Raw genomic sequence first — 55,361 nt, forward strand, 5'->3', positions numbered from 1 at the left:
TGTGTTACCAAAACTGAAGCTGGCTGACCGAACCGCCGCTGTACCGGCCAGGATCCCCGGTTCGCGGTCGCTGCTGGGAGTTCGCGGTCACTGCTGGGAGTTCGCGGGGGTTGCTGGGGCTCAGTGCCCGCTGGAATTCGCGGGCCCTGCAGGGGCCGCGTACCGGATGTGGGCCCGCGCACCGCACGAGACCCGTGCCGACCCGGCTGCCCCGTCGCCGCCTGGAACTCCCGTCAGGTTGCACCTACGTCAATCCGATACTGCCGGGCCCGCTGTCCGGGGAGGCGCTGGCCGGGTACGCCGACCCATTGGCCGCCTCGACCAAGGACCTGGCCCCGGTCAGCGACGAACTCACCATGGACCGATCCCGCTTATGGTCGTCCTGCACATCACCAGTACTTGGACCGGGCCCACCTCCCTCTCCGCCGGTCCGGGCACCCCCGTCTGGACACACCGGTCCGGACACACCGGTCCGGACACACCGGTGGCCCGCACCTGGGTGCGGGCCACCGGGAGGGGCGTGCGGATCAGAGGTCCTAGTCGATGACCACCAGCAGGTCGCCACCCTCGACCTGCTGCTCGAGGCGCAGCGCCACCCGGGCGATCGTTCCGGCGACGGGCGCGGTGATCGAGGCCTCCATCTTCATCGCCTCGATCGTGGCGACGGTGTCCCCGGCCTCGACCCGGTCACCCTCGGCGACGGTGATGGTGACCGCGCCCGCGAACGGTGCTGCGACGTGACCCGGGTTGGTCTTGTCGGCCTTCTCGGCCGACGGCACCTCACTGGCGATGGACCGGTCGCGAACCGACACCGGACGCAGCTGTCCGTTGAGGATGCACATCACGGTGACATAGCCGCGCTCGTCGGGCTCGGAGATCGCCTCCAGGCCGATGAGCAGGTCCACGCCCTTGTCGATGCGGACCCGATGCTCCTCCCCGCGGCGCAGGCCGTAGAAGAACTGGTTGGTCGACAGCCGGGACAGGTCCCCGTACTGCTCCCGGCTCTCCAGGAACTCCTTGGTAGGACCGGGGAAGAGCAACCGGCTCAGGGTGATCCGGCGCTCGGCCGAGCCGCCGTCGAGCAGGGCCTCGTCCGCGGCGGACAGTTCGACCACGGGACTGCCGCTGCTTCGGCCGGCCAGCGCCTTGGTCCGGAAGGGTTCCGGCCAGCCGCCGGCGGGGTCGCCGAGGTCACCGCGGAGGAAGCCGATGACCGAGTCGGGGATGTCGAACCGGCCCGGGTCGGCGGCGAACTCGTCGACCGAGACGCCGGCCCCGACCAGGTGCAGGGCCAGGTCGCCGACGACCTTGGAGGACGGGGTGACCTTGATCAGTCGGCCGAGCAGCCGGTCGGCTCCGGCGTACGCGCTCTCGATGTCCTCGAAGCGATCGCCGAGGCCGAGCGCGATCGCCTGGGTGCGCAGATTCGACAGCTGGCCGCCGGGGATCTCGTGGGTGTAGACCCGGCCGGTCGGCCCGGGGATGCCGGACTCGAACGGCGCGTACACCTTGCGCAGGGCCTCCCAGTACGGCTCCAGGTCGCAGACCGCCTGCAGGTCGATGCCGGTGTCGACGTCGCTGTGCGCCGCGGCGGCCACGATCGCCGACAGGGAGGGCTGGCTGGTGGTGCCGGCCAGCGGCGCCGCCGCGCCGTCGACCGCGTCCGCCCCGGCCTGCCAGGCGGCGAGGTAGGTGGCCAATTGCCCACCCGGAGTGTCATGGGTGTGGACGTGGACCGGCAGGTCGAAGTTGGACCGCAGCGCGGTGACCAGCTTGGTCGCGGCCGGGACGCGGAGCAGGCCGGCCATGTCCTTGATGGCCAGGATGTGGGCGCCGGACTCGACGATCTGCTCGGCCAGCCGAAGGTAGTAGTCGAGGGTGTACAGCTTCTCGCCCGGGTCGGCCAGGTCACCGGTGTAGGACATGGCGACCTCGGCGATGGTGGTGCCGGTCTCCCGGACCGCCTCGATGGCCGGACGCATCTGGTCGACGTTGTTGAGCGCGTCGAAGATCCGGAAGATGTCGATGCCGGTGTCCGCGGCCTCCCGGACGAAGGAGCGGGCCACCTTCTCCGGGTACGGGGTGTAGCCGACGGTGTTGCGGCCCCGCAGCAACATCTGCAGGTTGATGTTGGGGACGGCCTCCCGCAGGGCGGCCAGCCGCTCCCAGGGGTCCTCCTTCAGGAACCGCAGCGCGACATCGTAGGTGGCGCCGCCCCAGGCCTCGATGGAGAACAGCTCCGGGGTCATCCGGGCGATGTACGGCGCGACCCCGACCAGGCCGGAGGTCCGCACGCGGGTGGCGAGCAGGGACTGGTGGGCGTCGCGGAAGGTGGTATCGGTGACCGCCAGGGCCTTCTGCGCGCGCAGGGCCTTCGCGAAGCCCTCGGGGCCGAGCTCCAGCAGCCGGTCCCGGGACCCCTTCGGCGGCGCCGCACTCAGGTCGAGCTGCGGCAGTTTGTCTGCTGGGTAGACCTCGGTGGGACGGGCGCCGTGCGGCTGGTTCACCGTGACATCGGCGAGGTATTCCAGGATCTTGGTGCCGCGATCGGCCGACCGACGCGCGGTCAGCAGGCCGGGCCGCTCCTCGATGAAGGAGGTGGTGACCCGGCCGGCGCGGAAGTCGGGATCATCCAGGACCGCCTGCAGGAAGGGGATGTTGGTGGCCACGCCGCGGATCCGGAACTCGGTCACCGCCCGGCGGGCCCGGGCGACGGCGGCTTCCAGGGTGCGACCGCGACAGGTCAGCTTCACCAGCATCGAGTCGAAGTGGGCCCCGACCTCGGCCCCGACCGTGGTGCCGCCGTCCAGCCGGATGCCGGCGCCACCGGGGGTACGGTACGCGGTGATCCGACCCGTGTCGGGCCGGAAACCGTTGGCCGGATCCTCCGTGGTGATCCGGCACTGCAGGGCGGCACCGCGGATGCTGATCGAATCCTGGGTGAGGCCGAGGTCGGCGAGGGTCTCCCCGGAGGCGATCCGCAGTTGGGCCTGCACCAGGTCGACGTCGGTGATCTCCTCGGTGACGGTGTGCTCCACCTGGATCCGCGGATTCATCTCGATGAAGACGTGGTTGCCGCGGGTGTCCAGGAGGAACTCGACCGTGCCGGCGCACTGGTAGCCGATCTGCTGGGCGAACTTCACCGCATCCGCGCAGATCCGGTCCCGCAACTCGGGATCCAGGTTCGGTGCGGGCGCGAGCTCGATCACCTTCTGATGCCGACGCTGCAGGGAGCAGTCGCGCTCGTAGAGGTGGACCACATTGCCCTGCCCGTCGGCCAGGATCTGGACCTCGATGTGCCGCGGGTCGACCACGGCCTGCTCAAGGAACACAGTGGCATCACCGAAGGCGGCCTCGGCCTCCCGGGAAGCCGCCTCGATCGCTTCGCGCAGTTGCGTACGCTCGGCGACCCGGCGCATCCCGCGGCCGCCCCCACCGGCGACGGCCTTGACGAAGAGGGGGAACTGCATGGTCTCGGCGGCAGCCAGCAGCGTGTCGACGTCGGCGGACGGTTCCGAGGATGCCAGCACCGGCAGCCCGGCCGCCCTGGCCGCGGCAATGGCCCGCGCCTTGTTTCCGGTGAGCTCCAGCACACTGGCCGGCGGCCCGACGAAGGTGATCCCGGCGGCGTCGCAGGCGGCGGCCAGATCGGGGTTCTCCGAAAGGAATCCGTAGCCCGGGTAGACCGCGTCCGCGCCCGCCTTCTGGGCCGCGGCCACGATCTCCTCGATGGACAGGTGCGCCCGGACCGGATGGCCGACCTCACCGATCTGGTATGCCTCGTCGGCCTTCGTCCGGTGCACCGAGTTGCGGTCCTCGTACGGGAACACCGCAACGGTCCGGGCCCCCAGTTCGACGGCGGCACGGAACCCGCGGATAGCGATTTCGCCACGGTTGGCGACAAGGACTTTCGAAAACATGACTGCGAACCTCACTGGTCGGGATCATTGCCGGCGCCGCCGGCGCGGGTTGGGTCTGCCGCAGCCCGCGGCCACACCGAACCCGCGCCGAGGCACAGGGCGACCCGGTGACTCCTGGCGGGCACCCGGGCGCGGACCATGGTGGTGACCACGGCCCGTTCCGGGGCGCTGTTGGTGGAGGTTAGCACCGCCAAATGTGACGTGGCTAACTCCTGTTCCATCATCGGTCACCGGCAGGTGGCCCGCGGTGGACCGCTCAACCGCTCAGTACGATTGCTGCGCCGTTTGCGGCGAAACCGCGACCGGCTGATCGATCGCGGGCGAAATTTGCGCCCGGGGAGCCAGGCCCGCTCCGACCGGCACCGCCTCCTGCGGGGGCACCGGCACCGCGAGCTCGGTCCGTTCGATGATCCACTTCATCAGGCTGGGGACCACCCAGAAGGAGTAGATCCCGAGCGTGACGAACATCAGCAGCCACCACTTGATCCACAGCCCGAACAGCCCCAGCCCGGTGCCGGTGAACCGGACCGGCTGACCGTTCACCGTGGTGTGCTGGACGGCCCAGCGGAAGTACATGCAGATCGCCCACGGCGTGGCGAGATTGAACGTGAAGATCGTCAGCAGCGCGCTGCCCAGGCCCACCAGGAAGTAGGAGCCCGCGCCCCCGTTGAAGCGGAACCGCAGGGGCAGCATCGGGGCAGGGACAGGGACGGGTTGATTGGTGCTCACGAGGTCGCCTTTCGGGGAAGGCAGCGGCTGATCCGCTGACGAGAAAGACTCTCCCGGACGGGTCTGACAAAATTTGCACGTTTCCCGTGGAGAGGCCGCCCGGGCACCGTCAGAGGGCAGCCGCGGCCGCCCGTCCCGCAACCCGGCCGGAGAACAGACAGCCGCCGAGGAAGGTCCCTTCGAGGGCGTTGTAGCCCATCATGCCGCCCCCGCCGAAGCCGGCGACCTCACCGGCGGCGTACAGGCCCGGGACCGGGTCCCCACTCACCCGCAGGCAGCGCCCGGACAGATCGGTCGCCAGGCCACCGAGGGTCTTGCGGGACAGGATGTGCAGTTTCACCGCGATCAGCGGACCGGCCGTGGGGTCGAGCAGCCGGTGCGGTTTGGCCACCCGGGACAGTCGGTCACCGCGGTAATGCCGGGCGCCATACAGCGCGGTCACCTGGGCATCCTTGCCGAACGGATTGGCGATCTGCCGATCGCGGGCCTCGATCAGCCGACGCAGCGCGTCGCCGTCGAGCCTGGGACCGACCGGGTCGATCCGGGCCAGGTCGTTCATCCCGGCGACCAACGCGTCGAGGTCGTCGGCGACGACGAAGTCCTCGCCGTGCTGCTTGAACGCCTCCACCGGTGCCGGGCCGTGGCGCGCCCGGTCGAGGACGCCGCGGACGTCCTTCCCGGTCAGGTCGGGATTCTGTTCCGAGCCGGAGAGTGCGAACTCCTTCTCGATGATCTTCTGGGTGAGCACGAACCAGGAGTAGTCGTAGCCGGTCGCGCGCAATTCCCGCAGGGTGCCGAGGGTGTCGAAGCCGGGCAGATAGGGCGCCGGCAGCCGGCGTCCGGTCGCGTCCAGCCACAGGCTGCTGGGCCCGGGCAGGATCCGGATTCCGTGGTTGCGCCAGATCGGATCCCAGTTGCGGATCCCCTCGACGTAGTGCCACATCCGGTCGCCATTGATGATCCGCGCGCCGGCGCGTTCGGTGATCGCCAGCATCCGTCCGTCCACATGCGCGGGTACGCCGCACACCATCGACGCCGGCGGGGTGCCGAGGCGAGCCGGCCAGGCCCGGCGGACCAGGTCCAGGTCGCCCCCGATCCCGCCGGAGGTGACGATCACCGCCTGCCCGCGGTACTCGAAGTCCCCGACCACCACCCGCGAGGATTCCTGCCCCCGTGCGATGTCGCTGGGTTCCAGCAGCGCCCCGCGTACGCCGACCGCCGTCCCCGCCTCGAGCAGCACCTCATCCACCCGGTGCCGGAACGCGAACCGCACCCGCCCGGTCTCGGCATGGGCCCGCACCCGCCGCTCGAACGGCGCGACCACCCCCGGACCGGTCCCCCAGGTCAGATGGAAGCGGGGCACGGAGTTGCCGTGGCCGTCGGCGCGCCCGTCGCCGCGCTCGGCCCACCCGACGACGGGGAAGATCCGATGCCCCTGGCGGTGCAGCCAACTGCGCTTCTCCCCCGCGGCGAACTCGACGTACGCCCGTGCCCACTGCCGGGGCCAATAGTCTTCGTCGCGGTCGAATTGGGCCGATCCGAGCCAGTCCTGCCACGCGAGTTCGACGGAGTCGTGGATGCCCAGCCGGCGCTGCTGCGGACTGTCGACCAGGAAGAGCCCACCCAGCGACCAGTACGCCTGCCCACCCAGGGACTGCTCGGGCTCCTGGTCCACCAGCAGGACGCTGCGGCCGGCATCGGCGACCTCGGCGGCAGCCACCAAACCGGCCAGCCCGGCGCCGACCACGATCACGTCCGCCTGATTGCTCGCCCCAGTGCTCGCCACGGATCCGATTCTGTCACCGGCGCCGCTCCGCGGCACCGGCGGCACCGATCACAGCGAGGTGACCCCGCGAATCCGGTGCCCGATCGCGATGGACTCCCCGGAAATGGTTCCGGCCAGCGGCGAGACCAGGAACGCGATCAGGTCGGCGATCGCCTCCGGGGTGGTCTCCCCCGGTGCGCCCGGTGCCACCTCGGTCGCGGCGTCGGCGGTCACGAAGCCGGGACTGACCGTGTTCACCGTGACCCCCGAGCCGGCCGCGGCGTCGGCGAGATTCTTCGCCGCGATGATCAGGGCCGCGTTACGGACCGAGCCGGTCAGGTTGCCGGTCAGGAACGCATTCTGGCCGGACACGCCGACGATCCTGCCGTATCCGGCCCGAGTCATCGGGAGCAGCGCGGCATTGGCCGCCCGCAGAAACCCCATCGCCTTGGCGTCGAACGCCTCGAGCACCTGGGTGGGGTCGGCCTGCCGGGCCGGGTCCAGGGTCTGCGCCGCAGGGGCCGCAGTGACCACCAGCGCGTCCAGTCGCCCCTGATCACTGAGGACGGTTTCGATGGCGTGCGTCACCGACGCGTCGTCGCGAACATCCAGCACCAGGCCATCACGCCCCGACCGCGAGGCCGACACCGGCACCGCGCCCTCCCGACGCAGCCGGTCGATGACAGCGGCACCGATCAGGCCGGTACCACCCACGACGAGCACGACACGATTGTTCAATCCCAGATCCATGGGCCCAGCCTAGGCCGGTGCGGGCGTGCCGCCGGGTCGCGGCCCGACCCACCGCGGGACCCGCGCGCGGTACTCGGCGTAGTCGGCACCGAACAACTCCGCCAGGGCCGCCTCCTCGGCCGCGATCTGGGTCCGATCCATCACCAGGACGAATCCGGCCACCGGCAGCAGGGCGCGCCAACTGCCGAGGAACAGGGCATGCGCAACCAGGGTCGCCGCCATGCCGACATAGATCGGGTTGCGCGACAGTGCGTTCAGCCCGTCGGTCACCAGCCGGGACGCCTCCTCCGGGCGACGTGGTTCGATCGTCGTCCCGTTGCGCCAGAAGGACAGGGCCACCGTCACGAACAGGCCGAGGGCGCCCGCAACGATCACCCCGGCCGCCGCCTTGCGCCGGATGCCCGCCTTCGGATGCCGCGCCAGCAGCCGCTGGATCGCCAGGCCGGCAAGCACATAGCCGGGAGGGGGCACTATCGGACGGGCCATACAGTGAGCGTCCCACTCAGCCCGCAGCCGCACAAGGGGTCAGCCCCGCGGCAGCAGCCGGAGCACCTCCGCGGCGATCAATTCGGGCTCGGTGAGCGGGATCAGATGCTGCGAGGCCCGCGCCGGCACGACGCGTCCCTGGGGGCTCCGGTCGGCGGTCTGCCGATGGGCCCGGATCAGGTCCGCGCGGCCCGGGGTGAATCGGGCGTACCGCACCCCGGACAGCACCGTCACCGGAACCTGCGGGAAGGTTGCCTCCCGGCGCAGGTACGCCAGCCCGGCCCGGAAGTGCGCGTCCTCGGCCATGGTCGTCCGGGCTGCCTGCACCGAGGACGAGGAGGCGACCATGGCTGCCCGGTCGGTAGCGGTCAGGTACCGTCGGGTCATCGCGGCGATGCTGAGCCGCAGCACCCCCGTCCGGGCGAGCACCGGCATCAGCAGCGCGGTCAGCCGTTCGGAGAGCACCCAGCCGTGGGAGTCGTACAGTCGCGCTCCTTCATCGGACGGGTCCACCAGAACCAGGCCGGCCAGCAGTTCCGGGTCCATCGACGACGCCGCGACGCGGATGATCGGGCCACCCCAACTGTGCCCGCACAGCACCACCCGGCCCCCCGCTCGGGCCTCGACCAGCTGCCGCAGGTCATCGCCGAGTCGCTGCAGCGTGCGCGGCTGTGGATCCGGCGTGCTGTCCCCGAAACCGGCTCGGTCGTACGCCACCACCCGCGCCCGCTCGGCGACCAACCGGGCGACCGGGCCCCAATACCGGCCACCGAACCCCAGGCCCGCCTCCAGCACCACCAGATCCGGACCGCTCCCCCATTCGTACGTCGTCAGGGTCCGACCGTCGCGCGTCCTGACTCGACCGAGTACCGGCTCCATGCGGCCCAGCCTAACCGGCACCGGAGGAGGGGGCGCCGGCCGAATCGCTCTCGGCTACTGACTCGATTAGCCTTGGCCCTGCCGGACCGGCGCCCTCCATCTACAGGGCGCCACGGTCGGGCATCCGCACGACGAGGGGGTCAGGAATGGATGTCGAGAATGAGGAACGGACGGCCGGCACGCCCGCGCCACCGACGCAGCCGCTGATCAGCGGCTCGCAGATCCACAAGGTCTACGAAGTCGGCCGCGACCGGGTGGAAATCCTGCACGACATCTCCTTGCGGGTCCACGGCCGGGAGATGGTCGCGGTGATGGGACCCTCGGGCTCGGGCAAGTCCACCCTGCTCTACTGCCTGGCCGGGCTGGAGGAAGTGACCGGAGGACAGGTGGTGATCAACGGGGTGAACCTGGCCGGCCGCTCGCGAACCGACCTGGCGAAGATGCGGCGCTCGGAGCTGGGTTTCATGTTCCAGAGCTACAACCTGGTCCCGACACTGACCGCTGCCGAGAACGTCGAACTCCCCTATCTCCTCGGCAGCCGGAAGCCGGCGGCCGGTCTGGTCGCCCAGGCACTGGCCCAGGTCGGCCTGAGCGAGCACGGCGATTCTCGGCCCTCCTCGATGTCCGGCGGCGAACAGCAACGGGTCGCGCTGGCACGGGTGTTGGCCCAGCGTCCCAAGGTGCTTTTCGCCGACGAACCCACCGGCGCCCTGGACACCCGGATGGGCCGTGTCGTGCTCGAAGCGATCGGCGAGATCGCCCACACCTCCGGCCAGTGCGCGCTGATCGTCACCCACGACCCCAATGTTGCCGCGCAGTGTGACCGGGTGCTCTTCCTGCGCGACGGCCGCCTGGTCGCAGAGATGGTGCAGCCCGATTCGGCGCAGGTCGCCGCCCAGTTGGCCGCCCTGACCAGCGAGGCGGAGTGATGCTGAAGATCCAGCGCGCCGAACTCCGGAACTCGTGGCCGGCCTGGTTGGGCGTCAGCATCGTCTTTCTGGTGCTCAGTCTGGTGTTCGTCTTCTCCGCGCTGACCGTGGTCAGCGGTTTCACCGCGGTGGCGAACGGAGAGATGGTCCTGGAGCAGTCCGGTGAGTTCACTCTCGTACCGCTCACCAACTTCGTGCTCGGCGGGATCGTCGGACTGGGAGTCGTCTCCTCCTCGGTCAGTCTGGTGATCGACTGCCGGCGCGGCGCCCTGGCCCGATTGGCGCTGGCCGGGGCGACCCCGGGCCAGGTGCTCGGGACCGTGCTGGGACAGCTGGCCGCGGTCACCCTCGCGTGCGCGCTGATCGCCGATGTGATCTGCCTGGCCACCCTGGGCCCCGGACTCAACCTGCTGGCCGCGGTCCGAACCGAGCCGGACATGCTCGTCGTCGCACCGACCCCGGTCCACGATCTCGGTGTGGTCCTGCTGACCAACCTGCTGACCGTCGGGTTCGCGCTGCTCGCGGGGCTGGGACAGGCGCGCCGGGCCAGCCGGATCCCACCGGTGGAGGCCCTGCGGCAGGCTGAGGCGGCGACGTCGCGACGCCGGGTCGTGTTGCCGGTGCTGGGTGCGGTGACCGCGCTGCTGGTCACCGGCATCGCGTTCGGGATGCTCCCGGTCCTGGCCCAGGCGCGGAACAAGGAGACCGCGAGCAACGTCATGCAGTTGGCCATCGCAGTGCTGCTCACCACCACGTTGGCATTCGCCAGCGTCGCCCACCTGTACGTCGGGCACCTGGCCCGGTTCTGGACCGGTCTCATCCCCGTGCGCAGCGCGTCGTGGCAGATCGCCCGACGCAATGTGTCGCGCCGGGGTGCCCGATTCGCCCGCTCGGTCACGCCGGTGATGTTCACCGTAGCGATTCTGCTCGGAATGACCGTGGTGATGCCGACCATCGCTGCGACGACCGCCGCTGCCGGCTACGAGATTCAACTCTCGGGCGCCGGAATCGGACCGGTCCTGACCATGGTCGGTCCGGCGCTGGCCATCGCCCTGGCCGGCGGGGTGGGGTCGCTGCTGATGATGAGCAAGCAACGCGACGCCGAACTCGCGTTGACCGGTGTGCTCGGCGCCACCCCGGGGCAACGGCGCACCCTGCCGGTGCTGGAGGCGGTGATCATCGCGGTGACGGCCCTGTTCCCGGCCCTGATCGCGGTGGGGGTGGAACTGGCGTACTTCCACTTCGGGCTGCCGGCGGCCGGGTACGCCGCCGTGCTCTCGGTGCCCTGGGGATCGTTCGTCGGTGCCTTCGTGGTGACCCTGCTGATCACCATCGCCGCGACGTTCCTGCCGACCCTGCCGGCGCTGCGCAAGCCGGAACGCCAAGTGCTGGCCCGGCTGGCCGCCGAGTAACGGGCGAGCCTCAGGCCAGGGTCGCCTGCAGACAGGTGGCGAGCCAGTCCTCGTAGCGCTCCGGGCTCCAGCCGCAGCGTCGCAGCAACCGGTCGGCATTCTCCGGTGAGGTGAGCGTCCAGATGGTGTCGATCACCTGCTCCGCGGTCAGGCCGTCGGGCAAGCCGTGCTTGGCCACCATGGCTGCCACCATGTGCCCGTTGCCGGTACGCCGCTCCCGCTCGATCGTGGCGACCAGCTCGGCGATGATCGGATCCGAGGCCGGGCCGGCGTAGATCAGTTGCGCCAGCAGGGGCGCCACGCTCGCCTGGATCCGGCGACTCAGGGCCGCGTACGCCGCCAGCATCTCCCCGCGCGTCCCGGCGTTCTGCATCGCGATGAACTCCGGGCGCAGGCTCATCGGTACCGGGGTGTCATCGCCGGCCAGCATCACGTCGTAGACGGCCTTGACCACAGCCGCCTTGTTGCCGACGGAGTTGTACACCGTCTGCGGACTGACCCCGGCCGCCTTCGCCAGGGACGCCACGGTCATGGTCCGGTACCCGCCCTGCAACAGCAGACCGCGCGCCTGCTCGACGATGCGTCGACGGGTATGCAGGGCTGCCTCCGCACGCGTCGAATTGTCGTAGTCGCGGGCCATTGACACACCTCCCCATTCGGATGGATTCTAATTCCAGTGGAACTTTGATCCACCCAACCTCTCCGAGGAGTCAATCATGAGCAACGCCGCCATGCCAGCAGCTCGCCAAGTATTCGATGCGATCAACTCCGGGGATCTGTCCTGCCTGGCACAGTGCGTCACCGACGATTTCGTCGATCACGGCTCACCCTTTCCGATCCCGCCGGGCCCGGCGGGGTACACCGAGATCCTGACCTTCGTGACCCAGGTGCTCAAGATCCGGTACAGCATCCAGGACACGATCGAAACCGCGGATCGGATCGTGTTGCGGGCCCGGGCAACCGGCGAGGGAGTCCCCGCGGTTTACGGCCCGGATGCCGCCGGAAAGCACTACGAAATGACCACCATCCACATCTATCGCACCGAGGGTGATCGCCTGGCCGAACACTGGGGCGTGCGTGACGAAGTCAGTGCCATGGTGCAGATGGGCGTACTTCCGGCGCTGCAGTTGCAGTGATTGCGGACCTGCCCGGCAATCAGTGCCGGGTCGGCCCGCCCGCCCGGCTCAGGCCCGGGCGGTCACCCGGGTGGCGAAGTCGGTGATCTCCTGCTCGGTGTCGGCGCGGGTTTCCGGCTCGTTGTGGATCTCGTGGCGGACGCCGGGGAAGACCCGAGCGCGGACGTCGGCGTGACCGGTGGTGTGCAGGCGGTTGGCGACGTGGAAGGCGCCCTCGCCGAAGTTGCCGACCGGGTCCTGTTCGCCGGCGATGATCAGCACCGGCAGGTCGGTGGGCAGGGTGGCGTAGAACTCATCGCCGTTGGCCCGGTCGTAGAGGTCGGCGAATCCCTGGACGAAGCGGGCACTCATCGGGGCGCCGAAGTTGTTGTACGGGTCCCGAGCATGATCGGCGACGACATCGGCATCGCGGGCGACCCAGGCGGTGGGACCGGCTCCGTCCCCGAAGCGCTCGAGGAAGCCGTCGAACAGTTGCGCCACGATGGTGTCCGGGACCGGGTCGACCCGGTGCTCACCGGAGGCCAGCCGGGCGAGCTCGGCCCGGTCCAGGGTCTGCTCCAGTCCGCGCATCTGGGCGGCGATGCCGCACAGGGCCAGCCCCGAGAGCGCGGCCGCGGGGTCCATGGCCATCCCGCGCGCGATGATCGAACCCCAGCTGTGTCCGAACACCACGTAGGGGAGGTCGGGCAGTTCCTCGCGGGCCCGGGCCTGCAGGGTCAGTTCGTCGGCGACGACCACTCGGGCCGCGTCGTCCCCGGCGTCGCCCCAGATCCCCGACAGCATGGCGGTACGCCCGTGCCCGGCATGATCATCGGCGACGACGGCGAACCCGGCGTCCAGCAGGGCGCTGATCAGATGGAGGTAGCGCCGCGAGTGCTCCCCCAGCCCGTGAATGAGTTGCACGATGCCCTTCGGGGCGGCGGCGGGCGTATAGAGCCAACCCTGAATGCTGTCGCGGCCGTTCGCCGAGGTGAACTCGATCTCGCGCAAGGACATGGGACCCCCTTCATGGCGACCACAGCGTCGCTCCTACTGGACAGTAGCAGGCGTGGTTGGTCTGCCGCTCAGGACTCCTGGAGGACGAGCCGCAACTGATCGATCGCCCAGTCCAGGTCGGCGGTCCGGATCGTCAGCGGAGGGGCGATCCGAATGGTCTGGCCATGCGTTTCCTTGACCAGGACGCCGCGGGTCAGCAGTCTCTCGGCAACTGCGCGGCCCGTGCCGCGGGAGGGTTCGATGTCGACGCCGGCCCACAGGCCGGCCACCCGTACTGCGGTCAGGCCGTGCCCCAACAGATCGTCGAGCAGGCCCCGCAGGTGGGGGCTCAGGTCGGTCGCACGCTGCTGGAATTCGCCGGTGCGCAGCAGTTCGACCACCCGGAGCCCGACCGCCGCCGCGACCGGATTGCCGCCGAAGGTCGACCCGTGCTCGCCGGGAGCGAACACCCCGAGGACGGCGCGGTCACCGACCACCGCCGACACCGGCACGATGCCGCCGCCCAGGGCCTTGCCCAGCAGGTAGAGGTCGGGGACGACGCCCTCACGGTCGCAGGCGAACGTCGTGCCGGCGCGACCGAGGCCGGACTGGATCTCATCGGCGATGAACAGCACGTTGTGCCGGGTGCACATGTCGCGTACGGCCCGCAGGTAACCCGGCGGCGGAATGATCACACCGGCCTCGCCCTGGATGGGTTCGATCAGCACGGCGGCGGTATCTGCGTCGATGGCCGCCTCGATCGCGGCCGGGTCGGCGTACGGCACGATGTCGAAACCGGGGGTGAACGGCCCGAACCCGTCGCGGGCCAGCGGATCGTCGCTGAACCCGACGATGGTCGTGGTCCGCCCGTGGAAGTTGCCGGCCGCGACGATGATCCGGGCGCTGTCGGCCGGCACCCCCTTGACCCGGTACGCCCAGGCCCGGGCCGCCTTGATGCCGGTCTCCACCGCCTCGGCGCCGGTGTTCATCGGCAGCACCAGGTCCTTGCCGCACAGCTCGGCCAGCGCGGCGCAGAAGGCTCCGAGGCGATCGTTGCGGAACGCCCGACTGGTCAGGGTGAGCCGCCCGATCTGGTCGACGGCCGCCTTGACCAACTCGGGATGGCGGTGCCCGAAGTTCAGCGCCGAATAGGCCGACAGCAGGTCGAGGTAGCGTCGGCCCTCGACGTCGGTGACCCAGACGTCCTCGGCGGTGGCCACGACCACCGGGAGCGGGTCGTAGTTGCGGGCGACGTGCGCCTGTTCCTGGGCGATGATGCGCCCGGTCGGGGTGTCGGGATGGGGGTTCATGATCGGGCTCCTCGCAATTCCAGGGTGCAACATTTGATCCCGCCACCGCCCAGGTGCAGCTCGGACATGTCGACCGGGACGGGGTGGTATCCGCGTTCGCGCAGTTGGGCGGCAAAGTTGTCGGCGTACGGCGCGATGAACACATTCCGACCGTCGCTGAGCGCGTTCAGGTCCAGGCTCTCGGGCTCGGTCGCGGGCAACCGGATCGCGTCGGGGAAGCGCTCGGCCAGGACGGCCCGGCTGGGCGCGTCGAAGGCCGCCGGACGGTACGCGATGTTCGCCCGGTCGACCCCGCCGGGGCCCTGCACCGGGTCCAGGACACACAGTGCGGTGTCCAGGTGGTAGTAGGCGGGGTTGATCAGGCACAGGGAGACGACCTCGAGCCCGAACACGCCGGCCACCTCGGAGTTGCTGGCGAGCTCGGATCGGAAGCCGTGGCCGGCGAGGATCGTGTCGCCGACGAGCATCAGGTCCCCCTCGCCCTCCTGAGTGGCGATCGGTGCGACGACGCGGAAGCCGTGGGTGGCGAACCACTCGCGGAAGGGGCCTTCCTCGCCGCGCCGCTGGCGGACGCGGAACCGGGCGCCGAGGGCGACCCCGTCGATGACAAGTCCGCCATTGGCGGTGTACACCATGTCGTTCAGGCCGGGGATGGGCTCGATGAGGTCAACCTGGTGGCCGAGGGCCCGGTAGGTGTCGTACAGGGTCTGCCACTGGCGGACCGCCCGGGCGGTGTCGGTCGGATGCGTCGGGTGCATCCACGGGTTGATCTGGTAGCTGACCGTGAAGTGGTCCGGTCGGCACATCAGGTACCGGCGATGCTGCTGGATCCGTTGTGGTGCCGACATTGCGCGCTCCCCCACGTCACTGTGGACGGCGGACGCTGTCCTGGGGCTCGACGGCAGTTCGACCCGCCGCTGGCGCGACGGGGAAGAGGCGATACGAGCACGCCTGGCTCCAGTATCTCACGCCGGCCGCGCCGGGGCGGGTAGCCGCCGCCACAGCCACACGGCGTAGCCCGCCAGCACCACCGTCATCACGGCCAGCCCGGCGAGCGCGGTGGGCGCGTACGTGTCGACGGCGCTCCACGCCACGAGGTCGTAGACCAGGTGCCACGCGATGCCGATCCAGAGGCTGCCGGTGATTGCCACGATCTCGGCGAGCACCAGGCCGACCAGGCAGGCGAAGGCGAACTGCAGGCCGAGGTGCAGCGGCGGGCTCCCGGCGAAGAAGTTGGTCAGGTGCATCGCACCGAACAGGGCGGAGCCGCCGATGATCGCGGGTCGCTCCCCCAGGCCTCGCAGGGCGGCCAGTTGCAGTCCGCGGAACCAGATTTCCTCGTTGGTGCCGACGGCGACGGCGAGCGCCAGGTACGCGAGGGCCTGCGCCGGAGTCACGCGCAGACCGGTGGTCGCGACCAGGATGACCGGAATCACCGCCAGCGGCAGCAGCCACAGCGTTCGGTCCAGCTCCCGGGGGCGGCGGAACCCGTACTGGGCCAGGGTCGGCCTGGTGCGCCACATGATGAGCAGGCCCACCAGCGCCGAGAGAGCCACGAACCCGGCCTGCGTGTAGGTCGCGGCCGGCTGGTCCAGTTGGCGGGTCTGGGTGAAGCCGACGCCGAAGGCCGTCAGGAGTGTTCCACCGAAGGCAAGGGCGATCGCCCACAGCCAGGGGTGTTTCGTGTCCCAGGTGGCGAGTCGATTTCGGGTGGCGGCACCTCCTGGCCGCTGGGGTGTCGTTTCGTCGGGAGTGCCAACAAGCCGTTGCGGGATCCGCATGTATTCAGGCTATGCCGCTGTGGCCCGGCGCACCGGGGTTTGCCGGTGTGACTCTGCGCACCAGAGCCCAGAGCCGGGTTGCCGCGTAGCTGCGGTAGGGACTCCAGGAGGCGATGCGGTCGGCGCCGGCGTGCTCGCCGGTGAGGGCGCGACGCAGGACGGCGTCAGTGCTGGGGAAGGCGTCGGTGTCCGTGCCGGCGCGGATGGCGAGGTGGTCCAGGGTCCAGGGTCCGATCCCTTGGACGGCGTGCAGTTCCGGCCGCGTCGGCAGGGATTCGCCGTCGCCCTTGGTGGCGAAGAGAACGGCAATCTCGTGCAGGGTGCGGGCTCGGGTCCGGGTAAGTCCGATCGCGGCACGGAGCCGATCCACTGGTACGGCGGCGAGGGTCTGCGGCGTCGGGAATCTGCGGAGCCCCTGCGCCGGGTGGCTCGGCCCCGGGTGGTTCGGCGCCGGATGGTGTTGCGCCGAGGGGTGCGGCGCCGGGAGGGTGTGAGCCGAGGGGTTCGGCGCCGGGAGGGTGTGCGCCGAGGGGTTCGGCGCCGGGATGGTGTGAGTCGAGGGGTTCGGTACCGGGTCCGAGCCGTACGCGGCAACGAGTCGGGCCGCGAACAGCCGGCCGGCGGCCAGGGTCACCTGCTGGCCGAGCACCGTGAGGATCACTGCTTCGAATGGTGCAGGGAAACGGGTGATCCGAATGCCCGGCCGCGACCGGATGTCCTCGGCGAACAACGGGTCCGCGGCCAAGTGGTCGTTGATCGGGCCGAGGTCGGTGTCGAGGTCGAACCAGTGGCGTACGCGTGCGACGATCTCGTGGCGCACACTCTCGTCGTCGCTCGCACTCCCGTCGTTGGTGGCCGGAGCCAGGGTCACGCCCCCTTCGTCGAGGCGGAGCGATACCAACTGCGCCTGGCCCCGGACCTCGATCCAGCGCGTCAGCTCCGCCTTCGCACGGTCGAGGCGGATCAGTCCGTCCACCGCATGCGCGGCGAGGGTATCGAGGACCGCCTCGTGGTCGAACGGGCCGTGCGCGTCGATACGGAACGGTGAGAGGGGCTTCACGCGAACCAACCACGCAGAAGCGGCGCAAGCCGAGCCGGTGCTGGTCGATGATCCCGGTCGCTTCGATCCGGGGGCATCACGTTGTGCGGCCCGACGGGCTGTTCCTTCGCTCGTTCTGCTCGGGTGGGATTGCTGGCCATGTGTCAGCCGTCCAGGCCGGTGACGCGCAGGGTGATGTTGATCCGGCCGCTCTCCAGCCCGCAGCCGGCCGGTGCGGTGCCCGGGTAGACCTTCGGGACGCCGTGGTACGCCAACCGGGCCGGCCCGCCGAAGACGAAGAGGTCGCCCGAAGCGAGGTCGAGGTCCTGGTAGGGCTGGCTCCGGGTCACGGGGTTGCCGAACCGGAAGCGGCAGGTGTCTCCGATCGACAGCGATACCACCGGCGCCGGTGACCGTTCGTCCTTGTCCTGATGCAGTCCCATCCGGGCCGTTGCGTCGTAGTGGTTGACCAGGGCCGTGTCGGGGGTGTAATCGTCTCCCGCGTGCGGGTCGCCGGTCGGCCGCGACGAGCGCCCGGCGGCCGAGGCGGACCATCCAGTCAGGAAAGGCAAGCACCCGGTTGCCGTTCACGTCGACGGCCTCGCGGGTGTATTCATAGGGGCGCCAGTGCCAGCCCAGGCAGACCGTGCGTACGCTCATCTCGTGCCCCCGGACCATGGCGGCCCTGATCGGGACGGGGCCATTCGCCCACTCGTGAAAGCGAGCGACGAGCCAGCGCTGCTGGTCGAGGGTGAGCCAGCCCGGCACGTAGTACGCCCCCGCGGGCAGTTCCGGCACGGGCCGCTCGATCATGTCGTCTCCGAACAGCGTGCTCACCGAGACTCCTCGCGCGGGTGTCGCCAGGCGGCGTACCGCTCGGGCAGGCACGTGCCACAGGGTCGGAACCCGGCAGCGATCGCCGTGGCCTCGTCGGCGAAGAACACCCGATTCGTCACGTATCCGCCGTTCGCGATCGCGCGCAGCGCCGCCGGGCAGTCCAAGCGGCCGTAGAGCCGCCCGCGGCGGTGCCCGCCCAGCGTGCCCGGGGTCGGGCTCTGGTAGGGCCGGCGATCGGCGCCGAGCGACGTGTACGTCCTGCCGGTCATCGCACCCTCACGCGGCATCGTGGAAGACCAGCGCCAGAGTGATCCGTTCCCCCGACCGAATCGGGGAGACCCCGTGCCGGACCGGGGCCGCTGACCAGCCGCGCTTGGAACGCACGGGCCGGTCCCGCGTGGCGAACACAAAGCCGTGTCCCTGCGGCAACAGGAACGCCGACCCCCGCGACTGCGCCCGGGGACGCTGTTCGACCAGCAGAAACTCCCCGCCGGTGTGATCCACGCCCGGCTGGTTGAGGTTGAGCACCACCTGCAGCGGGAACACCAGATCGCCGTAGAGGTCACGATGCAGCGCGTTCCAGTCCCCCGCGCCGTACTTGAGCAGGATCGCGGTGGACTTGTTCTGCCCCGCCCGGTGGCACAACTCCAACCATTCATCCAGGGTGTCGGGCCAGATCGCTTCACGGCCGAGCTTGCCCCACCAATCACGGGCGATCGGCAACAGACGCGGATACAGGGCCTGCTTGAGGCGCTCGATCGGCTCCGGGTACGGCGCGTGGAAATACTTGTACTGCCCCTCGCCGAACCGCAGTGGCCCCATGGTGACCGTCTGCCGAAACGCGGCGTCGACGTGGTCGAGGTCGCGGATCTCCGCGGCTTCCACTGCCGTGAGCAACTGCGGCAGCAGGGCCCCGCCGAACGCATTGACCTCGTCGGTGATGGACTCCCAGTCGCCGGAGTTCACGCGCTGGGCGTACCCATCCGGCTCGGTCTTCGCCGCGCTCATGCCGCCCCCTCCAGGTTCAGCAGGGTCGTCTTCGCGGCCAATCCGCCGATGTAGCCGCCCAGGCTCCCGTCGGTACGCAGCACCCGATGGCAGGGCACCACCACCGGCAGCGGGTTCGTCGCGCACGCCGTGCCGACCGCTCGCACCGCCTTCGGGTTTCCGACGGACTCGGCGACCTCCTTGTAGGACTGGGTGTGCCCATACTCGATATGCGGCAGGTAGCGTTGCACAAGCTGCCGAAACCCCGAGGACAGCGCATAGTCCAGGGGCACATCGAACGCCTGTCGCCGGCCGGCGAAGTAGGCGTCGAACTCGACGGCAACCGGGTCCAGGCGTCGGGGGGCCGCCAGGATGCGGGGGCTGATCTTCTGCGCCAGCGACTCCAGCACCGTGTCGAAGTCCTGGCGCTCGTAGGCCACCCGCACCAGGCCCGTCTCGGTCGCGGCCAGCAGCAACGGCCCGACCGGGGTATCGATCGTGCGGTACGCGATATCCAGCATGCCCCGGTCCGCGGCCAGGGCGGCCAGGCGGTCGTGCAGCGCCGCCATCGTGGGAGTATCGATCGGGAAAAGGGCGGCCTGCTCGGCTCCCGTGCCGTCATCGATCGCTTGGTCGATCCCGGACGGTGTGATGTCGGTCATCGGGGTGCTCCTTTCGTGTGCTCGCCCGCGTGGTAGGTCTTCCGCAAACTCTTGATGCCGTCGGCTGCGGCCCGGCGTACTGTGGCTGGGCTACCCCCGATGATCTCGGCGGTCTCGGCGTGCGGCAGTCCGCCCAGGTAGTGGTAGGCGATCGCGAGCCGCTGCCGCGGCGGCAATGCCGACACCGCCGCCCACACCCCGTACTCATCACCACCGGGGTTCCCCACGGTGGCCGGCCGTTCCGGAAGCTCTTCGGTGGGGATCGCCTGCCGAGCACGCACCCTGGTGATGTCGATCGCCTTGCGGCCGGCGACGCGTACCAGCCATGCCTCGACGTTGGTGTCCTCGGGTAGCTCCGGCCATGACTTCAGTGCGGCCAGGAAGGTCTCCGACCAGGCGTCGTCGGCGTCCGCGCCGGGCCCGAGCACGGCGCGGCACACCCGCAGCACGGTCTCTCCGTGCCGCCCGACGACCTGTTCGAACGGAAGCTTCATCCTCATCACACCGTAGACGCACCAGCCGAGCGAAACGTGAGATCCGATTTCTAGGACAATGCCGCCGGTGTTGCTGCAACGGGTTCCTCCAGGTCCAGCAGGAACTGCTTGCGCTCCAGACCGCCGGCGTACCCGGTCAGGGAACCGTCTGCCCCCAGCACCCGATGGCAGGGGATCAGGATGCTGACCGGGTTGCGCCCGACCGCCTGACCGACCCGCCGGGCCAGCCGTCGATCACCCAATCGCTCCGCCAGCGCGCCATAGCTGGTGGTCTCGCCGTAGGGGATGTCGCGCAGCAGCGCCCACACCCGCTCGCAGAACTCGTCGCCCCGGGTCCGGGTGGCCACGTCGAACTCCCGTCGCTCGCCGGCGAGGAAGGCATCCAGTTCGGCCTTCGCTCGCACGAACACCTCGTCGGCATCGGCGTCGACGGGTTCGCCGAACACCGCCGCGTCCGGCCGATGCCAATGCTCGGGGAAGTACAGGCCAGTCAGGTCTTCACCCTCGGCGACCAGGGTCAACTCGCCCAACGCGGTGGCGATCTGGGTATGACGTCGTGCAGTATTCATGTCCCTTACCTCTCTGCTCTCACCAGGAAGACGCTCGGGGGTCATGAAACGTGAGATGGATTCAGCGCTCGAATGCGCGCCTCGTCCGCGACCCGGTCACCGTAGTTCGAGCGTCTCCACCGGTTGCCCCGTGATCGCGGCGATCAGGTCGAAGTCCTTGTCCACGGCGAGCACCGTCAGTCCGGTCTTCTCCGCTGTCGCCGCGATCAGCAGATCCGGAATCGACGGCGCCCGGTGCTGACCACGATCGGCGAGGAGCATCTGCACCTCCCAGGCCCGGTCCTCCATCGCGGGCGTCAGATGCTCCAGCGGCATCAGCGCCAGCGGCGGCCGGCCGAACGCCTCGCGCCCGCCCTGCCCCGAGCGAGCCGAGAAGCCCAACTCGAGTCGGGTCACGGTCGACAGCCGAAGCAGACCGCGCTCGATCCGGGCGTTCCACTCGTCGAGTCGGGCCGCTTGGCCCGACTGCAGGCGTGCGTAGGCCGATTTGTCGACCAACCAACTCGTCAGTGCCACGCGGCATCCATCACCGCGGGGTCGGCCAGATCGCCGAACGTAGCCGCCGACCGCTGCCAGTCCGCCTCGGTCACGCTCACTTCCGGCGACGGGGACGTGGCAGCCTCCCCCTCGAGTTTGCGGCGCAGGTACTCGTTGCGGGACAGCCCCAGTGCGGCCGCCTCGGCGTCGATCCGCTGCACCGTGGCTTCACTGAGTCCGCGTACCAGAATGTTGGTCATGACTACCCCCTCGATATCATGATATCAACGGGTCCTTGGATCTCCATGGGCCCACGATCAGTGCCGGCTACCACCGTTGACCGCCCGGAATCGGGTGGGCGAGATCCCGTATCGGGCCGAGAACGCCTGGCGCAGCGATTCGCCGGAGGCGAACCCGCAGGTGCGCGCGATCCCGGCGGTCTGCTCACTGGTTTCGGTGAGCAACCGGGCCGCCGCATCCAAGCGTGCGTCCCGCACCAGGCGGGCCGGGGTCCGGCCGAGATGGCGGGTGCAGAGTCGGCTCAGGTGCCGCTCGCTGACGCCGACGGTACGCGCGAGACTCACCGTGGTCAGATCGTCGGCCAGGTGGGTGAGGATGTGGTCGACGACCCGGCGTACGATCACCTGCTCCGGTCGCGGCAGCCGGGTGTACATGCTCATCTGGCTCTGGTTGCCGGGCCGCTGCAGGTAGGTAACCATCCCCATCGCCACCCGACGAGCGGTCTCGGCGCCGTGGTCCTCCTCGATGAAGGCGAGGGTGAGGTCCAGCGCGGCGGTGACCCCACCTGAGGTGGCAATGGCGCCGTCGCGGATGTAGATCGGTGCGGGATCCACGCGTACGGCGGGAAAGCGGCGCGCGAGGTCCTCCGCATAGAACCAGTGCGTCGTGGCGCGCCGGCCGTCCAGCAGGCCCGCGGCAGCCAGCACCGTCGCCCCCGTGCACACCGAGGCGACCCGCCGGGCCAGCGCGGCGACGCGCCGCACCTGCCCCACGAGAAGCCGGTCCGCTGCCGCGGCCTGGTGCCCCAAGCCACCGGAGATCACCAGGGTGTCGATCGGGCTGGTGATCGTGTCCAGCCTTCGATGCACGCTGATGTCGATCCCGTTGTCGGTACGGCTCGTCCCGCCGGTCGTCGTGGCCAGGAGAACCTCGTAGGCCGGTGCGGCGCCCAGTCGATTCGCATGGACGAAGCCGCTGGTGACGCAGGCGACATCGACCAGCTCGATCCCGTCGTACCCCACCACGACCACCACTCGCGGACCCATACCTCCACCTTACGAGCGCGCGATCAGGTCGGTCAGCCAGGCTTCCCAGGATTCCGGACACATCGCCCCCGGCGGCCTTGCGCATGCCAGGTCCCGGCCGGACCGTGGGTACAGGACCTCCAGCGGTCCCACCGCAGGCAGGGAGGCACGGCATGACCGGCGTACTGGACGGACACACCGCACTGATCGTCGGCGCCAACGGTGGCATCGGGCAGGCGATCGCGTACGCCCTGGGCGCCGCCGGGGCCCGGCTCATCCTGGCGGCTCGGGATCGGGGCAAGCTCGATCAGCTCCGCACCGAGCTGGACGCCGCCGGCAGCACCGCCGACACGGTCCCCACCGACATCATCGACGACGACGCCGTCCGCCGCCTGGTCGAACGGGCGGCGGCCGAGGGCATGGACATCGCCGTCAACAACGCCGGCACCTCCCACCGGCCTGCACCCCTGGGTGACCTCGTGATCGAGGAGGCCGACCGCGTCCTCCGGGTCACCCTGCGCGGGACGCTGGTGGCGATGCACCACGAACTGGCGGTTCTTCCCGATGGCGGCAGCATCGTGAACGTCGCGTCCACCGCGGGAGTCGCCGGCGCTCCCGGGATGGCGGCCTATGTCGCCGCCAAGCACGCAGTCGTGGGCCTGACGCGTACGGCCGCTCTCGATTACGCCGCCCGCAGCATCCGGGTCAACGCCGTCGCGCCCGGCTCCATCGACTCCGGCGGCACCACCGCGCAGCCGGATCGGATCCGGCAACAGATCGGTTCCGCCGCGCCGCTCGCCCGCCTGGGAAGCCCCGCCGAGGTAGCCGCCGCCGTGCTCTGGCTCGCCTCCCCCGCCGCGGCGTACACCACCGGCGCCGTCCTCACCGTCGACGGCGGCAAGGGCGCCCGCGGCGCCTGACCTACCTGCACAACCCACCAGAAGGAGCACCCCCATGTCAGTGGTACGCGTTCACAATTTCAGCATCTCCCTCGACGGATTCGGCACCGGCGAGGGCCAGGACGCCCACGCCTACTTCGGCCATGCCGGGGAGCGGCTGCACGAATGGATGTTCGCCACGCAGGGGTGGCAGCCCGGCGGCAGCGCCGGCGTCGACAACGCCTTCATGCGGCAACACGATCCCGGAATCGGTGCCGAAATCATGGGTGCCGGCAAGTTCGGCTATCCCGGATGGCACGAGGATCCGGAGTGGAAGGGCGCCTGGGGACCCAATCCGCCGTTTCACACACCGGTCTTCGTCCTCACCCACCACACCCGCTCGCCGATCGAGATGGAGGGCGGCACCACCTTCCACTTCATCGACGCGTCCCCGGCCGAGGCAGTCGAGCAGGCCAAAGCGGCCGCTGACGGCCGCGACGTACGCCTGGGCGGCGGCCCCACCGTGATCCGCGATTTCCTCGCGGCCGGACTCGTCGACCACCTACATGTCGTGGTGGTGCCGATTCTGCTCGGGCGGGGCGTCCGGCTGTGGGACAGCAGGCTCGAGGGACTGGAGCAGGGCTACCACGTCGAGGCCACCTCCGCACCCAGCGGCGTCACCCACCTCACCTTCACCAGAGCGCACGAGTGACGACGGCCCACGATCCCTGCCGCTGAGTCGCCGCTCATGCTCGCGAGCGTCGGAGGGCGTCAGGTACACGAATCCAAGGCGCGCCCCCGTACGCGAGGCCGCCGTTCGCCAGGTCTGACGCGCCGCTTCACTGTCATTGACCGCATCGACGACGACATCGTGACCGAGCCGCAGATTCTGCTCCGCCATGGCACGCACGGCCTCGTACGCCGAGACACCGGCCAGACACCACCCCGATGGTCTCTTGTTACGACTGTTACACTTCCAGTGTGATGAACGTTTCTTCCCGGGACTCCTGGCTCGTGGTAAGTGTGTCCACCGCGCGCTCCGGCGGCTCCCTCCGCGTCCAGGTGTGGCGCCGACTCCGCTCGCTCGGCGCCCTCTACCTGCACCAGGGCACGTGCCTGCTCCCCGCGCGTCCGCCCGTCGCCCGCGAGGTGCGGCGCCTGGCGGACAAGGTGCGCCGGGAAGGCGGCACCGCACGGGTCCTGCAGATGGAGTTCGTCGACGCCGCGGAGGAGCAGTCCGTGATCGACGAGTTCAATGCCGCCCGGGACGCGGAGTATGCCGAGGTGCTCCAGCGAGTGCCGGAACTGCATGCGGAACTCGCCGCGGAGAGGTCCCGCGGAAACGTCACGTACGCCGAGGTCGAGGAGTCGGAGTCGGACGTGGAGCGCTTCCGCTCCTGGCTGGGCAAGATCGCCGCGCGCGACTACTTCGGCGCCCCGCTGAGCGGAGAAGCCCGCGCCGCCGTCGACCGGGCCGCCGCCGATCTCGCGGCCTTCGAGGAGATCGCCCTGAGCGCCGACACCACGACCGGACCAGATCCAGCGCCGGGGCTCCGCGCCGTACCGAACCAACGAGAGGGAGCGGGAGAATGAGCTCACTCGAGCACGCCACCGACTCCACAGAGCCCAGGAAGACCTTCGACCCACGCCGAGTCAAGCGCGCCGTGCTCACGGTCGCGCTGCTGAACTTCGGGTACTTCTTCATCGAGTTCTTCGTCGCACTCGGCTCCGGATCGGTGTCGCTGCTGGCCGACAGCGTCGACTTCCTCGAGGACACCGCGATCAACCTGCTGATCTTCGTCGCCCTGGGCTGGGCGCTGGCCAAACGTGCCCTCCTGGGCAAGCTCTTGGCGTTGGTGATCCTCACCCCCGCCGCATTCGCGGCGTGGGAAGCCGTGCAGCGATTCGCCGCACCGGAGGCCCCGGAAGTGCTCCCGGTCATTGTCGCTTCCCTCGGAGCGATCGTCATCAACGGCGCCAGCGCCCTGATCATTTCGCGGGTCCGCAAAAACGGCGGCTCACTGGGACGTGCGGCCTTCCTGTCCGCACGCAACGACGTGCTGGTGAACATCGCGATCATCGCGATGGCGCTGATCACGGCGTGGACCGGGTCGGGGTGGCCGGACCTGATCCTTGGCTGCTTGATCATTCTGCTCGCGCTCCATGCGGCCCACGAGGTGTGGGAAGTGAGCGAGGAGGAACGGCTCGCGGCCAAGGCACTCGCCGGCGAGGCGATCGACTGAGCAACAGTTGAGCGCCTGCCCTGGGGGCAGGCGCTCAACCACCGAGATCTCGCACACCGGCGACCGGTCAACCGACCTGTCAGTCCGGCACGCCAATGCTGGGTCGGTCAGCAGGATCGGACCCGGACGAACCCACCGCGTGACTCGTAGCGTATTCGTCGAACTCCCTGGCCTGTGCGGCGTCATCTGCTCCGATGAGCCTGGCCAGTTCTTCGCCACGACCGAGCGCGTCCTTCTTGGCGAGGACGTTGGCCGGGTAGCCGAGCGAGCGCTCGTCCGGGCCGAAGAAGTGCAGTTGATCGTTGTAGAACGACACGTGTACGCGGTCTCCCTGCTCGACCCGGCGGAAGCGCGAACTGGCCACCAGGTGTTGGTTCCCGACCCGAAGCACGATGCCGGTGGTGGCGCCCATGTTGTCGAGCCGCTCGACAAGGGCAGGCATCGAGTTCGGGTGCGGCTCGGTCTTGACGACCACGTGCTCGGGGCGGACGCCCAGGTGCAGCTCGCCCTGCAGCGCCGGGCCGAGCAGGTCGCGCCAGTTGCGGAACAAGTAGAAGCCGGCGCCGTCGCCGAGGTCGATCCGGTCATCCGCAAAGCGGATGCCGCTCAGGATGTTGGCCGGCGGGCTGCCGATGAACCTGGCAGTGAACACGTTGGCCGGTCGATGGTAGACGTTCTCGGGCGTGTCAGCCATTTGGATGTCGCCCTTGCGGAGCAGGACGATCCGGGTGCCGAATGTCATCGCCTCGACCTGGTCGTGGGTCACGTAGACCATGGTCTGCTTGAACCGGTTGTGCAGCTCCATTAGGGATTCGCGGGCGGCGACCCGCAGCTGCGCGTCAAGGTTCGACAGGGGCTCGTCCAACAGGAAGACACTGGTGGACTTGACGGTGGCACGCGCGAGAGCGACCCGCTGCTGCTGACCGCCGGACAACTCCGCCGGCTTCCGATCGAAGTACGGCGTGAGCTCAAGGAAGTCGGCGACCATCGCGAGACGTCGTTCGATCACGTCAGCGGGCACCTTGTGCACCTTGAGTGCATAGGTGATGTTCTGCTTGACCGTCATATGCGGGTACAAGGCGTAGTTCTGGAAAACCATCGACACCTGACGCTTCGCCGGCGCGAGTTCGTTGACCCGCGAGCCGTCGATGAGCAGGTCCCCGGACGTGATCGGGACGAATCCCGCGATCATGCGCAGGATTGTCGATTTTCCGCAGCCCGAAGGTCCCAGGAGAACCAGGCGCTCGCCGTCGCGAATATCGAGGTTGATATCGCGGATGACATTGGTGTCTCCATAGGACTTGGAGATGTGTTGCAGGTTGACGTCGACCACGGGTGCTCCTACTTGATACCGGCGCCGGTGAAGGTGCCGATGATGTACTTCTGGAAGGTCAGGTACAGGACGACGGGAATGAGCATCGTCACCACCGAGACGGCCATAGCGACAGCGAAATCGGTGCCGCCCTCCGCGCTCACGAACATCTGCAGGGCGAGCGGCAGCGTATAGGACTGCTCGCTGCGAAGGATCAGCGACGGCCACACGAACTCGTTCCACGAATTCACGAAGAACCAGATGCCGGTGGCAGTCAATTGAGGCCGGACGAGCGGCAGGACCATGTCGAGCATGATGCGCCGGTCCGAGACATCGTCGAGCTTTGCCGACTCGATCAGGGAGTACGGAATCTCGCGCATCGCGGCCACCATCAGCAGGATGCCGCTGGCGTCTGCCACCTGGGTCAGAATGACGCCCAGGATATTGTCACCCAGGCCGATGCGGGCGATCAGGAGGTAGTTCGGGATCATCGTGACCGTGAACGGCACGAAGATCGTTGCCAGGAACACGAAGTAGATCTTGTTGCGGCCCCGGAACTCGAAGTAGGTGAAGGCGTACGCCGCAAGAAACGCGGTCAGCAGCTTCAGCAGGGTCACCGTCGCAGCGATCGAGAACGTATTGGCGATAACCCGAGGGAGATCCAGGCGACCGGCGAGCTTGGCGTAGTTCTCGAGCGTCGGCGGTATCGGGATGAAGTTGACGACATTGGCGAATACGTCCTGCAGCGGCCGAAATGATGTGCCCAATGCGAACAGGATCGGAAACAACCAGATCACCGCAATGATCAGCGCGACGACAGTCCATGACCGAGACGCCTTTGCGGGATAAAGGTTCACGATCGTCCCCTTTCCGTCAGAGCCAGGGCGCGGAACGCCAGGGCGAGAAGACCGATGAACAAGATGAGTGTGAGGACGGAAAGGGACGCTGAGACACCCGTCCGATACACCACGAATGCCTCGTGGTACGCCTGATAGATCAGGTTACTGCTGCCGTAGTTCGGCCCACCCTGCGTCATTACCTTGATCGGCGTATAGACATACTGCAAGCCGGTCACAATGGTCATAACGAGTACGTACATTCCCGTACCGCGGGACATTGGCAGGACGATATCGCGAAACATTCGCCAGGTCGGGATGCCCTCGAGCCGGGCGTTCTCGATGACGTCCTTGCTCAGCCCGCTCATGCTGGCGAAAAGGGTGATGAAGTTGTATCCGAGAACTTTCCACGCCGTCACGTAGCAGATGACGAGGATGCACAGAACTTCGGTCTGACTCCAGTTCGGAATCTGGATCCCAACCACGGCCAGCACCTGAGCCACGGGGCCGGCTGTGGGGTTGAGCAACCAGTTGTAGATGATGGCGCCGACCACCATCGAGATGAAGGACGGCAAGAACATCGCTGACTTGAGGAAGCCCTGGAACCGGTCGATGAGGAAGGTCACGACGAACGCCAGGATGTAGGGCACCACTACGTTGAACGCCAACAACACAACGATGTAGATCGCGGTGTTGCCGAGAACCTTGTACGTGATCGGGTCACTGAGCACGGTGACGTAGTTGTCGAACCCTACGAAGGTCATTTTCGGCGAGACCATGTTCCAGTCGAAGAAGGACAGGAACAGCGTGTAAACAGCCGGCCAGAGCACGAAGAGGACAAGGAATACCCCTGCCGGCGCGAGGTAGAGCACCTTCCCACCGAAGGGGTTGTTCGCCCACCACCTCACCTTTGCGGGAGTAGGGCCGGCTGCCGCGGCGGCCGGTACGCGGGGGGCCGACGCGACGGCCCCCACCTCGACGTCACTTGATGACGGCATTGACCTTGTCCTGGAACGTCTTCATCGTGGAAGCTACGTCGGCCCCACCGAGCACTTGGTCGCGCATGTCGAGCACGATCTGCTCGGCCTGCAGGCCCGAGGTGCCGGGCCAGGGGGTCCACGGAACAAGCGACTTGATCGTGGAGTTGGCGGCCTTGAACATCGAGTCCTCGCTGAGGAGCTTGCCGAGTTCGGCATCGTTGGCAGCGTCCGTCGTCTCCGGAACGTAGCCGGTGCCGCGCGTCCAGGTGGCGACGTTGGCGGGCTCGTACAGGAACTTCATGAAGGTCCAGGCGGCCTTCTGCTGGTCAGCCTTGTCGGAGGTAATGCTGAGCATCGAGCCGCCCGCGGGAACGTTGAGCGTCTTGCCCTCGAATGCCGGTGCCGGAATGCCGACGGAGGTGAAGTTGCCGTTCTTGGTGACGTTGGCGCGCTGCGCGATCGTCATGTGCGCCAGCCCCACGGTGCCTGCCACGACGGCCTGCTGGCCCTGGTCCGACTTCGCATGCAGGGCGCTGCCGGACTTGATCAGATTCTGGTAGAAGGTCATCGTCGCGATTCCTTCGGGACTCGCGAAGGCCGCCTTCCCGTTCTCGAGCATGTGACCCCCGTTGCTCTCCAGCATCTGCTGGATGTTCCACGCATCGGCAGCCTCCGCGATATAGAGCCCCTTCTTGCCGTCCACCTTGGTGCGGATCGTATCCGCGGCGGCACCCACCTTCTCCCACGTCGTGAGCGACGCGGGATCCACGCCGGCGGCGTCCAGGATGTCCTTGTTGGCATAGATGATCGGGACGCTCAGCGAGTAGGGCGTACCGACCTGCTTACCGTCGTTGCCCTTGGCCAGGTCGAGCACATTCGGCAGGAATTTCTTGGACAGGAAGTCGGCGTCACCGGGAAAGTGGTCCTTGATGATTTTCGTCGGCTCCGCGAATTGATAGTTGTTCGCGAAATACTCACGGTAGGACCAACCGACCTGAACCAAAGCCGGCATAGCCCCGGCAGCGGCCTTCGACTGCAGATTCTGCATGAGACCCTGGTACATTCCCGAATTGAAGACCGGCTTGACTTCCACCTCGGTCTGGGAAGCATTGAACTTGTTGACCAATTCGGTGACTGCCGTACCACCCTGGGTCTCGGCATTCACGTGCCAGTACTCGATCGTGGTCTTGCCGCCTGATCCCCCTGCCGATGAGGTGGATGCACAGCCAGCCAGTCCGGCAACACCCGCCGCAGCAGCCAGACTGCCGAGCAGGAACGTACGACGCTTCATGATCTTCCCTTCTGTTGAGCCCACAACTGGGCCTGGTTTTCGTATTCCTCCCACATATCGTTGGGACCGATAATGTGGACGCGGGGATGGAGAATCTCTGGCTGAACCGAGACCCCGTCAGGAGTCACTTCGACCGACGAATAACCCAGTCGATCTGTATCCCAAAGCTGCTCGCCGTTGCGCAGAATCCCAAAGGAAAGAGGCGCGGCAGTGAACTGAGGAATGTCGAATGCCATGGAGGCAACCGGCATGTGCAGGTGGCCGTTGAAGATGGCGCGGACGTCGCTGGCGGCCAGCACTTCAGCCAGTCGCGGATGCGTCTCGGCCTTCTCGAGCTGGGGCTTCCAACTGATGCCGAACGGGTGGTGCCCGAACAGCAGAGTGCCGTTCTGGGCTCGGGTGGCAAGGACATCCGCCAGCCAATCCACGTGGTCGGCGTCCACAATTCCGCCGTGCTGGTAGCTCACGGAGGTATCGAGGGTGACCAGGCGGAGCCCGTCGATCTCACTGACCTCGCGGTACGGGGCGTCCGAGGCATCCTCGCCCAAATATCCCGCGCGAAAAGCGGCCTTGTCATCGTGGTTACCCAGGACCATCACGCGGGGCATGTCAGCGGGGAAAGTTTCGTCCAACGCCTCGCGCAGGGCGACATAGTCAGGGGTCGTCCCATTGTTCACCAGGTCCCCGGTCACGGCGACGAAGTCGAAGGCCTGAAGGTCAACGCTCGCAGCGAGGCCGGCCAACACGTCGCGGGAGGTCCAGGTCATGCCGCGGGCAACCAAGCCGGCATCTTGTTGATCAGTAAAGTGAAGATCGCTGATGTGCAGGAAACGGGCCACCGCTACCTCCCCGAGTGGCGAACAGAACGCCACGGACACTAGGAGCGATTGGTGACCCGAGTTTGGAAAGGGTTACCAACACTGCGTGAACGACTCCCGAACAGCTGCGGCGGTCTTCGAACAACCGCGCTCGATGTTCTCGAGACAGCCGGGCCCACGACGCCTACGTGACCACCGACAGGCCTCGACACCGCGACCGCTCAGGGATACCCCCGCTGGTGGCTCTGAACGCGCAGCGCGCTCATCAGGTCTCAGGAATGACGACGAGGTACACTACAGGTATGAATGATATGGCTACCATCAAGGTTCCTCGAGCGGTGCGCGACAAGGTCCGCGACGCCGCCCAAGCAGCCCATCTGACTCAGGGCCAGCTCATTGAGGAGCTCCTGCACGAACGCAGCAAGGCCGAGTTCTGGGCTGCCCTGGAATCGGAGACTCCCGACACGGACTACCTCGATGAACTCGACGAGGCTGATCAGGCGTTCGCCGCTGACACCGAGTCAGCTATCGCTGACTACGAGGCCGGCCGGTGATAGGCACCATCAGCCGCGGGGACGTCGTCTGGGCCAGCATGGATCCCACGATCGGACGAGAGCAGGCCAAGCACCGTCCGTGGCTGGTGCTTTCCGAGCCGCCGCTGCACCGGGCCCGACGCCTGTTGATCGCCATCCCACTCACCCACACCGACCGGGGCTGGACGACACACGTCAATCTCACGCCCGGCGAAGCCACCGCGACAGTTGCCATGTGCGAGCAGGTGAAATCGATGTCGATCACCCGCGTCACTCGGGTGGACCCAACCCCATATCCGACAACGCTGGTCGACCGAGCGCACGAGATCCTCTCGCTGCTGACCGGTGGGCGATGAGCCACTCGACCCCTCTGGCCGCCGCGCTGCCGGCGTACCGACCCACCGCCATCGCGCCGACCGTCTCGTAGGCGGCGACGCCCACCTGCCGGCCCTGCTGTCGTCAGACGGTCTCGGTGCTGGTTTCGGGGGTGCTCTCGTACGCCTCGGCAGCCCGTTCGGTCTCCGCTGCCGTGAGGACGGGTCGGATGCCGATGAGCAGGGCCAGGCCGGCGACAGTGACGATCGCGCCGACCAGCGGCGTCGCCGCCACCCCCGCATGGCTGAGCACGAGACCACCGAGCGCGGATCCGGCAGCCATTCCGGCCTGGCTGAGGACGACGCCGATACCCATGGACTGCTCCGGGGAGCGGAAACCGACCAGGAGCAAAGCCTGCTGCCAGACCATGACCAGGCCGGAGAATCCGACCCCCCAACCGAACAACAGGACGAGAACGACCGGGATGCTCCTGATCCCGAGCGACATCAGCAGCAGGCTCGCCGCCATCAGCAACGGCATGGCGATCAGCGCGGCCAGGCGTGAACGGGCGGCGATCTGACCACCGAGCCACACGCCGACGACCCCGCCGGTGCCGAAGACGAACAATGACAGGCTCGTCAGCAGCGGTGGCGCGCCGAGGTCGGCCAGGTAGGGGTCGAGGTAGGTGATGACGGCCATGTAGGCGAGCATCATCAGCATCCACCCGGCACCGATCCGTAACACCCCCGGCTGCCGGATCGTCCGGAGCAGCCCCATCTGCCGGGTCCGCTCGGCGCGCAGCGGGGGGATCTTCACCGCCAGCAGCAGCGCGCAGACCAGCGCCAGCACGGCGGCGGCGAAGAAGGTCACCCTCCACCCCAGTGCGGTGCCCACGACGGACGCCAACGGTGCACCGAGGGCGATGCCGACCGTATTGGCACCGATCACGATGCTCAGGGCCAGGCGCTCATGCTTCAGCCCGGCGACACCGATCGCCACTGCCGGTGCGAGCGACATGAGCAGTCCGTGCGCGCCGCCGGAGATGAACCTGCCGACCAGGGCGGGCACCAGGTCGGAGGCGAGGAACACCGCCGCGTTGCCGGCGACGAAGACGAGCAGCGTACCGGCGAGGGCGACCCGGCGCGAGAACCGCACCACCAGTGCCGTCAACGGCAGCGTCAGGACGGCGTTGCCAAGTGCGTACAGTGCGGTCAACGAGCCGGCCGTGGCCACGCTGACGTTCAGGTCCGGGGCCATCCGGGTCAACAGACCTGCGGGGCTCAGCTCGACCGCGAGGGCGAGGAACCCGGCTGAGGCGAGCACCAGGATCACCAACCAGGGGAAGCGCTCGGTCGAGGCACGATCGGCGGTGGAAGTCATGGCTACCTTTCGAAGATGTGGTGAGCAGTCGGTGTTCTGTCAGACGCTCGCGGAGGCAGGGGCCTCGTCGTCGGACACCGGACCCTGCACGTCGTAACGCAGCCACACGCTGCCGTCCTCCAGCGGTTCCACGGCCTTCAGCGAGAATGCGATCGGTACGGGTGCGGAGAACTTCTCATTGGCCTCGAACAGGGAGTTGGTGCCGTTCTCCCCGTCCGCGATCGGCATGAGAACCAGGCTGACCTCGTCACAGAGGCCGTCGCGGATCATCGACCAGTTCAAGGTGGCCCCGCCGCCGAGGATGATCTCGTCGGTGTCGAAGATGGCGCCGATCTTGCGTACGGCCTCGGCCATATCCAGCTGCTCGTCCCCCGCAATGAGATACGAGACGCCGACCGACCGCAGATGCGCCTTGAAGGCATCGCTGACCGAGGCCGGGATCAACTCGACAATGTGCGCGTCGACGTCGAAGTACGAGAACGTGCTCCGATCCCAGGCGAGCGTCCCGGAGCGGTCGACGGCGAAGTAGTGCATCTGCGCGTCAGGGTCGGCGATGAAGTCTCCGGCCGGTACGGGCTCGGTCGGTTCCGGAAGCTCGAGTTGCGGCGTACCGCCCAGGATCGCCCGGCTCGTCCCGCTCCCACTGATCCAGCCTCGGTGCTTGGTGAAGTAGCGATTCTCACCGAGGAACAGGTCGAAGTACAGCTTCTGCGAGCGCATGCCGACCGATGTGGGGTTGGCGATGCCGTCGATCTTCCCCGTTGAGCAGCGTGTGCATGTGGCAGATGATTCGTGGGCGTGACATAGCTGGTCCTTCTCTGCTCGTTGTCTGGTGCTTGCTGAGAGCAGGCGTAGCGGATATTTCATCCACGTGATTGAGGATAACATGCATCCGGATAGTTTTCATCCGGTTATGTCGGGATCGCCGACTGCACGCGGCACTCAACGCCGTCATTCACCTCCGGATCAGGCCACTTGCCAGCCCCGGGAGAGATCTGAACGGACCATCGTGCCGCAGATCTGGATACAAAAGTTCCGATTCAGGTAGCGTGGGCGGCATGACTTCCACCAGTGCGACCGGTCCGAAATTGCGCAGGGACGCTGCCGCCAACCGGGAGCGTCTGCTCATCGCCGGGCGGGAGCTGTTCGCCCGGCACGGGCTGGGCGTCACCCTCAACGACGTCGCCCACCACGCCGGCGTCGGCGTCGGCACCGCCTACCGGCGATTCGCGAACAAGGAGGAGCTGATCGACGCGATCCTGGAGCGGCAGAACGAGGAGATCGAGCAGATCCTCCATGCCGCACTGGCCGAGTCGGATCCCTGGACCGGACTCGTGCTGTACCTGGAACGCTCCCTGGCTCTCCAGGCGAAGGACCGGGGCATGGCCCAGATCTTCGCCGGCCGGCACGGCCGCCCGGTCAAGTACGACGAGGGCCGCGACCGGCTGGCACCGCTGGTGAATCGGGTTGCCGAGCGAGCGCGCGACGCCGGGGCGCTGCGCGCCGACGTGACGGGCACCGACCTGATCTTCCTCCAGATCGCGTTCAGCGCAGTGGCAGCCGTCGCCCAGGACGGCCCTTCGATCGAGGGCCGCGACGACACCGAACAGCTGTATCGCCGCTACCTGTGGATCGCCCTGGACGGGCTCCGCGCCGACCGCGACCCGTCCGAGCTGCCGATTGCGCCACTGACCACCGCCCAGACCCACACCCTGCTCCAGCCGACCAGACAGGATCAGGACATGACACACCCCGACGCAAAGAGTCGCACTCCCGGCGGCCGCGAGCAATGAACGGGGACCAGCTGCCCAGGGAGCACCCGCATCTTGTCGTCATGTTCCACGGCTACGGGCAGGATGAGACCTACTTCGACGACTTGCTCACCCACCTACCCCGGGGGACGTCGCCTATGTATCGTTGCCGGCGCCGCACTCCGGCACCGGCCGACGGAATCATCATGCTTTCCGGAATCGCCGTCGACATCCCGCACGCATACTTCAACGACAAGTCAGCGGCTGCCCGAGACTTCCCGATCTTCGTCGGGAAAGACCCCCAAGATGGCGTTCTGCCCAAGACTCTCGTCACCCCCACCGACCGATGGTTGACAGGCTTCACCAACGTGACGGTCAAACACTACGAGGGCATGGGACATCGCGTCTCAGCGGTAGAAGCCGACGATGTGGCGTCCTTTCTCGAGGAGACTCTGAGATTCGCTGCCGACTGATTTTTATCCATTGACCGCGCCCGCGCCCTCGACTTCCGACCCCTGGGTGCTGATCAATACTGGACCCCATGGGTTCCACGCATCGTCCGGCCGCTGAGCGCCACCGCGGCCCGCGACGTGATGCTCACGAGAACCGGCGTCTGCTGCTCGAGGCGTCCGCGGAGGTGCTGGCGGAGAATCCGTCGGCCAGTATGGATGAGATCGCTGCGCGAGCAGGCTTGGGGCGCGCCACGGTGTACCGGCACGTCGCAGGCCGCGCGGAGTTGGTGCACGAGGTGGTCGATGACGCTCTGCGAACCGCCGCTCACGCAGTGCAGTCGGCGACACCCAATGAGGGCACCGCGCCGGATGCGCTGCGTCGGATCCTGGCCGCGCTCGTCGATTCCGGCACGCAGCATCGCCCCCTCCTACTGCTTGGCATTACCCAGGATCCGGAGTTCCTCGCAGCACGCGCGCACGTGCTCGAGCCGATCACCGAGTTGGTGCGGCGGGGCGTGTCCACGGGCGATCTGCGGGCCGACCTGGATCCGGCATGGGCGCAGCAGGCACTCCTGGCACTGCTCCAGACGGCAGTTGCCCTGGGGAGGCCGGACCCTGTGGAAGACGTGTGGAGCACATTGATCGAAGGGTGGCGTCCCCGCTGACCGAGTAAAGTGAGACACATGAATCTCAGTTATGAGGATGCGGCTCCCTCGACCGAATCGGTCGACGTTCTTGTCGTGGGAGCCGGTCCCACCGGACTGACCGCCGCGCTCGAGGCGCGCCGGCTCGGGATGTCGGTGCGGATCATCGATCGGCAGTCTGCGCGGGTCCCCCGCTCGAAGGCGCTGGTCGTGCATGCGCGCACGATGGAGATGTTCGACAGTCTCGGGCTGGCGGCCCAGCTGCGGGAACGGGGCGCAGAGTTCCGCGCGATGAATCTGCACGGCCCCGCCGGCGCCACGGGGCGCATCGATCTGCGGACGCTGAACTGGGGCGACACGGACTTTCCGTTCTGGCTCACGGTTCCCCAGTACGACACCGAACAGGTGCTGGAACAGGCGCTGGGTGAGGCCGGCGCGGCGATCGAATGGGGAACGGAGTTCCGCAGCCTGGAGCAGACGCCGGATTCCGTCGTCGTGCGACTCCAGGTCGCTGAGGACTCTACCGAGGTGCACGCCCGGTGGGTCGTCGGCGCTGATGGAGGCCGCAGCGGCGTACGCGACGCGATCGGGGGTCACATGGCGCGCGAGGACGCTGATGCCACCTTCCTGCTCGCCGACGTGTTCAGCACCTCCGATCTGGCCGAAGACGAAGGGCACTTCTTCATCCACCCGGATGGGTTCCTCGTGATCGTCCCCATGCCCGAACCCCGCCTGTGGCGCGTCATCGCCCACCTGCCCCGCCACGATCCGGCGAGCCTCGTACCGATCGACGCCGGCTTCCTGGATGCGCTGATCGCCGATCGGGCATCCGTGCGCTTCGGTGCGCACGATGTGGGGTGGACGTCACGATTCGCGCTGACCCACGGGGTGTCGGACCTCACCCGGAATGGGCGGGTGTTCCTCGTCGGTGATGCCGCGCATGTGCACAGTCCCGTCGGCGGTCAGGGACTGAACACCGGAGTCCAGGACGCGCATGGCCTCATCTGGCGGCTCGCCGTCGCTGACCGGCTCGACCCGACCGCACGTGAGGCAGTCTTGGACAGCTTCGCGATCGAACGCCATCAGATCGCCGGGGCCATGGTCGGCAACGTACGCCGGGCGACGGCCTGGCTGACCGGGAGGTCTTCGCTGGCCCGACGGGTGTTCGGGTCGGTAGCCCCACGACTCCTGCCCCGCACGAGACTGCGGCAGTTGCTGGCGCGACCCCTCGCCGGCCTGCAGGTGCGGTATCGCGACAGCCCGCTCACCGTCACCGGCGGCGGGGAGCGGCCCGCGAACGGACCGGCCGTCGGCGGCGGAACCATTCTGAGCCGACTCCAGTTCGGCAGGTGGACGTGGATCGCGCACACGGATGTCGCCGACGGTCCGTGGCAGGGCCTCCCGGTCGTGCGCACCGCAACCGAAGACTGGCCGCGGGTCCGACTCATCCGACCGGACGGGTACGTTGCGGCCCGCGGTGACGACCCGATGTCACTGTGGTCCGACCTCACCACGCACCCGACCTTCGCCGCACTTCTGCACGCGACCGACCCCGAGGGAGAGAGTCGACCACGCTGGTCGACCGAGCGTACGAGATTCTCTCGCTCCTGATCTGTGGGCGGTGACCACTCACCATCTCAGGCCGCCGCTCGGGGGCATTCCGCTGCCGTCGCGCACCGGATAGGCTCGATGAGAGCCGACACTCCCCGTCGCCCGAATAATCCTCCCTACCCAGGAGCAGCCATGGTCAGCATCGACACCTTCAAGGATCGCGTGGCCGTCGTCACCGGCGGAGCGTCCGGTATCGGCCGCGGCATCGCGGAGGCTCTCATCGACGCCGGCGCGACGGTGGTCATCGCCGATGTCAACGAGGACGGCGCCCGCGCCACCGCCACCGAGATCGGCGCTCTCGCGCGCCGGGTGGACGTGTCGGACGCCGACAGCGTCGAGGCCCTCGCCGCTTCCGTGGTCGAGGAGTGCGGACGCGTCGACATCGTCGTCAACAACGCCGGCGTCGGCCCGCTCGTGACCTTCGACGAGGTGAGCCTCGCCGACTTCCACTGGGTCATCGACATCAACCTCTGGGGCGTCGTCCATGGGATGAAGGCCTTCCTGCCCCGCCTCAAGGCCAACGAGACCGGCGGGTTCATCGTCAACACCGCCTCGGTCGCGGCGATTCTGCCAAGCGAGGGCACCGCGGCGTACGGCGCCTCCAAGGCTGCCATCCTGTCGGTCGGCGACACCGTCGACGTGGAGCTGCGTGCGGAGGGAAACACCACCGTCGGGATCGCGACGCTGCTTCCGGCCATGGTGCGCAGCAACATCACCGCCAACTCGCGTCAGCGACCGGGCTTCGATGCCGACAACGACCAGACCGAGGACTTCCAGGTGGAGTCCCGCGTCCTGGAGCCGCGCGATGTCGGCAACATGGTCGTCGACGCCCTGCGGACCGGGCGGCGGCACATTTTCACCCACCCGGAGACCCGCGAAGCCGTCGCTGCCCGACAGGCCGAGATCCTCGCCGGCTTCGACTCCTGAGGGCCGATGCCCGATGAGGGCCTGCTCGGGTGTGATGGCGACGATGTGTTCACGACGCGGCCCGGTGCCTGCGCTCGCGGGCGAATTCGACGTGGCGAGGTAGATGGTCCGCCCCAGGGGCTGCCCGCTCCGCGGCGCCCCGTCAGCCTGACGTGGTTTACCCCACCGACAACGGCGTGATCGCCGCAACCGCCTCGCGAAGCGCGCGGCGCTCAAGGCGAAGCTCGTAGTTCGACTGCAGGTTCATCCAGAACTCCTCAGACGTCCCGAAGTACCGCGCCAAGCGGATCGCCGTGTCCGCCGTGATGCCGCGCTTGCCGTGCACGATCTCGTTGATGCGACGCGGCGGCACTCCGATCGACACCGCCAACTTGTTCTGCGTGATCCCGAAACCCTCGATGAAGTCCTCCATCAGGATCTCTCCGGGATGAATGGGCTCGATCAGATCAGCCTCAGTGGTAGTCGACGAGTTCGACATCTTCTGCACCTCCATCTCTCCAGACGAAGCAGATGCGCCATTGTGCGTTCACGCGGATGCTGTGCTGGCCACGCCGGTCACCGACCAGCCGTTCCAACCGGTTCCCCGGTGGGATCCGGAGGTCCTCCACATCCTTCGCTGCATGGATCAACTCGAGCTTCCGCAGGGTCGCTCGCTGCACGATCCGATCAACACGCTTGACGTACTGCTCGTGCCAGATGCGCTCGGTGTCCTTGCTCCCGAACGATCTGATCACGAGACCAGTGTATGACGGAGACCGTCATTAACGCTAGACGTTAAACCGGAACTCGACGACGTCCCCATCCTGCATGACGTAGTCCTTGCCCTCCAGGCGTACCTTGCCGTGGGCCTTCGCCTCGGCTTCGGAGCCGTACTCCATCAGATCGTCGAAGGAGACCACCTCGGCCTTGATGAAGCCCTTCTGGAAGTCGGTGTGGATCACCCCGGCCGCCTCCGGGGCGGTCGCCCCCTTGGGGATCGTCCAGGCGCGGGTCTCCTTCGGGCCGGCAGTGAGGTACGACTGCAGCCCCAGGGTGTCGTACCCGACGCGGGCCAGCACATCCAGCCCGGGCTCCTCGACACCCATCTCGGCGAGGAACTCGCGCGCCTCGTCCTCTTCCATCTCCGAGAGCTCCGCCTCGATCTTGGCGTCCAGGAAAATCGCCTCGGCCGGCGCGACCACCTCACGCAGTCGGGTCTTCAGGTCCTCATCGCCCAGTTCGTCCTGGTCGCAGTTGAACACATAGATGAACGGCTTGGCCGTCAACAGGAACAGATCGCGCAGCGGTTCGAGATCCAGGCCGGCGGCGTACACCCCCTTGCCGTCGGACAGGACCTTCTCGGCCTCCTGGTACGCCTCCAGCTTGGGCTTGGACTCCTTCTTGATCCGGGCTTCCTTCTCCAGCCGGGGCAGCGCTTTCTCGATGGTCTGCAGGTCGGCCAGGATCAGCTCGGTGGTGATCGTGTCGATGTCATTGCCCGGGTTCACGTCGCCGTCGACATGGGTCACGTCCGGGTCATTGAACACCCGGGTGACCTGGCAGATCGCGTCGGCCTCCCGAATGTTGGCCAGGAACGCGTTGCCCATGCCTTCGCCCTGGGAGGCGCCCTTCACGATGCCGGCGATATCGACGAAGGTGACTGTCGCCGGGAGAATCTTCGACGACCCATAGATCTTGGCCAGCCGAGGCAGCCGGTCGTCGGGGACCCCGACCACACCCTCGTTCGGCTCGATGGTCGCGAACGGGTAGTTCGCGGCGAGCACGTTGTTGCGCGTCAGGGCGTTGAACAGGGTCGACTTGCCGGCGTTGGGCAGTCCGACGATTCCGATAGTGAGAGCCACGCAGACACCTTAGTTGAACCCGCGCGCCGCCGCGGTACGCTCCCAGTTCGACGCCGGACGCACCACTTCCCCACGGAAACTCAGCGACCGAACAGCGATCGCGCCACCGGCACGGTGAGAACCGCGATGGTGAGCGCCATCAGCACTCCAGCCAGTACATACAGCGTGGCGATGAGCGGGATCGGGGTGGACTCATCGACCAGCGGCGACGGTGCCGCGGTCCACAGCACGGCCACCAGCCACGCCCCCATGTTGATCGGAACCCACCGAAACGTTCCGCGCCGATGCAGCGCCAGCCACTGCGCCATCGGGATCGCCCCCAGCAGGACCACCGCCCCCACCGCGAACACCACGACCGCGCCCACCGAGTCCGGGCCGAAGCCGACCGTGCTGGGCAGCATGCCCAACAGCCAGGCCAGCGCGGCCCCGGCTGCGGTGGCCGCGGTCCAGCGGCCGAGAGGTGGCCGATGATGGGTCATCGCGGCGTACTGTCCGCTCGCCAGCGCCGCTCCCTCCACCGCACCGGCGGCGACCGCGAGCAGCAACCGCTGCACATCATCGACCCGCAACAGGATGGCCGTGATCGCGGTCGCGGTCGCCACGGCGAAGCCGATTGCCTCACCGATCGAGACCGCGACGATCCACCGGCACCCGAACCTTCGCTCGGCCCTCCCCATATTGCAAGCATGTCACCGCACTGACCCGCCGGGCTCGGCACCCCGATCCGTTCAGCCGCGAGCGTACGCCGGCATCTCGGGACCGGCGTCGGGCGACCGCACAACTACAGTGAGGCACTATGCGCCTGTCTGTTCTTGACCTTGCCCCGGTGGATCCCGGCACCAGCTTCGAATCGGCCCTCTCCGACATCGTGACCCTCGCCCAGCACGCGGAGACGCGCGGCTACGAACGGGTCTGGTACGCCGAGCACCACAACATGGCCGAGATCGCCTCCAGCGCCACTTCGGTCCTGATCGCCCACGTGGCCGCGAACACCGCCACGATCCGGCTGGGCTCGGGCGGCGTGATGCTGCCCAACCATTCCCCGCTGGTCATCGCCGAGCAGTTCGGAACGCTGGCCGCGCTGCACCCGAACCGGATCGATCTCGGTCTGGGCCGCGCCCCGGGCACCGATCAGCGCACGGTCCGCGCGCTGCGCCGGGCCCCCGAGGCGGCCGAACAGTTCCCCTCCGACGTGGTCGAACTGCAGCGGCTGCTGGCCGGGGAGTCCCCGATGATGGGGGTGAAGGCGTCCCCGGTGGCGCAGACTCCGCCGCCGCTGTACATCCTGGGCTCCTCGCTGTTCGGCGCCAGCCTGGCCGCCCACCTGGGCCTGCCGTACGCCTTCGCCTCGCACTTCGCCCCCGACATGCTGACTCAGGCCCTGATGGAGTATCGCCGGAATTTCCGCCCGTCGGCGCAGCTGGCCCAGCCGTACGCCATCGTCGGCGCCAACGTGATCGCCGCCGCGGACCCGGCGGAGGCCGCGGCAATGGAGCACTCGGTGCTGCGCAACCGGGTACGCCGGTTCATCTCCCGCGGTCCCGGCGCGCGGCCGTTCACCGAGGAGGAGCTGGACCTGGTGATGGACACCCCGCAGGGTCAGCAGATTGCCGGCATGATGCGCGTCCGCGCGGTCGGCGACGGGGCGGCCGTACGCGCCGGGCTCGAGTCGATCCAGCAGGCCACCGACGCCGACGAGATCATGATCGCCTTCCACGGCCGCACCCCCGCCGAACGCTTGACCGGGCTGGAACTGACCGCCGACGCCCTGCTGGGCTGACCCGACCCCCGACCCCCGACCAGCGAAAAACAGGCGGACCCGGCACTGGGCCGGGTCCGCCTGTCTGGGTGTTGGCAGAACTGCGGGTCAGTCGTCACCGAGGGTGATGGCCAGCGCCTCGTCCTCCGCGGTGGTGTGCGGCTGCTCCAGGTGGGTCAGGTGCCGCGCCCCCACGGTCAGCATCACGATGGCGATGACCAGCGACACCGCGGCCATCGCGTACGGGGCCCAGACGGTGGTGGCGGCCGCGACCGGTCCGGCGACCGCCGGGGCGATCGCGCCACCGAGGAAGCGCATGCCGGAGTAGGTGGAAGAGGCCACCTGCCGGGGCAGGTCGGTGGCGTCCATGACGGCCTCGGTCAGCGCGGTGTTCAGAATGCCGAGCACCAGACCCGAGATCACGATCAGGGTCACCATCCCGGCCAGGCTGTGCACCTCGAAGCAGAACACGATGAACAGCACGACCAGCGCGGTGAAGCAGCCGTACAGCACCTTGCGCAGGCCGAAGGCGCGGGTGAGCCGCGGCGCGATCAGGACCGAGGAGATGGCCACGGCCAGCCCCCAGCCGAAGAAGACCAGGCCGAGTTGCTGCGGACCGAACTCCAGGCCCTGGGCCTTGGCCGCGGCCTCGACCGGGTAGGGGCTGTAGGCGAGCAGGATGAAGAAGCCGAAGTTGTAGAACAGGGCGGTGAGGGCCAGCGACCGCAGGGCCGGGTTGCGCAGCGCGGTGAAGCCGGCCAGCCAGGAGACCTTCTCCTTGTGCTGGTCCGCGGCTCCCTTGCCGAGCAGGGTGATGATCGCGATGAAGCCGATGGCCATCAGCACCGCGGTGCCGAAGAACGGGGCCGACCAGTGCAGCGAGCCGAGTGCGCCGCCGACCAGCGGGCCGACTGCCAGACCGACACCCAGCGCCGCCTCGTAGAGCATGATCGCGGTGGCACTACCACCCGAGGCCGATCCCACGATCGCGGCCAGCGCGGTCGAGATGAACAGCGCATTGCCGAAGCCCCATCCGCCCCGGAACAGCAGCATCAGGTCGACCGACCCGGAGAATCCACACAGGGCGGCGAACACGACGATCAGCCCGAGACCGAGCAGCAGCGTCTTCTTGGTACCCAGCCGGGACGCGATCGCGCCGGCGAAAAACATCACGAACGCAGTCACCAGCAGATAAGAGGTGAACAGCAGCATCGTCTGCGCTGCGGTGGCGCCCAGTTCCCGACTGATCGTGGGCAGGATCGGATCGACCAGGCCGATCCCCATGAACGAGACGGTGGAGGCGAAGGCAATCGCCCACACCGCGAGCGGTTGCCGAAGCAGACTCGATTTCTTCTTTTCGGTGGTTGCGGAACTCACAGGTCCTTCTTTCGTGCGCTGTCGGCTCCGGTCGAGTCGGCATGGTTGGGGTGGATGGCTCCGAGAGCGATGTGTTTGGTGGTGAGTCGTTCGAGGATCCCGAGCGCCCGTACCAGGTCGGCGCGCTCGTCGGTGGTCAGCTCGTCCAGTTCGGGGGCGACGGTCGCCGCCAGGGCGCGGTGGTACCGGGCCAGGACCGAGGCCCCGGACTCGGTCATCTCGACCACGGTGGCCCGGGCATCGGTGGGATCGGCGCACCGGACGACATGCCCCTCCTGCTCGAGGCTCTTCACCGCGGCGGTCACGCCGGGTTGGGTGGTGCTCTCGAGATGCGCGAGGGTCCCCACGCGGAGCGGGCCCCGGGTGTCCAGCTGGGACAGCAGGCGCATCGCCAGGACTGCGCTGCGGGCCGCCCCGGAGGCGTACGCAGCGGTGCGGGCGAACCGGGAGCAGCCGATCACCAGTCGGGTTGCCAGGTCGTCGTTCTCACTCACCCCAGAACTGTATCACATATTTATATAAAATGCTTATCTATCTTGCTGAGGGTGGGCTGTGGGTGTGTATAGGAGTCGCAGCAGGGGCGGCGCGGGCGGGGTGCGAGGGCGGGGGGCCGGCGCGGGCAGGGGGGCGCGGCAAGGGCCGGGCACGACGGCGCGGGCCGGGAGGGCGGGCCGGGCGGCGCGGCGCGGGCCGGGCGGCGCGGCGCGGGCCGGGCGGCGCGGCGCGGCGAGGGCTCAGGTTGGTACCTGCCGCGACAGTTCGGTCCATTCCGCGACGGTTAAGTCCGCGCCGTCGCCTCCCGCGACAGGTTCGACCTTGCCGCGACGCCAAAAGCGTCCCGCGGGTGGTGCGCCGGGTGCACGAAGCAAGTTCGGATGCGGGAGGAATTCAACCATCGCGGGAAGCGGGTGCTCCGCACCTTCCATCGCGGGAAGCGGCCCGCCCGACCGCACCATCGCGGGAAGCGTCCCGCCCGACCGAACCATCGCGGGAAGCCCCGTCAACGTCCGCCCCCCGAGCCAGTCGCCCGGGGTTACGCGCTGACCGGCGGGCCCGCCGCGGGGGCCGGCGTACGCAGCGCCCCCGGCCTGGCGTAGAACAGGGCAATCACCGCGACCAGCGTCAGCAGTACGCCGGGCAGCAGCAAGGACTCGCCCATCCCGCGACTGAACGGTTCGGCCAGCGCCGGCGGGATGCGTCCACCGCCCTCCCCCACCTGCGCCGGTACGCCGGGCAGGTGGACCGCCAGCCGGGCCTCCATCATGGCGGCGATCGCGGCCGAGCCGATCACCGCGCCGAGCTGGCGGGTGGCGTTGTACACCCCGGACCCGGCGCCGGCCATCTCGCGCGGCAGGTTGCGGGTGGTGGTCACCGAGTTCGGCCCCCAGAAGCAGGCGCCGCCCACCCCCTGGATCGCCGAGGGAATCAGCAGTTGCCAGAATCGGGTGTCGGCATGGCTCAGCGCGGCGTACCCGAAGACCGCCACCGCCTGCAGCGCTGCCCCGACCAGTACGAACCAGCCCGGGCTGATCCGGTTCAGCATCCGCCCCACCTGGGGCGCCAGGATGATCTGGACCACCGCCATCGGCGCCATCGTCAGCGCGGCCACGGTCGGGGAATAGCCGAGGACGCTCTGGGTGAACAACATGATCGGGAACGTCTGCGCGGTGATCGCGGCGCCGGTCAGGGCGATGTTCACATTGGCCAGGGTGAAGTTGCGATCCCGGAACAGGTTCAGCGGCAGCAGCGGTTCACCGGTGTTGCGCGACTGCCAGAACACGAATGCCGCCATCACCACCACCCCGGCGGCGATCACCTGCCAGACCTGGATCGGTCCCCACAGGGCGCCCCACTGGTGGCTCTGCCCCTCCTGCAGCCCGTAGACGATCAGGAACAGACCGATGCCACTGAGGGCGATTCCCAGCCAGTCGAAGGAGTGCGCGTGGGTGGTCAACCGCGGGGCCAGGCGCACGGTGAGGACGAAGGCAACCACCCCGACCGGCACATTGATGAAGAAGATCCACGACCAACCCGCGATGTCGGTGAGCACCCCACCCAGCAGCGGCCCGACCAGCACGGCAACGCCGGCCACCGAGCCCCACACCCCCATCGCGGCGCCCCGGCGCTCCGGCGGGAACAAGCGGGTGATCAGCGTCATCGGCTGCGGTGACATCGCCGACGCGCCCAGGCCCTGCGCGATCCGGGCGATGATCAGACCCTCGATATTGCCGGCCAGACCGCACCACAGCGAACTGCCGATGAACACCACCAACCCGACCAGGAACACCCGGCGCGGCCCGAAGCGATCCCCCAGGCGCCCGGTCAGGAGCAACGGCACCGCGAAGGCCAGCAGGTACGCCGAGGTCACCCAGATCACCTGGGAGATGTCGGCCTGCAGATCGCGCATGATGTGCGGCGTCGCCACCGACACGATCGTGGAATCCAGCAGGATCATGAAGAAGCCGAGGATCATCGCCCACAGCGCCCGCCACGGATGACCGGCCCGGGGATCGGTCTCCCCGCTGGGCAGGACCGGGCCCGGCCCCGTTGCGTCGACCATGGCCGCCTCCCGATACATCCTTCGCACACCCTATCCGGGAGCACGGACACCGGCTCCGGTTTGCCGGGCCCCACCGCCGCTGTCCGCTCGTTGTTTGCCGATCCCCGGGACTAGGCTGCAGCCAGTGACGACCCACCCCCTGTTGCGCGCCCGGATCGGGATCTCCCTGGTCTTCTCGATCAACGGCGCCATCTTTGCCAATCTGCTCCCGCGCTACCCCCAGATCAAAGAATCCCTCGGCATGTCCGACACCCTGTTCGGGCTGGTGGTCGCCTGCGTGGCGGTCGGCTCGCTGCTGTCGTCCACCATCCCCGGTCCGTTGGTACGCCGCTTCGGCGCCCGCGCGGTGTACACCGTCGGCACCGCGGGGATGGGTGCGGCCACGGTCGCGGTGGGACTGGGCGCCCATCCGGCGGTGATGGCGCTGGCGCTGTTGTGCCTGGGCTTCCTGGACGCCTGCGTCGACGTGGCCCAGAACGTGGAGGGCATTCGGATCGAGAATGCCTACGGCAAGTCCCTGATCAACTCGATGCATGCGCTGTGGAGCGCCGGCGCGACCGTCGGGGGGATCACCGGCACCTTCGCCGCCAGCCAGGGCGTACCGGTCTGGCTGCACATGCTGGTGGTGGGTCTGATCGGGCTCGGCGTCACGGTGTTCGGTGGCTGGTTGGCGCGGATGCCGCAGCGGGAGCCGCTGCGCGAGGATCACCACGAGTCGATGTCACTGAAGGCGGTCGCCTGGAAGCTGGTGCTGCCGCTGGCGCTGATCGCGATGGCCGGCAGCCTGGTGGAGGACGTCGGGAACAACTGGGCCGCGCTGTATCTGAACCAGTTCGGTGGGGTCTCCCTCGGCGCGGCCGGCGTCGGCTACGTGATCATGGTGGGCAGCCAGTTCGTCGGACGCTGGCTCGGTGATCCGATGGTCGACCGGTTCGGCGGGGTGCGAATGGCGCGCGCGGGTGGGGTCCTGATCGGTGCCGGCGGCGTACTCATGGTCGCGGTGCCGACCCCGGTGACGATCGGGGTCGGGTTCGCGCTGTGCGGCTTCGGCTGCGCCACCCTGGTGCCGGGCGCGTTCGCCGCCGCCGAACGGGTCCCCGGCCTGAAGGAGGGCGCCGGGGTCACCGTGGTCGGCTGGTTCCTGCGGCTCAGCTTCCTGCTGATGTCCCCGCTGATCGGGACCATCTCCGATGCCAGCAACCTCCGCTTCGGCATCGCGGTACTCATTCCGGTCGCCCTGCTGGTGATCTTCCTGGCCCCGGCCCTGCGTACCCGGGGCGCCCGGCAGCCCGGCTGACTCAGGCCCCGGAGTAGTACGCCTGCAGCGCCCGGGTGAAGAAGTAGAGGTCGTCGACCCCGGCCATCTCCCGGATCGAGTGCATCGACAGCAGCGGTACGCCGACATCGACGGTCCGGATCCCCAGCCGGGTCGCGGTGATCGGGCCGATCGTGGATCCGCAGGGCACATCGTTGTTGGACACGAAGGTCTGCATCGGTACTCCCGCGATCGCGCAACTGCGTCGCCACAGGGTCTCCCCCTCCGCGTCGGAGGCGTAGCGCTGGTTGGCGTTGACCTTGAGCAGCGGTCCCTCGTTCAGCAGCGGGCGATTCACCGGATCGTGCATCTGGGCGTAGTTCGGGTGCACCGCGTGCCCGGCATCGGCGGAGACGCAACTGGAGCGGGCCAACATCTGCTGGAACTGCTCCTCCCCCGCCCCGAGCGCCAGGGCGGTGCGGCGCAGCACCGATTCCAGGATCGGCCCGCTCGCGCCCGAGCGGGTCTGCGAGCCGACCTCTTCGTGGTCGAAGGCGGCCAGCACGGCGATGTCCTCGCCGTCGGCGGCGTTCAGCAGCGCCACCAGCCCGGCGTGCACGCTGGACAGGTTGTCAAGCCGGGCGGAGGCGAAGAATTCCTCGTCGGCGCCGAAGGTACGCGGGCGCTGGGTGTCGAAGAGCACCAGATCGTGTCCGGCCACGTCGTCGGCGGTCAGCTCGGCCTCGGCCACGTACTCGCAGATCACGTCGAGCAGGGTCAGGTCCGGACGGCGTACCGAATAGATCGGGGCGGTGTGGGCCTGCTTGCCCAGCTTGAGGCCCTCCTCGTTCACGCTGCGGTTCAGGTGGATCGCCAGCTGCGGGATCCGGAGCAGGGAGTCGGTGGCAACCAGGTGGGTCTGCCCCGAGCGCGCCACCAACCGGCCGGCGGCCCCGAGTTCCCGGTCGGTCCACGATGCGATCAGCGGCCCGCCGTAGATCTCCACCCCGGCCTGCTGCCAGCCCGCCGCGCCGTAGGTGGGATCCGGCTTGAGTTTGAACGTCGGCGAATCGGTGTGCGCCCCGACGATCCGGAACCCCGCCCCCGGTCCGGCACCGGCCGGAACCCGCCACGCGACGACCGCCCCGTCCCGGACCAGATAGTGACCGCCCGGCCCGGCAGCCCAGTCGGCGGCCTCGTCCTGCTCGGTATAGCCGGCCGCCTGGAGCAGGCGGGCCACATTCGCGGCGGCGTGATACGGGCTCGGGGAGGCCGCGACGAACGCGGCCAGATCGGCCACGTGGTGCGGACTGTCGGCGTGCGGCATGGGGTCATCATGTCACTGGAGCCCTGACCGCGGCACCCGATCCGGCCCCGGGCTCACTGCCGGCCCGACCTCAGCCGTCGAGGAGCCCCGCCCGTCGCGCCGTCAGCAGCACCTCGGAAGCAAACCGGCCCAGCACCCGCCGGGCGTCGTGCTGGTGAGTGACCAAGCTGACATTACGTAGCGGCTGGTCGATCACCGGTCGGGCGACCACACCCGGACGCTGGTATGTACGCAGCGTCATCTCCGAGATCAGGGCCATCCCCATCCCCGATCCGACCAGTTGTTGCACAACCAGCTGGTCCTCCGAGGTATGGCGGATAGCCGGGGCGAAACCGTGCCGTTCACCGAAGTTGACCAGGTTCGCCTGACACCACAGGCAGCCGGAGATCCAGTTTTCGCCGGCCAATTCGGAGGCATCCAGGGCACGGTCCGGCTCGGCAGCCAGCCGATGCTGCTCGGACATCGCGACCAGCAGCGGATCCCGCCCGAGGAGCCGACGCCGGACTCGTCCGGAGGCGCCCAGGTCGAGTTCGTCTTCCTGGTGCTCGAAGACCAGAGCCACATCGACCTGACCTTCCACCAAGGCCTCCACCGCGACCGGCGGCTCCATGTCGATGACGCGGACGTCCAGTTCCGGCACCGCCGCGACCAGGGAAGCCACCGCCGGCGCGACCAGTGCGGAGGAGCCGCTGGGGAAGCTCGCAACCGTGAGCCGAGTCGCGGTACGCCGCACCGCATCCCGCAGTGCGGCTCGGGCCACCAGGAGTCGCCCGGCAATCGCATCGGCATGACCGAGCAGGACCTCACCGGCCGGCGTCAGCGTGATTCCCCGAGCGTGCCGGCGGACCAGGGCGGTGCCGGCTTCCTTCTCCAACCTGCGCAGTTGCTGGCCGAGGGCCGGCTGCGTCCAGCCCAACTTGCGGGCAGCCGCCGAGATGGAGCCCATCCGGGCCACCTCGCGGAAGGTCAGGACCAGTTTCGGATCGAGGGCGCCGGCGGAGTCCCCGGTCCGATCCGGGGTGGGGTCATCTTGGCTCATGGGCGCAGCGCTGACAGCCCGGCGTCGGTGACCTGCGAGGAGAGGATGCTGCAGGTGGGGGCCACCAGGACCGGCCGGGTACGGCCCAGTTCGGCGGCGTCACGGCTCTGCGCGGCGATCACCTCGGGCTCGGTGAACCGACGGTGATCGACACCGCCGACGACCACCGGCGCAGCCAGCTCGGCCAGGCCCGGGTTGCCCGGCAGGAACTGGTCCCAACTGATCGCGGCTCCCCAGTGGGTCAACCGCTCCGCGCGGGAGTGTTCCCCGCACGTGTGCACGATCGTGGCCAGTCCGGACATCTCCTCCAGGATCTCCAGGTCGTAGGGCTCGGAGAATCCGACGAAATCCGCCTCCGAGGTGATCTGGGGATTCAACGTACCGGTCACCGCATAGAACAGACCCGCGACGCCGACGCCGCGCAACCTGCCCAGGTAGCCCAAATAGGTGTCGGTGATCGCCCGCAGCGCCCGGTGCGTCAGTCCCGGGTCCCCGCCGAGGAGGGTGGCCAGGTCCAGGTCACCGGTGGCCCCGAAGACCGGCTTGCCCGCGTAATAGCTCAGGCCTGCGGCCTGGATCAGGGTGCTCAGCGGTGAGAACAGGGTCTGGATCACCGGCAATTCGGGGGCCAGCCGGACCGTGTCGGCGACCAACTGCACCTGCTCGGTCAGCACCGGCGAATCCGACCGGACGCCGACCGCGGCCAGGTCGGCCACCGCATCGATCGCGACACCGGTCTGGCGTGGGATGTCGCGCACTTCGTAGTCGCCGGTGCGGTACTGGTTGCCCCAGATCTCGGCGTAGTAGGTGGCGCGGGGATTGACCTTGATCCAATCCCATTCCCAGCGATGGGCGAAATCAGCGGTCCACTGGGCCAGCGGGCCGCCGGGGTATTCGCTGTCGCGATGATGACCCCACGCTGTCACCGGCGCCCGATCGGGGATCTCCCCGGCGATCACGGCGGCAAAGCGGTCTCGGGATGTCCAACTCATCTTGCGTTCTCCTGATCGTCTTTTGTTTCCGTGCGCTGTTCCAGCGCCTCCACCAGCCGCTCGAACTGCCGTGCGGCAGCGGCCTGCGCGGTCGCCCCGGCCGCCACCCGGGGAAACCCCTCGGGAAGCGCGTCGAGTACTTGGCCGACCAACGTAACCTTGCGGGCGTTGCGCTGGTGCGTGCCGCCGGCGAACAGGGCCCGGACCATCCGGTCCCACACCTCGGTGGCGAACACCCGGTCGAAACGTTCCCGTTCCGGGCCGGCCTCCCCCCAGGGGCGGGCCGGCATGCTGCGGTGTTCCTCGGTGGCGACGCGATCGACCGCCCCGTCGGCCCCGAGGATCACGCCATAGTCGCGCTCGGCGGCGGCGACACTGACCTTGCCACGGGCCACGTCCTCGCAGACGGTGGCCACATCGCGTTCGAAGGGATGACCGTAGCCACCGGCGCCGGAGGTCAGCAGAGTGACCGTGTCTCCGGGAGCCAGCGCAATGACGTCGACGATCGACGGCCGCTGTTCGTTGGCGGTACCCTCGTTGATCACCATCCGTGTCGGCAGCCCCGGCTGGCCGCCAGCGTACCCCCAGGGACGGAAGCTGACCCGTTCCATCCCGCGCGCCAGCAACGAACACGGTCGCAGCGCCTCGAAGGTGAGGGCCAGCCCGGTTCCGCCACGCCAACGACCCGGCCCGCCGGAGTCCGGCCGCAGCGCGTAGCGCAGCACGCGTACGCAGACTTCGGACTCGACGGTCTCGACCGGGTTGTTCGCCAGGTTGGAGATACCGGAATCGCGCCCGTCCACCCCGTCGGCACCGAGCCGGGCACCGGTTCCCCCGACCATCGGCTCGACCACCTGGACGTACTCCCGCTCCCCGCGGGTCTCGGCCACCACCACCGGGACGACCAGGCCGCTGCTGGCCGCGGGCAAGGTTTCGGGGGCCAACTGGATCAGGGCGGCCGACAGTACATCGTTGACGCGCGAGGCAGTCGCGTGCCGGACCCCGGTCGCTGCCGGATAGTCGGCGTTGACCACCGTCCCCCGGGCAGCGCGCAGGGTGACCGGTCGCATGAGTCCGCCGTTGAGCGGCATGGTTGGATCCAGAGTCATCACCAGCCCGAGGATCCGGGTGGTCAGCCAGGCATGAGTGGTACCGAAGCTGGCGATGTTCAGCGCGGCCTGCACCTGCGGATCGGTGCCGTCGAAATCGACGGTGAGCAGACCGTCGGCCAGGGTCACGGAGATGCTGATCCGGACCGGGACGTTGCTCAACGCGTCGCTGTCCAGGTAGTCCACCGCCCGCGCGGACCCATCCCCCAAGCTGCGCAGCGCCGCCCGGGACTTGGCCGCGGCCCGATCGAGCAGGTAGCCCGAAGCCTCCAGAAAGACCGCGACGCCCTGACCGGTGGCCAGTTCGGTGACACGACGTCGGCCGGTCGCCAGGGCCCCGAGCATGGCTTGGAAGTCGCCCTCATTGGCGTCCGGGGTGCGGGTGTTGCGCTGCAGCAGTTCGCTGACGTCATTCACCATCCGTCCGCCGCGGACGAACTTCACCGGCGGGATCTGCAGGCCCTCGGCGAAGATGCTGGTGTTGAAGGGACTCACCGAGGATGGTACCCGGCCGCCGATGTCGGAGATGTGTACAAAGGCCCAGCCGTAGGCGACAATCTCGCCATTGACGAAGTAGGGCTCGATCATCTGGATGTCGGGCAGGTGGGTGGACAGCCCACCGGTGGTGAACGGATCGTTGGTGACGATCACATCGCCAGGCTGCAGCGGGTCACGGTCGTGGACCCGGGCCACCGCGGTGGCAATGTTGAGCCCGACGAATCCGGACACCCCGATCGCATTGGGATAGGCGATGAAGTTGCCGTCACGGTCGGCGATGGCGCAGGCGAAGTCGGCGGTTTCTTTGACGTAGAGACTGCGCGAGGTGCGTTGCAGGGTGAGGCACATCTCCTCGGTGAGCGCTGCGAGCTTGGCCCCGAGAATCTGCAGATCGGTTGTCGCGGTCATCGCGATCCTTCCTTGGCCAGTTCCAGGTCCCGGTTGGGCAGACGCTGCAGCGTCCAGCCGGTCGGGACGACGATGGTGGTATCACTGTGCTCGACGATGGCCGGGCCGGAGGTGACCGCACCGATAGCGAGGTCCCCGTAGTCGAGGACAGCGGCTTCGACCCACTGGCCACGCTCGTTGACTCGACGATAGGTCCGGGGCGCGGGCCGGGCCTCGCTGCGTGGCCGGGGTTCCTCCCCGGCCATTGCCACGGTCGCTCCGATGATCGCTATCCGGAGGGTGCCGACCTCGAGCACGGAGTCGGTATGGACGAAGCCGTAGCGCAGTTCGTGCTCGTCGTTGAAGGTGCGACGGATCAGGTCGGCGTCCAGCACCCGGGTCACCCGACCCGAGGCGAGGTCGCTCAGACCGATCTCCCCCAGCGCGACCGACAGTTCGTATGCCTGGCCGGGGTAGCGCATGTCCAGACTGACCTGCACGGTTCCCGAGGCGGGGTCATCACCGTTCGCGGCGAGCCAGGCCGCGCCCAGCTCGAGGATCTCGGCCCCGGCCCGCTGCAACTCGGCGACGGTGGCATCGTCCAACAGCGCCCGTACGCTGTGCACGTAATCGCGACGCAGCGGCGCCAGAGCGGCACCGAGCGCGCAGTAGGTGGCGGCCGCGTCGGGGACGATGAGCCGGCTGATCCCCAACTCGTCGGCGAGCAGCGTGGCATGGGTGGGCCCCGCTCCGCCGAAGGGCACCAGGGTGAAGTCGGGGGCATCCAGCGCGCGCTCGGCCAGGAGCTTCTGCAGTTCGGTCGCCATCTGGGCGGTGGTCAGCCGCAGGGCGGTGCCCGCGGCCCAAGTAGCCGGGTCGGCCACGACGATGCCGAGTTGCCCGGTGGCATCAGCGAGGGCCTCTGTGGCCAGGTCGGGGTAAAGCTGCATCGTCCCGCCGAGGAACCGGCCGGGGTCGATCATCCCGGTTGCCAGATAGGCGTCGGTGATCGCCGGCCGATCTCCCCCGAGCCCATAGCACGCCGGGCCGGGTGAGGCGCCGACCGACTCGGGGCCTACTTCCAACACCGGCTGGTCGGTGGACAGGTCGGGCCAGATCACCGAGCCACCCCCTGCCCCGATCGCGGAGACGTCGATCACCGGCAGCATCAGGGCGAGCCCCCCGACTTCGGTGGTGGTCGACAGCCGACTGTGGCCGTCGACAATGATCGAGATGTCGCTGGAGGTGCCACCCATGTCGAAGGTGATCAGATTCTGTCCTGGGTAGTGCATCCGGGCCGCCGTCACGCCGGAGGCCGGGCCGGACAGGATCGTGTCGATCGGCCGGGCGATCGCTGCCTCCACCGAGAGGCTGCCGCCGTTGGAGGCGGAGATGAACAGCGGCGCGGTCACGCCGAGACCGGTCAACCGGCGCTGGAGGTCCTCCAGGTAGCGCTTGACGGTGCCGTGGATGTGAGCACCCATCACCGCGACCAAGCATCGCTCGTACTCCCGGATCTCCGGCCACAGAGCCGCCGCCGAAATGACCTCGATAGCTCCCCCGTGCTTCGTGATGGCCCGGGCGAGTCGGCCGGCCAGTTCTTGTTCGAAGTCGGGGTTGGCGTACCCGTTGACCAGGTTGACCACCACGGTCTCCGGGGCCAGTTCGCAGATCCGCCGGGCAGTGGCGGCGAGTTCGGCGTCGTCGCTGTCTCGAACGATGCCACCTTCGGGATCCAGCCGCGCCCGGAGTTGCAGCACGTTGTCGCGGTGCACGAGGGGTTGCTGGCCCACGGCGTGGAGATTGAACGAGTCGGGCATCCGCGATCGGCCGATCTCGAGCAGGTCGGCGAACCCTTCGGTAACCGCCAGGACCACCTTGCCACCGCGGCGCTGGATGATGGCGTTGAGCCCGATCGTGGTGCCGTGGGTGACGGTGAGGATGGGGGCCTCGCCCAACTGTTCGAGCAGGTCGGCCATCCCCAGGCCGACCGCGCGGGCCGGCTCGTCGGGCGTACTGGACACCTTGTGCCGCAGGATGGGCGAACCGTCGTCGGGCACTGCGACAAAGTCGGTGAATGTGCCACCGACGTCGATGCCGATGCGATAGGCAACCATGGTGGTCCTTTCTGGCGCTGGGCGCCGAATTCTCCGCAGGCCCGATTCCGCGGACCCGATTTCACTGCCGGCCCGCCAACTCACCGAGCCGCAACCTCAGAAGGCTTTGGACAGATCGACCCACTTCGACAGCACCACCATGACCACCACGCTGAGCACCATCAGCAGAGTGGACACCGCCGCGGCAGACGGGTCGAGTTCGAACTGCACCGCCGACATGATCCGCAGTGGAACGGTCGTCGTGTTGGGGCCGGACACGAAGGTCGAGACCGCAACCTCACCCAGGGACAGCACACCGGCGAAGATGCCGCCGGCGATGATGCCCGGGCGCAACTGCGGCAGGGTCACGGTGAAGAAGACCCGCAGCGGGCCGGCGCCGAGGCTCTGCCCGGCCCGTTCCAGCATCGGATCGAGAGCTTGCACACTGATCGAGACCGTCCGGATCGCGAACGGCAGGGTGACCAGGGTGTGTGCCAGCCACAGTCCGGTGACAGTGTTCAGCACCCCCGTCCCCTGCAGGTAGGTGAGCAGGCCCAGTCCGACCATCACCTCCGAGACGATCAGCGGGGACATGAAGAAGCTGGTGAGCAGCGGCTTGGGGCGGCCCCGATGCAGGCCGTACGCGGTCAGGGTCGCCAGGATCACCACCGACGGGATCGTGAGGACCGCAACCAGGACCGACAACTGGATGGACACCAACCAGTCCGGACTGGTCAGCACGGCTGCG

Annotated in this window: 57 protein-coding genes and 1 pseudogene (1 of these 58 running past the window's edge); 16 read left to right on the forward strand and 42 right to left on the reverse strand. The window is 68.4% G+C overall.

The genetic code is table 11. The annotated features are described in order from the left end of the window. Positions 1–536: 536 nt before the first annotated feature. The 6 genes from G531_RS0111335 to G531_RS0111360 all read right to left on the reverse strand — a co-directional run bounded on the left by G531_RS0111335 (position 537) and on the right by G531_RS0111360 (position 8,529). A complete protein-coding gene (locus G531_RS0111335) occupies positions 537–3,920 on the reverse strand; it encodes a pyruvate carboxylase (RefSeq protein WP_026927347.1) in 3,384 nt (1,127 codons plus the stop codon). A gap of 264 nt (positions 3,921–4,184) precedes the next feature. Next, complete coding sequence (locus tag G531_RS22040) at positions 4,185–4,649, reverse strand: DUF898 family protein (protein WP_211221833.1); 465 nt, start codon at positions 4,647–4,649, stop codon at positions 4,185–4,187. Between the two features lie 109 nt (positions 4,650–4,758). After that, positions 4,759–6,435: an FAD-binding dehydrogenase gene (locus G531_RS0111345; protein WP_026927348.1), complete on the reverse strand. Its 1,677-nt coding sequence runs from the start codon at positions 6,433–6,435 to the stop codon at positions 4,759–4,761. A gap of 48 nt (positions 6,436–6,483) precedes the next feature. Continuing rightward, positions 6,484–7,164, reverse strand: a complete 681-nt coding sequence (locus tag G531_RS0111350; protein WP_026927349.1) for an SDR family NAD(P)-dependent oxidoreductase — start codon at positions 7,162–7,164, stop codon at positions 6,484–6,486. A gap of 9 nt (positions 7,165–7,173) precedes the next feature. Further along, entirely contained in the window at positions 7,174–7,650 is a 477-nt protein-coding gene (locus G531_RS0111355; RefSeq protein WP_026927350.1) for a methyltransferase family protein, read from the reverse strand. A 39-nt stretch (positions 7,651–7,689) separates the two neighbouring features. Next, the gene (locus G531_RS0111360; protein WP_026927351.1) at positions 7,690–8,529 is read right to left on the reverse strand and encodes an alpha/beta fold hydrolase; all 840 of its coding nucleotides are present in this window, start codon (positions 8,527–8,529) and stop codon (positions 7,690–7,692) included. A 146-nt stretch (positions 8,530–8,675) separates the two neighbouring features. On the opposite strand from G531_RS0111360, the gene G531_RS22045 reads away from it, so the two are divergent. Beyond that, entirely contained in the window at positions 8,676–9,458 is a 783-nt protein-coding gene (locus G531_RS22045) for an ABC transporter ATP-binding protein (protein ID WP_051215384.1), read from the forward strand. Then, positions 9,458–10,870 (forward strand): FtsX-like permease family protein, encoded by a 1,413-nt coding sequence (locus tag G531_RS0111370; protein ID WP_026927352.1) that lies wholly within the window; start codon positions 9,458–9,460, stop codon positions 10,868–10,870. The genes G531_RS22045 and G531_RS0111370 overlap by 1 nt, the downstream gene beginning before the upstream one ends. Positions 10,871–10,880: 10 nt before the next feature. Here G531_RS0111370 and G531_RS0111375 read toward each other — a convergent pair whose 3' ends face one another. Beyond that, entirely contained in the window at positions 10,881–11,510 is a 630-nt protein-coding gene (locus G531_RS0111375) for a TetR/AcrR family transcriptional regulator (RefSeq protein ID WP_035758631.1), read from the reverse strand. A 76-nt stretch (positions 11,511–11,586) separates the two neighbouring features. On the opposite strand from G531_RS0111375, the gene G531_RS0111380 reads away from it, so the two are divergent. Further along, positions 11,587–12,006 carry an ester cyclase gene (locus G531_RS0111380; RefSeq protein WP_026927354.1) on the forward strand — a complete coding sequence of 140 codons (420 nt, stop codon included), beginning with the start codon at positions 11,587–11,589 and terminating at the stop codon, positions 12,004–12,006. 48 nt (positions 12,007–12,054) lie between these two features. Here the strand turns inward: G531_RS0111380 and G531_RS0111385 are convergent, their stop codons facing one another. The 14 genes from G531_RS0111385 to G531_RS0111450 form a co-directional block, all read right to left on the reverse strand. Then, positions 12,055–13,002 carry an alpha/beta fold hydrolase gene (locus G531_RS0111385; RefSeq protein WP_026927355.1) on the reverse strand — a complete coding sequence of 316 codons (948 nt, stop codon included), beginning with the start codon at positions 13,000–13,002 and terminating at the stop codon, positions 12,055–12,057. Between the two features lie 68 nt (positions 13,003–13,070). Continuing rightward, the gene (gene rocD, locus G531_RS0111390; RefSeq protein ID WP_026927356.1) at positions 13,071–14,291 is read right to left on the reverse strand and encodes an ornithine--oxo-acid transaminase; all 1,221 of its coding nucleotides are present in this window, start codon (positions 14,289–14,291) and stop codon (positions 13,071–13,073) included. Further along, on the reverse strand, positions 14,288–15,139 hold the full coding sequence (ddaH, locus tag G531_RS0111395; RefSeq protein ID WP_026927357.1) for a dimethylargininase: 852 nt from the start codon (positions 15,137–15,139) through the stop codon (positions 14,288–14,290). The genes rocD and ddaH overlap by 4 nt, the downstream gene beginning before the upstream one ends. A gap of 117 nt (positions 15,140–15,256) precedes the next feature. Then, complete coding sequence (locus tag G531_RS22050) at positions 15,257–16,072, reverse strand: CPBP family intramembrane glutamic endopeptidase (RefSeq protein ID WP_051215385.1); 816 nt, start codon at positions 16,070–16,072, stop codon at positions 15,257–15,259. Positions 16,073–16,076: 4 nt separating this feature from the next. After that, positions 16,077–17,132 (reverse strand): DNA-3-methyladenine glycosylase family protein, encoded by a 1,056-nt coding sequence (locus tag G531_RS22055; RefSeq protein WP_051215386.1) that lies wholly within the window; start codon positions 17,130–17,132, stop codon positions 16,077–16,079. A 143-nt stretch (positions 17,133–17,275) separates the two neighbouring features. Next, a complete protein-coding gene (locus G531_RS26465; protein WP_211221834.1) occupies positions 17,276–17,683 on the reverse strand; it encodes an alpha-ketoglutarate-dependent dioxygenase AlkB in 408 nt (135 codons plus the stop codon). 261 nt (positions 17,684–17,944) lie between these two features. Further along, on the reverse strand, positions 17,945–18,235 hold the full coding sequence (locus tag G531_RS0111415) for an Ada metal-binding domain-containing protein (protein WP_026927358.1): 291 nt from the start codon (positions 18,233–18,235) through the stop codon (positions 17,945–17,947). Further along, positions 18,225–18,956: a 2OG-Fe(II) oxygenase gene (locus G531_RS0111420; RefSeq protein WP_026927359.1), complete on the reverse strand. Its 732-nt coding sequence runs from the start codon at positions 18,954–18,956 to the stop codon at positions 18,225–18,227. Before G531_RS0111420 ends, G531_RS0111415 begins: the two co-directional genes overlap by 11 nt. Beyond that, a complete protein-coding gene (locus tag G531_RS0111425; protein WP_026927360.1) occupies positions 18,953–19,597 on the reverse strand; it encodes a methylated-DNA--[protein]-cysteine S-methyltransferase in 645 nt (214 codons plus the stop codon). The genes G531_RS0111420 and G531_RS0111425 overlap by 4 nt, the downstream gene beginning before the upstream one ends. Further along, positions 19,594–20,091: an RNA polymerase sigma factor gene (locus tag G531_RS0111430; RefSeq protein ID WP_035758634.1), complete on the reverse strand. Its 498-nt coding sequence runs from the start codon at positions 20,089–20,091 to the stop codon at positions 19,594–19,596. Before G531_RS0111430 ends, G531_RS0111425 begins: the two co-directional genes overlap by 4 nt. Positions 20,092–20,141: 50 nt before the next feature. Continuing rightward, positions 20,142–20,660 (reverse strand): methylated-DNA--[protein]-cysteine S-methyltransferase, encoded by a 519-nt coding sequence (locus G531_RS0111435; RefSeq protein ID WP_026927362.1) that lies wholly within the window; start codon positions 20,658–20,660, stop codon positions 20,142–20,144. A 96-nt stretch (positions 20,661–20,756) separates the two neighbouring features. Continuing rightward, on the reverse strand, positions 20,757–21,176 hold the full coding sequence (locus G531_RS0111440) for a PIN domain nuclease (RefSeq protein ID WP_026927363.1): 420 nt from the start codon (positions 21,174–21,176) through the stop codon (positions 20,757–20,759). Then, positions 21,167–21,397 (reverse strand): type II toxin-antitoxin system VapB family antitoxin, encoded by a 231-nt coding sequence (gene vapB / locus G531_RS0111445; RefSeq protein ID WP_026927364.1) that lies wholly within the window; start codon positions 21,395–21,397, stop codon positions 21,167–21,169. Before vapB ends, G531_RS0111440 begins: the two co-directional genes overlap by 10 nt. Before the next feature lie 57 nt (positions 21,398–21,454). Next, entirely contained in the window at positions 21,455–22,423 is a 969-nt protein-coding gene (locus tag G531_RS0111450) for a GlxA family transcriptional regulator (protein WP_026927365.1), read from the reverse strand. Between the two features lie 152 nt (positions 22,424–22,575). Here G531_RS0111450 and G531_RS0111455 point away from each other — a divergent pair, with 152 nt between their 5' ends. Both G531_RS0111455 and G531_RS0111460 read left to right on the forward strand, forming a co-directional pair. Next, positions 22,576–23,322 carry an SDR family NAD(P)-dependent oxidoreductase gene (locus G531_RS0111455; protein ID WP_026927366.1) on the forward strand — a complete coding sequence of 249 codons (747 nt, stop codon included), beginning with the start codon at positions 22,576–22,578 and terminating at the stop codon, positions 23,320–23,322. A gap of 34 nt (positions 23,323–23,356) precedes the next feature. Continuing rightward, the gene (locus G531_RS0111460; protein WP_026927367.1) at positions 23,357–23,992 is read left to right on the forward strand and encodes a dihydrofolate reductase family protein; all 636 of its coding nucleotides are present in this window, start codon (positions 23,357–23,359) and stop codon (positions 23,990–23,992) included. Positions 23,993–24,013: 21 nt separating this feature from the next. On the opposite strand, the pseudogene G531_RS27100 reads toward G531_RS0111460, so the two are convergent. Next, positions 24,014–24,217 (reverse strand): annotated as a pseudogene (locus G531_RS27100) (P-loop nucleotide/nucleoside kinase family protein); the annotation flags it as partial. A 47-nt stretch (positions 24,218–24,264) separates the two neighbouring features. Here G531_RS27100 and G531_RS0111465 point away from each other — a divergent pair. Both G531_RS0111465 and G531_RS0111470 read left to right on the forward strand, forming a co-directional pair. Next, positions 24,265–24,873 carry a Chromate resistance protein ChrB gene (locus G531_RS0111465; RefSeq protein WP_026927368.1) on the forward strand — a complete coding sequence of 203 codons (609 nt, stop codon included), beginning with the start codon at positions 24,265–24,267 and terminating at the stop codon, positions 24,871–24,873. Further along, entirely contained in the window at positions 24,870–25,523 is a 654-nt protein-coding gene (locus G531_RS0111470; RefSeq protein ID WP_081684059.1) for a cation efflux transmembrane domain-containing protein, read from the forward strand. Before G531_RS0111465 ends, G531_RS0111470 begins: the two co-directional genes overlap by 4 nt. 79 nt (positions 25,524–25,602) lie before the next feature. Here the strand turns inward: G531_RS0111470 and G531_RS22065 are convergent, their stop codons facing one another. The 5 genes from G531_RS22065 to G531_RS24640 all read right to left on the reverse strand — a co-directional run bounded on the left by G531_RS22065 (position 25,603) and on the right by G531_RS24640 (position 30,781). Further along, a complete protein-coding gene (locus G531_RS22065) occupies positions 25,603–26,856 on the reverse strand; it encodes an ABC transporter ATP-binding protein (protein WP_081684060.1) in 1,254 nt (417 codons plus the stop codon). 8 nt (positions 26,857–26,864) lie between these two features. After that, on the reverse strand, positions 26,865–27,692 hold the full coding sequence (locus tag G531_RS0111480) for a carbohydrate ABC transporter permease (RefSeq protein ID WP_026927370.1): 828 nt from the start codon (positions 27,690–27,692) through the stop codon (positions 26,865–26,867). Then, positions 27,689–28,543: a carbohydrate ABC transporter permease gene (locus tag G531_RS0111485; protein WP_026927371.1), complete on the reverse strand. Its 855-nt coding sequence runs from the start codon at positions 28,541–28,543 to the stop codon at positions 27,689–27,691. Before G531_RS0111485 ends, G531_RS0111480 begins: the two co-directional genes overlap by 4 nt. A gap of 109 nt (positions 28,544–28,652) precedes the next feature. Then, the gene (locus tag G531_RS0111490) at positions 28,653–29,942 is read right to left on the reverse strand and encodes an ABC transporter substrate-binding protein (RefSeq protein WP_026927372.1); all 1,290 of its coding nucleotides are present in this window, start codon (positions 29,940–29,942) and stop codon (positions 28,653–28,655) included. Beyond that, positions 29,939–30,781, reverse strand: coding sequence for a metallophosphoesterase family protein (locus G531_RS24640; RefSeq protein ID WP_051215387.1), 843 nt, complete (start codon positions 30,779–30,781; stop codon positions 29,939–29,941). Before G531_RS24640 ends, G531_RS0111490 begins: the two co-directional genes overlap by 4 nt. 281 nt (positions 30,782–31,062) lie before the next feature. Here G531_RS24640 and G531_RS0111500 point away from each other — a divergent pair, with 281 nt between their 5' ends. After that, on the forward strand, positions 31,063–31,314 hold the full coding sequence (locus tag G531_RS0111500) for a hypothetical protein (protein ID WP_026927373.1): 252 nt from the start codon (positions 31,063–31,065) through the stop codon (positions 31,312–31,314). Further along, on the forward strand, positions 31,311–31,649 hold the full coding sequence (locus G531_RS22075; RefSeq protein ID WP_051215388.1) for a type II toxin-antitoxin system PemK/MazF family toxin: 339 nt from the start codon (positions 31,311–31,313) through the stop codon (positions 31,647–31,649). Before G531_RS0111500 ends, G531_RS22075 begins: the two co-directional genes overlap by 4 nt. A 103-nt stretch (positions 31,650–31,752) precedes the next feature. Here the strand turns inward: G531_RS22075 and G531_RS0111510 are convergent, their stop codons facing one another. After that, positions 31,753–32,988, reverse strand: a complete 1,236-nt coding sequence (locus tag G531_RS0111510) for an MFS transporter (protein WP_026927374.1) — start codon at positions 32,986–32,988, stop codon at positions 31,753–31,755. A 39-nt stretch (positions 32,989–33,027) separates the two neighbouring features. Next, on the reverse strand, positions 33,028–33,708 hold the full coding sequence (locus G531_RS25210; RefSeq protein WP_211221836.1) for a dihydrofolate reductase family protein: 681 nt from the start codon (positions 33,706–33,708) through the stop codon (positions 33,028–33,030). A 338-nt stretch (positions 33,709–34,046) separates the two neighbouring features. Here G531_RS25210 and G531_RS22085 point away from each other — a divergent pair, with 338 nt between their 5' ends. The 5 genes from G531_RS22085 to G531_RS0111540 all read left to right on the forward strand — a co-directional run bounded on the left by G531_RS22085 (position 34,047) and on the right by G531_RS0111540 (position 38,373). Further along, positions 34,047–34,781 carry a TetR/AcrR family transcriptional regulator gene (locus G531_RS22085; RefSeq protein WP_051215389.1) on the forward strand — a complete coding sequence of 245 codons (735 nt, stop codon included), beginning with the start codon at positions 34,047–34,049 and terminating at the stop codon, positions 34,779–34,781. A 41-nt stretch (positions 34,782–34,822) separates the two neighbouring features. Next, positions 34,823–35,212 (forward strand): alpha/beta hydrolase, encoded by a 390-nt coding sequence (locus G531_RS0111525; protein WP_162143172.1) that lies wholly within the window; start codon positions 34,823–34,825, stop codon positions 35,210–35,212. A gap of 68 nt (positions 35,213–35,280) precedes the next feature. Continuing rightward, positions 35,281–35,856 (forward strand): TetR/AcrR family transcriptional regulator, encoded by a 576-nt coding sequence (locus tag G531_RS24645; RefSeq protein ID WP_081684062.1) that lies wholly within the window; start codon positions 35,281–35,283, stop codon positions 35,854–35,856. Between the two features lie 18 nt (positions 35,857–35,874). After that, positions 35,875–37,446, forward strand: coding sequence for an FAD-dependent monooxygenase (locus tag G531_RS0111535; protein ID WP_026927376.1), 1,572 nt, complete (start codon positions 35,875–35,877; stop codon positions 37,444–37,446). A gap of 132 nt (positions 37,447–37,578) precedes the next feature. Continuing rightward, complete coding sequence (locus tag G531_RS0111540) at positions 37,579–38,373, forward strand: SDR family oxidoreductase (protein ID WP_026927377.1); 795 nt, start codon at positions 37,579–37,581, stop codon at positions 38,371–38,373. A 157-nt stretch (positions 38,374–38,530) separates the two neighbouring features. Here the strand turns inward: G531_RS0111540 and G531_RS0111545 are convergent, their stop codons facing one another. The 4 genes from G531_RS0111545 to G531_RS22095 form a co-directional block, all read right to left on the reverse strand. Beyond that, a complete protein-coding gene (locus G531_RS0111545) occupies positions 38,531–38,866 on the reverse strand; it encodes a HigA family addiction module antitoxin (protein ID WP_211221837.1) in 336 nt (111 codons plus the stop codon). Further along, positions 38,826–39,107, reverse strand: coding sequence for a type II toxin-antitoxin system RelE/ParE family toxin (locus tag G531_RS0111550; RefSeq protein WP_026927379.1), 282 nt, complete (start codon positions 39,105–39,107; stop codon positions 38,826–38,828). Before G531_RS0111550 ends, G531_RS0111545 begins: the two co-directional genes overlap by 41 nt. A gap of 33 nt (positions 39,108–39,140) precedes the next feature. Next, positions 39,141–40,214 (reverse strand): redox-regulated ATPase YchF, encoded by a 1,074-nt coding sequence (ychF, locus tag G531_RS0111555; protein WP_026927380.1) that lies wholly within the window; start codon positions 40,212–40,214, stop codon positions 39,141–39,143. A gap of 80 nt (positions 40,215–40,294) precedes the next feature. Beyond that, a complete protein-coding gene (locus G531_RS22095) occupies positions 40,295–40,891 on the reverse strand; it encodes a hypothetical protein (protein ID WP_051215391.1) in 597 nt (198 codons plus the stop codon). 119 nt (positions 40,892–41,010) lie between these two features. On the opposite strand from G531_RS22095, the gene G531_RS0111565 reads away from it, so the two are divergent. Next, a complete protein-coding gene (locus tag G531_RS0111565) occupies positions 41,011–41,994 on the forward strand; it encodes an LLM class flavin-dependent oxidoreductase (protein WP_026927381.1) in 984 nt (327 codons plus the stop codon). 87 nt (positions 41,995–42,081) lie between these two features. Here G531_RS0111565 and G531_RS0111570 read toward each other — a convergent pair whose 3' ends face one another. The 3 genes from G531_RS0111570 to G531_RS0111580 all read right to left on the reverse strand — a co-directional run bounded on the left by G531_RS0111570 (position 42,082) and on the right by G531_RS0111580 (position 45,910). Next, positions 42,082–43,314, reverse strand: a complete 1,233-nt coding sequence (locus G531_RS0111570) for an MFS transporter (RefSeq protein WP_026927382.1) — start codon at positions 43,312–43,314, stop codon at positions 42,082–42,084. A gap of 32 nt (positions 43,315–43,346) precedes the next feature. Next, the gene (locus tag G531_RS22100; protein WP_051215392.1) at positions 43,347–43,844 is read right to left on the reverse strand and encodes a MarR family winged helix-turn-helix transcriptional regulator; all 498 of its coding nucleotides are present in this window, start codon (positions 43,842–43,844) and stop codon (positions 43,347–43,349) included. Between the two features lie 539 nt (positions 43,845–44,383). Next, a complete protein-coding gene (locus tag G531_RS0111580) occupies positions 44,384–45,910 on the reverse strand; it encodes a DHA2 family efflux MFS transporter permease subunit (RefSeq protein WP_081684064.1) in 1,527 nt (508 codons plus the stop codon). A 124-nt stretch (positions 45,911–46,034) separates the two neighbouring features. Between G531_RS0111580 and G531_RS0111585 the strand changes: the two genes are divergently transcribed. Next, positions 46,035–47,207, forward strand: coding sequence for an MFS transporter (locus G531_RS0111585; protein WP_026927384.1), 1,173 nt, complete (start codon positions 46,035–46,037; stop codon positions 47,205–47,207). Between the two features lies 1 nt (position 47,208). On the opposite strand, the gene G531_RS0111590 is transcribed toward G531_RS0111585, so the two are convergent. The 6 genes from G531_RS0111590 to G531_RS0111615 all read right to left on the reverse strand — a co-directional run. Then, entirely contained in the window at positions 47,209–48,492 is a 1,284-nt protein-coding gene (locus G531_RS0111590) for a M18 family aminopeptidase (RefSeq protein ID WP_026927385.1), read from the reverse strand. Between the two features lie 70 nt (positions 48,493–48,562). After that, the gene (locus tag G531_RS22105; protein WP_051215393.1) at positions 48,563–49,531 is read right to left on the reverse strand and encodes a LysR family transcriptional regulator; all 969 of its coding nucleotides are present in this window, start codon (positions 49,529–49,531) and stop codon (positions 48,563–48,565) included. Beyond that, positions 49,528–50,523 (reverse strand): uroporphyrinogen decarboxylase family protein, encoded by a 996-nt coding sequence (locus G531_RS0111600; protein WP_026927386.1) that lies wholly within the window; start codon positions 50,521–50,523, stop codon positions 49,528–49,530. The genes G531_RS22105 and G531_RS0111600 overlap by 4 nt, the downstream gene beginning before the upstream one ends. Beyond that, positions 50,520–52,538, reverse strand: coding sequence for a hydantoinase B/oxoprolinase family protein (locus G531_RS22110; protein WP_051215395.1), 2,019 nt, complete (start codon positions 52,536–52,538; stop codon positions 50,520–50,522). The genes G531_RS0111600 and G531_RS22110 overlap by 4 nt, the downstream gene beginning before the upstream one ends. Next, a complete protein-coding gene (locus tag G531_RS0111610) occupies positions 52,535–54,634 on the reverse strand; it encodes a hydantoinase/oxoprolinase family protein (RefSeq protein WP_026927387.1) in 2,100 nt (699 codons plus the stop codon). Before G531_RS0111610 ends, G531_RS22110 begins: the two co-directional genes overlap by 4 nt. A gap of 96 nt (positions 54,635–54,730) precedes the next feature. Beyond that, positions 54,731–55,361, reverse strand: the 3' portion of a protein-coding gene (locus tag G531_RS0111615; RefSeq protein ID WP_051215396.1) for an ABC transporter permease. 185 nt of this gene lie beyond the right edge of the window; only the last 631 of its 816 coding nucleotides appear in the window; its start codon lies beyond the right edge, outside the window; its stop codon occupies positions 54,731–54,733.

Source organism: Granulicoccus phenolivorans DSM 17626 = NBRC 107789 = JCM 15570 (assembly GCF_000423085.1).
Lineage (GTDB): Bacteria > Actinomycetota > Actinomycetes > Propionibacteriales > Propionibacteriaceae > Granulicoccus > Granulicoccus phenolivorans.

What these genes read in the sequence shown, in the direction of transcription:
- G531_RS0111335 (WP_026927347.1), bottom strand. Translation starts at nt 3,920, where the DNA reads ATGTTTTCGAAAGTCCTTGTCGCCAACCGTGGCGAAATCGCTATCCGC.
- G531_RS0111350 (WP_026927349.1), bottom strand. Translation starts at nt 7,164, where the DNA reads ATGGATCTGGGATTGAACAATCGTGTCGTGCTCGTCGTGGGTGGTACC.
- G531_RS0111355 (WP_026927350.1), bottom strand. Translation starts at nt 7,650, where the DNA reads ATGGCCCGTCCGATAGTGCCCCCTCCCGGCTATGTGCTTGCCGGCCTG.
- G531_RS0111360 (WP_026927351.1), bottom strand. Translation starts at nt 8,529, where the DNA reads ATGGAGCCGGTACTCGGTCGAGTCAGGACGCGCGACGGTCGGACCCTG.
- G531_RS22045 (WP_051215384.1), top strand. Translation starts at nt 8,676, where the DNA reads ATGGATGTCGAGAATGAGGAACGGACGGCCGGCACGCCCGCGCCACCG.
- G531_RS0111370 (WP_026927352.1), top strand. Translation starts at nt 9,458, where the DNA reads ATGCTGAAGATCCAGCGCGCCGAACTCCGGAACTCGTGGCCGGCCTGG.
- G531_RS0111375 (WP_035758631.1), bottom strand. Translation starts at nt 11,510, where the DNA reads ATGGCCCGCGACTACGACAATTCGACGCGTGCGGAGGCAGCCCTGCAT.
- G531_RS0111380 (WP_026927354.1), top strand. Translation starts at nt 11,587, where the DNA reads ATGAGCAACGCCGCCATGCCAGCAGCTCGCCAAGTATTCGATGCGATC.
- G531_RS0111385 (WP_026927355.1), bottom strand. Translation starts at nt 13,002, where the DNA reads ATGTCCTTGCGCGAGATCGAGTTCACCTCGGCGAACGGCCGCGACAGC.
- rocD (WP_026927356.1), bottom strand. Translation starts at nt 14,291, where the DNA reads ATGAACCCCCATCCCGACACCCCGACCGGGCGCATCATCGCCCAGGAA.
- ddaH (WP_026927357.1), bottom strand. Translation starts at nt 15,139, where the DNA reads ATGTCGGCACCACAACGGATCCAGCAGCATCGCCGGTACCTGATGTGC.
- G531_RS22050 (WP_051215385.1), bottom strand. Translation starts at nt 16,072, where the DNA reads ATGCGGATCCCGCAACGGCTTGTTGGCACTCCCGACGAAACGACACCC.
- G531_RS0111415 (WP_026927358.1), bottom strand. Translation starts at nt 18,235, where the DNA reads ATGCCGCGTGAGGGTGCGATGACCGGCAGGACGTACACGTCGCTCGGC.
- G531_RS0111420 (WP_026927359.1), bottom strand. Translation starts at nt 18,956, where the DNA reads ATGAGCGCGGCGAAGACCGAGCCGGATGGGTACGCCCAGCGCGTGAAC.
- G531_RS0111425 (WP_026927360.1), bottom strand. Translation starts at nt 19,597, where the DNA reads ATGACCGACATCACACCGTCCGGGATCGACCAAGCGATCGATGACGGC.
- G531_RS0111430 (WP_035758634.1), bottom strand. Translation starts at nt 20,091, where the DNA reads ATGAAGCTTCCGTTCGAACAGGTCGTCGGGCGGCACGGAGAGACCGTG.
- G531_RS0111435 (WP_026927362.1), bottom strand. Translation starts at nt 20,660, where the DNA reads ATGAATACTGCACGACGTCATACCCAGATCGCCACCGCGTTGGGCGAG.
- vapB (WP_026927364.1), bottom strand. Translation starts at nt 21,397, where the DNA reads ATGACCAACATTCTGGTACGCGGACTCAGTGAAGCCACGGTGCAGCGG.
- G531_RS0111450 (WP_026927365.1), bottom strand. Translation starts at nt 22,423, where the DNA reads ATGGGTCCGCGAGTGGTGGTCGTGGTGGGGTACGACGGGATCGAGCTG.
- G531_RS0111455 (WP_026927366.1), top strand. Translation starts at nt 22,576, where the DNA reads ATGACCGGCGTACTGGACGGACACACCGCACTGATCGTCGGCGCCAAC.
- G531_RS0111460 (WP_026927367.1), top strand. Translation starts at nt 23,357, where the DNA reads ATGTCAGTGGTACGCGTTCACAATTTCAGCATCTCCCTCGACGGATTC.
- G531_RS0111465 (WP_026927368.1), top strand. Translation starts at nt 24,265, where the DNA reads ATGAACGTTTCTTCCCGGGACTCCTGGCTCGTGGTAAGTGTGTCCACC.
- G531_RS0111470 (WP_081684059.1), top strand. Translation starts at nt 24,870, where the DNA reads ATGAGCTCACTCGAGCACGCCACCGACTCCACAGAGCCCAGGAAGACC.
- G531_RS0111490 (WP_026927372.1), bottom strand. Translation starts at nt 29,942, where the DNA reads ATGAAGCGTCGTACGTTCCTGCTCGGCAGTCTGGCTGCTGCGGCGGGT.
- G531_RS0111500 (WP_026927373.1), top strand. Translation starts at nt 31,063, where the DNA reads ATGAATGATATGGCTACCATCAAGGTTCCTCGAGCGGTGCGCGACAAG.
- G531_RS0111510 (WP_026927374.1), bottom strand. Translation starts at nt 32,988, where the DNA reads ATGACTTCCACCGCCGATCGTGCCTCGACCGAGCGCTTCCCCTGGTTG.
- G531_RS25210 (WP_211221836.1), bottom strand. Translation starts at nt 33,708, where the DNA reads ATGCGCTCGCAGAAGCTGTACTTCGACCTGTTCCTCGGTGAGAATCGC.
- G531_RS22085 (WP_051215389.1), top strand. Translation starts at nt 34,047, where the DNA reads ATGACTTCCACCAGTGCGACCGGTCCGAAATTGCGCAGGGACGCTGCC.
- G531_RS0111525 (WP_162143172.1), top strand. Translation starts at nt 34,823, where the DNA reads ATGTTCCACGGCTACGGGCAGGATGAGACCTACTTCGACGACTTGCTC.
- G531_RS24645 (WP_081684062.1), top strand. Translation starts at nt 35,281, where the DNA reads ATGGGTTCCACGCATCGTCCGGCCGCTGAGCGCCACCGCGGCCCGCGA.
- G531_RS0111535 (WP_026927376.1), top strand. Translation starts at nt 35,875, where the DNA reads ATGAATCTCAGTTATGAGGATGCGGCTCCCTCGACCGAATCGGTCGAC.
- G531_RS0111540 (WP_026927377.1), top strand. Translation starts at nt 37,579, where the DNA reads ATGGTCAGCATCGACACCTTCAAGGATCGCGTGGCCGTCGTCACCGGC.
- G531_RS0111545 (WP_211221837.1), bottom strand. Translation starts at nt 38,866, where the DNA reads ATGGAGGTGCAGAAGATGTCGAACTCGTCGACTACCACTGAGGCTGAT.
- G531_RS22095 (WP_051215391.1), bottom strand. Translation starts at nt 40,891, where the DNA reads ATGGGGAGGGCCGAGCGAAGGTTCGGGTGCCGGTGGATCGTCGCGGTC.
- G531_RS0111565 (WP_026927381.1), top strand. Translation starts at nt 41,011, where the DNA reads ATGCGCCTGTCTGTTCTTGACCTTGCCCCGGTGGATCCCGGCACCAGC.
- G531_RS0111580 (WP_081684064.1), bottom strand. Translation starts at nt 45,910, where the DNA reads ATGGTCGACGCAACGGGGCCGGGCCCGGTCCTGCCCAGCGGGGAGACC.
- G531_RS0111590 (WP_026927385.1), bottom strand. Translation starts at nt 48,492, where the DNA reads ATGCCGCACGCCGACAGTCCGCACCACGTGGCCGATCTGGCCGCGTTC.
- G531_RS22105 (WP_051215393.1), bottom strand. Translation starts at nt 49,531, where the DNA reads ATGAGCCAAGATGACCCCACCCCGGATCGGACCGGGGACTCCGCCGGC.
- G531_RS0111600 (WP_026927386.1), bottom strand. Translation starts at nt 50,523, where the DNA reads ATGAGTTGGACATCCCGAGACCGCTTTGCCGCCGTGATCGCCGGGGAG.
- G531_RS22110 (WP_051215395.1), bottom strand. Translation starts at nt 52,538, where the DNA reads ATGACCGCGACAACCGATCTGCAGATTCTCGGGGCCAAGCTCGCAGCG.
- G531_RS0111610 (WP_026927387.1), bottom strand. Translation starts at nt 54,634, where the DNA reads ATGGTTGCCTATCGCATCGGCATCGACGTCGGTGGCACATTCACCGAC.